This is a genomic window from Bradyrhizobium sp. MI1.10, assembly GCF_055811035.1.
The window spans coordinates 18338-75318 of sequence record NZ_JBVVPN010000026.1 but is presented as its reverse complement, the minus strand read 5'-3'; the positions used below and the strand labels follow the sequence as shown (position 1 = coordinate 75318).

General features: G+C 61.1%; 51 protein-coding genes (1 of these 51 cut by a window edge). 23 read left to right on the top strand and 28 right to left on the bottom strand.

Annotation, left to right across the window (positions count from 1 at the left end; translation table 11 throughout):
* The 3 genes from AC0L3K_RS25675 to AC0L3K_RS25665 all read left to right on the top strand — a co-directional run.
* Positions 1–359, top strand: the final stretch of a protein-coding gene (locus AC0L3K_RS25675; RefSeq protein WP_007592983.1) for an AI-2E family transporter. It extends 757 nt beyond the left edge of the window; the window shows 359 of its 1116 coding nt (coding positions 758–1116); the start codon falls outside the window, past its left edge; it ends in the stop codon at positions 357–359.
* A 155-nt stretch (positions 360–514) separates the two neighbouring features.
* The gene (locus AC0L3K_RS25670; protein ID WP_473367111.1) at positions 515–1723 is read left to right on the top strand and encodes an acetate/propionate family kinase; all 1209 of its coding nucleotides are present in this window, start codon (positions 515–517) and stop codon (positions 1721–1723) included.
* Positions 1724–1829: 106 nt separating this feature from the next.
* On the top strand, positions 1830–2288 hold the full coding sequence (locus AC0L3K_RS25665; protein ID WP_354127603.1) for a potassium channel family protein: 459 nt from the start codon (positions 1830–1832) through the stop codon (positions 2286–2288).
* Here the strand turns inward: AC0L3K_RS25665 and AC0L3K_RS25660 are convergent.
* Positions 2266–2949 (bottom strand): helix-turn-helix domain-containing protein, encoded by a 684-nt coding sequence (locus tag AC0L3K_RS25660; protein WP_007592978.1) that lies wholly within the window; start codon positions 2947–2949, stop codon positions 2266–2268. The two genes, AC0L3K_RS25665 and AC0L3K_RS25660, sit on opposite strands and share 23 nt — an antisense overlap.
* Before the next feature lie 318 nt (positions 2950–3267).
* Between AC0L3K_RS25660 and AC0L3K_RS25655 the strand changes: the two genes are divergently transcribed.
* Positions 3268–3891, top strand: a complete 624-nt coding sequence (locus AC0L3K_RS25655; RefSeq protein ID WP_007592977.1) for a response regulator transcription factor — start codon at positions 3268–3270, stop codon at positions 3889–3891.
* Positions 3892–4088: 197 nt separating this feature from the next.
* Positions 4089–4463 carry a response regulator gene (locus AC0L3K_RS25650; RefSeq protein WP_007592975.1) on the top strand — a complete coding sequence of 125 codons (375 nt, stop codon included), beginning with the start codon at positions 4089–4091 and terminating at the stop codon, positions 4461–4463.
* 12 nt (positions 4464–4475) lie between these two features.
* Here AC0L3K_RS25650 and AC0L3K_RS25645 read toward each other — a convergent pair whose 3' ends face one another.
* From AC0L3K_RS25645 to aspT, 3 genes are read right to left on the bottom strand one after another with little or no spacing between them, the layout of a single operon-like run.
* Positions 4476–5087 (bottom strand): invasion associated locus B family protein, encoded by a 612-nt coding sequence (locus AC0L3K_RS25645; protein WP_007592974.1) that lies wholly within the window; start codon positions 5085–5087, stop codon positions 4476–4478.
* A gap of 27 nt (positions 5088–5114) precedes the next feature.
* Complete coding sequence (locus AC0L3K_RS25640) at positions 5115–5957, bottom strand: alpha/beta hydrolase family protein (RefSeq protein ID WP_245286076.1); 843 nt, start codon at positions 5955–5957, stop codon at positions 5115–5117.
* A gap of 56 nt (positions 5958–6013) precedes the next feature.
* Positions 6014–7702, bottom strand: a complete 1689-nt coding sequence (aspT, locus tag AC0L3K_RS25635) for an aspartate-alanine antiporter (protein WP_473367110.1) — start codon at positions 7700–7702, stop codon at positions 6014–6016.
* 133 nt (positions 7703–7835) lie between these two features.
* Here aspT and AC0L3K_RS25630 point away from each other — a divergent pair, with 133 nt between their 5' ends.
* The 6 genes from AC0L3K_RS25630 to AC0L3K_RS25605 all read left to right on the top strand — a co-directional run bounded on the left by AC0L3K_RS25630 (position 7836) and on the right by AC0L3K_RS25605 (position 15978).
* On the top strand, positions 7836–8501 hold the full coding sequence (locus AC0L3K_RS25630; RefSeq protein ID WP_007592969.1) for a YoaK family protein: 666 nt from the start codon (positions 7836–7838) through the stop codon (positions 8499–8501).
* Positions 8501–10207 (top strand): SulP family inorganic anion transporter, encoded by a 1707-nt coding sequence (locus tag AC0L3K_RS25625; protein ID WP_473367109.1) that lies wholly within the window; start codon positions 8501–8503, stop codon positions 10205–10207. Before AC0L3K_RS25630 ends, AC0L3K_RS25625 begins: the two co-directional genes overlap by 1 nt.
* Positions 10208–10412: 205 nt before the next feature.
* Positions 10413–13166 carry a decarboxylase gene (locus AC0L3K_RS25620; protein WP_473367108.1) on the top strand — a complete coding sequence of 918 codons (2754 nt, stop codon included), beginning with the start codon at positions 10413–10415 and terminating at the stop codon, positions 13164–13166.
* A gap of 14 nt (positions 13167–13180) precedes the next feature.
* Positions 13181–14881, top strand: coding sequence for an aspartate:alanine exchanger family transporter (locus AC0L3K_RS25615; protein WP_354171351.1), 1701 nt, complete (start codon positions 13181–13183; stop codon positions 14879–14881).
* 31 nt (positions 14882–14912) lie between these two features.
* On the top strand, positions 14913–15350 hold the full coding sequence (locus AC0L3K_RS25610; protein ID WP_007592965.1) for a hypothetical protein: 438 nt from the start codon (positions 14913–14915) through the stop codon (positions 15348–15350).
* Positions 15351–15510: 160 nt separating this feature from the next.
* Positions 15511–15978: a hypothetical protein gene (locus AC0L3K_RS25605; protein WP_473367107.1), complete on the top strand. Its 468-nt coding sequence runs from the start codon at positions 15511–15513 to the stop codon at positions 15976–15978.
* A gap of 85 nt (positions 15979–16063) precedes the next feature.
* Here the strand turns inward: AC0L3K_RS25605 and ppk2 are convergent, their stop codons facing one another.
* Positions 16064–16864 (bottom strand): polyphosphate kinase 2, encoded by an 801-nt coding sequence (gene ppk2, locus AC0L3K_RS25600; protein ID WP_473253320.1) that lies wholly within the window; start codon positions 16862–16864, stop codon positions 16064–16066.
* Positions 16865–16900: 36 nt separating this feature from the next.
* Positions 16901–17353 carry a hypothetical protein gene (locus AC0L3K_RS25595; RefSeq protein WP_219684383.1) on the bottom strand — a complete coding sequence of 151 codons (453 nt, stop codon included), beginning with the start codon at positions 17351–17353 and terminating at the stop codon, positions 16901–16903.
* Between the two features lie 181 nt (positions 17354–17534).
* Between AC0L3K_RS25595 and AC0L3K_RS25590 the strand changes: the two genes are divergently transcribed.
* From AC0L3K_RS25590 to AC0L3K_RS25565, 6 genes are all read left to right on the top strand, one after another.
* Entirely contained in the window at positions 17535–17945 is a 411-nt protein-coding gene (locus tag AC0L3K_RS25590) for a hypothetical protein (protein ID WP_473367134.1), read from the top strand.
* Complete coding sequence (locus tag AC0L3K_RS25585) at positions 17938–19170, top strand: HlyD family secretion protein (protein WP_007592953.1); 1233 nt, start codon at positions 17938–17940, stop codon at positions 19168–19170. Before AC0L3K_RS25590 ends, AC0L3K_RS25585 begins: the two co-directional genes overlap by 8 nt.
* A 113-nt stretch (positions 19171–19283) precedes the next feature.
* Positions 19284–20627: a TAXI family TRAP transporter solute-binding subunit gene (locus AC0L3K_RS25580; RefSeq protein WP_354171347.1), complete on the top strand. Its 1344-nt coding sequence runs from the start codon at positions 19284–19286 to the stop codon at positions 20625–20627.
* A gap of 234 nt (positions 20628–20861) precedes the next feature.
* Complete coding sequence (locus AC0L3K_RS25575; protein ID WP_473367106.1) at positions 20862–21767, top strand: ABC transporter substrate-binding protein; 906 nt, start codon at positions 20862–20864, stop codon at positions 21765–21767.
* Positions 21768–21871: 104 nt separating this feature from the next.
* Positions 21872–23506: a DUF3300 domain-containing protein gene (locus AC0L3K_RS25570; RefSeq protein ID WP_473367133.1), complete on the top strand. Its 1635-nt coding sequence runs from the start codon at positions 21872–21874 to the stop codon at positions 23504–23506.
* On the top strand, positions 23503–24420 hold the full coding sequence (locus AC0L3K_RS25565; protein ID WP_473367105.1) for a DUF2950 domain-containing protein: 918 nt from the start codon (positions 23503–23505) through the stop codon (positions 24418–24420). The genes AC0L3K_RS25570 and AC0L3K_RS25565 overlap by 4 nt, the downstream gene beginning before the upstream one ends.
* 113 nt (positions 24421–24533) lie before the next feature.
* Here AC0L3K_RS25565 and AC0L3K_RS25560 read toward each other — a convergent pair whose 3' ends face one another.
* Complete coding sequence (locus AC0L3K_RS25560; protein ID WP_473367104.1) at positions 24534–26228, bottom strand: MASE4 domain-containing protein; 1695 nt, start codon at positions 26226–26228, stop codon at positions 24534–24536.
* Positions 26229–27459: 1231 nt separating this feature from the next.
* Here AC0L3K_RS25560 and AC0L3K_RS25555 point away from each other — a divergent pair.
* Genes AC0L3K_RS25555 through AC0L3K_RS25545 form a run of 3 tightly spaced genes read left to right on the top strand, consistent with a single transcriptional unit; the run spans position 27460 to position 29850 of the window.
* Positions 27460–27654, top strand: a complete 195-nt coding sequence (locus tag AC0L3K_RS25555; RefSeq protein ID WP_083869813.1) for a hypothetical protein — start codon at positions 27460–27462, stop codon at positions 27652–27654.
* Positions 27655–27676: 22 nt separating this feature from the next.
* Positions 27677–28123 (top strand): hypothetical protein, encoded by a 447-nt coding sequence (locus AC0L3K_RS25550; RefSeq protein ID WP_354128837.1) that lies wholly within the window; start codon positions 27677–27679, stop codon positions 28121–28123.
* Complete coding sequence (locus AC0L3K_RS25545; protein ID WP_473367103.1) at positions 28024–29850, top strand: SDR family oxidoreductase; 1827 nt, start codon at positions 28024–28026, stop codon at positions 29848–29850. The genes AC0L3K_RS25550 and AC0L3K_RS25545 overlap by 100 nt, the downstream gene beginning before the upstream one ends.
* Here AC0L3K_RS25545 and AC0L3K_RS25540 read toward each other — a convergent pair.
* From AC0L3K_RS25540 to AC0L3K_RS25485, 12 genes are all read right to left on the bottom strand, one after another.
* The gene (locus AC0L3K_RS25540; protein ID WP_473367102.1) at positions 29810–32212 is read right to left on the bottom strand and encodes a glucose/quinate/shikimate family membrane-bound PQQ-dependent dehydrogenase; all 2403 of its coding nucleotides are present in this window, start codon (positions 32210–32212) and stop codon (positions 29810–29812) included. The two genes, AC0L3K_RS25545 and AC0L3K_RS25540, sit on opposite strands and share 41 nt — an antisense overlap.
* A gap of 5 nt (positions 32213–32217) precedes the next feature.
* Positions 32218–32586 carry a c-type cytochrome gene (locus AC0L3K_RS25535; RefSeq protein WP_473367101.1) on the bottom strand — a complete coding sequence of 123 codons (369 nt, stop codon included), beginning with the start codon at positions 32584–32586 and terminating at the stop codon, positions 32218–32220.
* 19 nt (positions 32587–32605) lie between these two features.
* Entirely contained in the window at positions 32606–33241 is a 636-nt protein-coding gene (locus AC0L3K_RS25530; RefSeq protein ID WP_473367100.1) for a c-type cytochrome, read from the bottom strand.
* Positions 33241–34080, bottom strand: coding sequence for a substrate-binding domain-containing protein (locus tag AC0L3K_RS25525; protein WP_473367099.1), 840 nt, complete (start codon positions 34078–34080; stop codon positions 33241–33243). The genes AC0L3K_RS25530 and AC0L3K_RS25525 overlap by 1 nt, the downstream gene beginning before the upstream one ends.
* The gene (locus AC0L3K_RS25520) at positions 34064–35920 is read right to left on the bottom strand and encodes a methanol/ethanol family PQQ-dependent dehydrogenase (RefSeq protein WP_473367098.1); all 1857 of its coding nucleotides are present in this window, start codon (positions 35918–35920) and stop codon (positions 34064–34066) included. Before AC0L3K_RS25520 ends, AC0L3K_RS25525 begins: the two co-directional genes overlap by 17 nt.
* Positions 35921–36028: 108 nt before the next feature.
* Entirely contained in the window at positions 36029–36820 is a 792-nt protein-coding gene (locus tag AC0L3K_RS25515) for a GlcG/HbpS family heme-binding protein (RefSeq protein ID WP_473367097.1), read from the bottom strand.
* A gap of 72 nt (positions 36821–36892) precedes the next feature.
* A complete protein-coding gene (locus AC0L3K_RS25510) occupies positions 36893–37813 on the bottom strand; it encodes a cytochrome c oxidase assembly protein (RefSeq protein ID WP_007592929.1) in 921 nt (306 codons plus the stop codon).
* Positions 37801–38154, bottom strand: coding sequence for a hypothetical protein (locus AC0L3K_RS25505; protein ID WP_007592927.1), 354 nt, complete (start codon positions 38152–38154; stop codon positions 37801–37803). The genes AC0L3K_RS25510 and AC0L3K_RS25505 overlap by 13 nt, the downstream gene beginning before the upstream one ends.
* The gene (locus tag AC0L3K_RS25500; RefSeq protein ID WP_354128831.1) at positions 38151–38750 is read right to left on the bottom strand and encodes a cytochrome c oxidase subunit 3; all 600 of its coding nucleotides are present in this window, start codon (positions 38748–38750) and stop codon (positions 38151–38153) included. Before AC0L3K_RS25500 ends, AC0L3K_RS25505 begins: the two co-directional genes overlap by 4 nt.
* Entirely contained in the window at positions 38747–40654 is a 1908-nt protein-coding gene (ctaD, locus tag AC0L3K_RS25495; RefSeq protein WP_354128830.1) for a cytochrome c oxidase subunit I, read from the bottom strand. Before ctaD ends, AC0L3K_RS25500 begins: the two co-directional genes overlap by 4 nt.
* A gap of 2 nt (positions 40655–40656) precedes the next feature.
* On the bottom strand, positions 40657–41631 hold the full coding sequence (gene coxB, locus AC0L3K_RS25490) for a cytochrome c oxidase subunit II (RefSeq protein ID WP_354128829.1): 975 nt from the start codon (positions 41629–41631) through the stop codon (positions 40657–40659).
* Positions 41632–41781: 150 nt separating this feature from the next.
* Positions 41782–41904, bottom strand: coding sequence for a hypothetical protein (locus AC0L3K_RS25485; protein WP_007592920.1), 123 nt, complete (start codon positions 41902–41904; stop codon positions 41782–41784).
* A 130-nt stretch (positions 41905–42034) separates the two neighbouring features.
* Here AC0L3K_RS25485 and AC0L3K_RS25480 point away from each other — a divergent pair, with 130 nt between their 5' ends.
* Both AC0L3K_RS25480 and AC0L3K_RS25475 read left to right on the top strand, forming a co-directional pair.
* Positions 42035–42253, top strand: coding sequence for a DUF6894 family protein (locus AC0L3K_RS25480; protein ID WP_007592918.1), 219 nt, complete (start codon positions 42035–42037; stop codon positions 42251–42253).
* 76 nt (positions 42254–42329) lie between these two features.
* Positions 42330–44210: a tetratricopeptide repeat protein gene (locus AC0L3K_RS25475; RefSeq protein ID WP_473367096.1), complete on the top strand. Its 1881-nt coding sequence runs from the start codon at positions 42330–42332 to the stop codon at positions 44208–44210.
* Positions 44211–46892: 2682 nt separating this feature from the next.
* On the opposite strand, the gene AC0L3K_RS25470 is transcribed toward AC0L3K_RS25475, so the two are convergent.
* The 9 genes from AC0L3K_RS25470 to AC0L3K_RS25430 all read right to left on the bottom strand — a co-directional run bounded on the left by AC0L3K_RS25470 (position 46893) and on the right by AC0L3K_RS25430 (position 55749).
* Positions 46893–47051 (bottom strand): hypothetical protein, encoded by a 159-nt coding sequence (locus AC0L3K_RS25470; RefSeq protein WP_245285881.1) that lies wholly within the window; start codon positions 47049–47051, stop codon positions 46893–46895.
* A 98-nt stretch (positions 47052–47149) separates the two neighbouring features.
* A complete protein-coding gene (locus tag AC0L3K_RS25465) occupies positions 47150–47308 on the bottom strand; it encodes a hypothetical protein (protein ID WP_007592914.1) in 159 nt (52 codons plus the stop codon).
* Between the two features lie 896 nt (positions 47309–48204).
* Positions 48205–48492 carry a DUF7662 domain-containing protein gene (locus AC0L3K_RS25460; protein ID WP_473367095.1) on the bottom strand — a complete coding sequence of 96 codons (288 nt, stop codon included), beginning with the start codon at positions 48490–48492 and terminating at the stop codon, positions 48205–48207.
* Between the two features lie 135 nt (positions 48493–48627).
* On the bottom strand, positions 48628–48924 hold the full coding sequence (locus AC0L3K_RS25455; RefSeq protein ID WP_007592912.1) for a hypothetical protein: 297 nt from the start codon (positions 48922–48924) through the stop codon (positions 48628–48630).
* 479 nt (positions 48925–49403) lie between these two features.
* Entirely contained in the window at positions 49404–50000 is a 597-nt protein-coding gene (locus AC0L3K_RS25450) for a DsrE family protein (protein WP_354128826.1), read from the bottom strand.
* Positions 50001–50034: 34 nt separating this feature from the next.
* Positions 50035–50595, bottom strand: coding sequence for a hypothetical protein (locus tag AC0L3K_RS25445; protein ID WP_354128825.1), 561 nt, complete (start codon positions 50593–50595; stop codon positions 50035–50037).
* A complete protein-coding gene (locus AC0L3K_RS25440) occupies positions 50592–51611 on the bottom strand; it encodes a TAXI family TRAP transporter solute-binding subunit (RefSeq protein WP_354128824.1) in 1020 nt (339 codons plus the stop codon). The genes AC0L3K_RS25445 and AC0L3K_RS25440 overlap by 4 nt, the downstream gene beginning before the upstream one ends.
* Before the next feature lie 124 nt (positions 51612–51735).
* Positions 51736–53193 carry a coiled-coil domain-containing protein gene (locus AC0L3K_RS25435; protein WP_473367094.1) on the bottom strand — a complete coding sequence of 486 codons (1458 nt, stop codon included), beginning with the start codon at positions 53191–53193 and terminating at the stop codon, positions 51736–51738.
* A 2340-nt stretch (positions 53194–55533) separates the two neighbouring features.
* The gene (locus AC0L3K_RS25430) at positions 55534–55749 is read right to left on the bottom strand and encodes a hypothetical protein (protein ID WP_246649160.1); all 216 of its coding nucleotides are present in this window, start codon (positions 55747–55749) and stop codon (positions 55534–55536) included.
* 690 nt (positions 55750–56439) lie between these two features.
* Between AC0L3K_RS25430 and AC0L3K_RS25425 the strand changes: the two genes are divergently transcribed.
* Positions 56440–56685 (top strand): hypothetical protein, encoded by a 246-nt coding sequence (locus AC0L3K_RS25425; protein ID WP_007592890.1) that lies wholly within the window; start codon positions 56440–56442, stop codon positions 56683–56685.
* Positions 56686–56981 lie beyond the last annotated feature (296 nt).

Sequence of the window (56981 nt, the reverse complement as noted above, 5' to 3'; positions counted from 1 at the left end):
CGGGCCTTCTTGCCTTCGTGGTGCTGTTGCTGTCGATCGTGCAGATCGGCGGGACCATCGTCATCCTGCCGGTTATCATCTGGATCTGGACCGACAAGGAATTTCCGATCGCGCTCCTGCTGACGGTGTTTCTCGTGATCGTGTCGGTGCTCGACAATATCCTGAAACCGCTTGTCATGGGCCGCGGCCTGACCACGCCGGCGCTCGTGATCCTGATCGGGGTGATCGGAGGAACCCTCTTCCATGGGATCATCGGCCTCTTCATCGGACCTATCATTCTATCTGTGGTCTGGGAGCTGACGGTGGCCTGGATTCGTACCGAACGTGCTGTGCCGGCGAAACTGGCGATCGAGCGTTGACGCATATCAATTCGACTGAGCCTTTCAGGCAAAGCGATACGACAACGAGGTCGGAACGTGGTGGTGGAAATATCTGGCCCGCCTGGTCCCCTTGCTGTGGCCGCCGGTATTGATGCAGGACTTCGGCATGCTCCAACGAGTGCGACGTGAGCGCCATGGATACCATTCTTGTCATCAATGCCGGCTCTTCCCACCTCAGATTCCGTATTTATTCGGTCGAAGGAGAAGGAAGCCTACGGCAGCAGATCAAGGGGCGGATCGACGGGATCGGACGTTGCCCGCGACTGCAGGCGAGCAGCGCCGGTGGCGATCCGCTTGCCAATCGCGCCTATCCGATCGAAGCAGTGCGGGATATTCCGGCCGCACTGAACATTGCAGGCGCCTGGTTGCGGGATGAGCTTCATATCAGCCCCATCGCTGTCGGGCACCGCGTCGTTCACGGCGGTGCGGAGCATGACCGGCCGGTCCTGATTGATCAGGGGATGCTGGCTCGCCTGGAAGGACTGACGGCGTTGGCGCCGCTTCATCTACCGCACAATCTGGCGCCCATACGAGCGATCCTGGCTGACTTCCCGACGCTTCCGCAGGTCGCCTGCTTCGAGACCGCATTTCATCGAACCCATGCTGCGGTGGCCGACCACTACGCGATCCCTCGTGGGCTTCATGCCGAGGGCGTACCGCGCTATGGATTTCATGGCCTTTCCTACGAATACATCGCGAAGACCTTGCTGAGGGTTGCGCCGGAAATCGCGATGGGACGCGTGATCGTCGCGCATCTCGAGAGCGGGGCATCAATGTGCGCGCTCGATGGAGGGCGGAGCGTCGAAAGCACCATGGGCTTCACCGCGATTGACGAACTGCCGATGGAAGCGCGACCAGGGCAGATCGACGCGGGAGTTGTGCTTTATCTCATCTCGGAGAAGGGAATGGCAGCGTCCAGAGTGCAGGAGCTTCTCCACGGAGATTGCGGGCTGAACGGCCTCTCGGGCCTCAGCTGCGATATGCGTCAGCTCGAGGCAAGTAAAGACGTCAACGCGAAATTTGCGATCGACTATTTCGTTCACTGGGTCAGCCTTAACGCTGGTATGCTCGCAGCTGCGTTGCAGGGGCTCGATGCGTTCGTCTTCACCGCCGGGATCGGCGAAAGCTCCGCGTCGATCCGTTTGCGCGTGGCGGAGCGGCTCGCATGGCTCGGTGTCAAGCTTGATGTGGCGCAGAACGCGCGGCAATCGCAGTTGATATCGTCTGCCGCGAGCCGCATTCCGGTTTACGTCTTGCCGTCCGACGTGGATCTTATGATCGCGAGACACACGTTGGCGCTGCTAATGAACAGCAGCTCGACAGCATCAAAGGGGGCGTCGTGATCGGTTCCCCTTGATCGGGGTTGCGGTCAAGCGTCAACGGGGTCCCGTGGTCGGCGCTTGCGGAATCATCGGACGGCTTCTTCGATGTCGGCACCAGGAGTGCATATTGGCGGTTCAATTCCTGCTCGGTACCTTGATCAGCGTGATCAACATCATGATTCACGCGCTGGTGACCGTTGCGGCCATCGACATCGCCCGTACCGCCGGATTGAAGCATACGGCGCGGCCGCGGTCGCACCTGATGGCCGTGATGGTCATCACTGCTGTCATTTTGATGGTCGCGCACGTCGTCGAGGTTCTCATTTGGGCGCTCGCCTATGCGGCGGTCGGCGCGGCGCCTCCGGGAAGCGATCTGCTATATTTCACCTTCGTGAACTACACCACGCTCGGCTATGGGGACATCACGCCCGTGGCGGGCTGGCGGCTGACCGGACCTATGACCGCCATGAACGGCATCCTGATGTTTGGTTGGTCGACCGCGGTTCTTTTCGAGGTCCTGCGCAAGACGGTTGAACATCTCGCGGCGATTGCGGCGCCTAAGTCTAGTTCTGGAGATCGAGGCTAGCGAGCTTCAGCCGGTCCAGCAGCACGATCTGGCGCTGGGTATTTCCGACGAAGCCGAGGATACCGAGTTCATGCAACCGCGATAATGCGCGGGAGACGGTTTCCAGCGTTAATCCGAGATAGTCGGCGATATCGCGCCGCGACATCGGCAGCGCCATGATCCCGGCGGCTGTCAGCCGCTTGTCCATCTCGATCAGGAAGGCTGCGACCCGCTCCAGCGACGTCTTGCGGCCGAGCAGCAGCATGTGGTCTTCCGCATGCTGAAGGTTGGTCGTGGTCATGCTCAGCAGGTTGCGAGCCACCACGGCGTCGTCCTGCGCGACCAGCTCGAGACTTTGGCGCCTCACCAGGCGAACCGTGGTATCGACGATCGCTTCCGTCGTGAACCTGTGCGCACTGCCGTTTTCCAGCCCGAAGATATCGCCCGCAAGATGAAATGCGCCGATCTGGCGGCGGCCGTCCGACAGCAGCTTGTAGCTCCGCACAGCGCCGTTCTTCACCTGATAGACGTACTCTGCGGGCTCCTTTTCGCCGTAGACTTCGGAGCCCTTCTTATAGGTAAACTCGTTTAAACTGATGATCGGGTTTGAATCGGTGTTTAACCCTAGCTCGCGGAGCGAATGAAGCCGCGAGGAGGCGTCGGCAGCGGTGCGAACGAACATGGCCAACTCCCGAACTGATGGTGACGCGGTATTTCCATCGCGGGAATAAGGAGCCGCCGAAAATCCGCTTCCCGCGAAGGTTGTTTAGGCGATAATTGGGGTTTTCAACCATTGTCTGTAGGTGCATTGTACCAAGGTACAGGAGGGGTTCGATGCGCTGACTGAGAACCCGTCAGAGTGTCTGTCAGATGGTGCGGCAATATGCCGAAAACGGACGCTTCGTTCCCGATTGCAGCATCCTAGTTGGGCTGCTTTGCTTAGGCATCAACGGCACGTCTGGTCTTTCTGCATTTGAAGTACCCATCGAGGGGAAAAAACTTGTCCGGCTTCGTATATGTCGTGGACGACGACGCATCCTTTCGGATGGCGATTCAGCGTCGGCTCAAACTGGCTGGGTATGAAGTTGTGACCTACGCGTCTGCCCAGCAGCTGCTGGATGATCCGCCAGGGGCCGACCATCCGGGATGTATCTTGCTCGATGTGCAGCTTCCGGGCCTGAGCGGGCCGGAGTTGCAAGCCTCGCTCGTCCAATGCCATTCGCCGCTGCCCATCGTCTTTCTGACCGGACATGCGGATACCGCGACGACGGTCCGTGCAATCAAGGCCGGCGCAGAGGATTTTCTGACCAAGCCGGTGTCGTCGGAACAGTTGATCGATGCGATTGAGCGGGCAATGGCTCAACAGGAGGTGGCGCGGAGCCAACAAAGCAAGCTCGATTCGGTACGTTCTCGCTTGAGGTCTCTATCGCGACGCGAGCGACAGGTCTTCGACCTGATCGTGCGCGGGAAGATCAACAAGCAGATCGCTTACGAGCTTGGAACGACCGAACGCACGGTGAAGGCGCACCGCCACCAAGTGATGACAAAGATGCAGGTACTATCGTTTGCCGAATTGGTGTCCGCTGCCGAGCGGCTCGGCCTGCTGGATTCGGCAAAGGTGTGACGCAGGCCGGTTTTCGTGCGCTTCGTCAGGTCTGCGATCAGACCTGTACGATGGGACAATATGAAATGTTATTGACATAATTCGCCCTGGGCCGCCTACATACCGGCGTCGTTAGCCGTCAGATTAGCGCAGGAACCTTTGCCGCGTAGCGTCGTTGCGACGCGAGTGCCAGGTTTCCAATCAGAAAGACGGGCCCATTGTTTGCACGTAAGCCGATTTACGTCGTGGATGATGATTTATCGATGCGCCGAAGCTTGGAGCGGTTGCTTCGAAAGCATGGGTTTGAAGCGGTTGCTTTTGATTCCGCCGCTGCGCTGCTTCGTTATGGCTGCATCGAAGAGGCGTGCTGCATCGTTCTGGATATCAATCTGAACGGAGAGTCGGGTATCTCACTCCGCGGCAGGCTCGCGAGCGAGTGTGCCAGTGTCCCGATCATCTATATTACCGGCAACGACTGCCAGGCAAATCAGGCTGCCGCGATTCAGTCCGGGTGCGCCGCCTATCTGGCCAAGCCCTTTGCAGCAAGCGCACTCATCGACTCCATTGAACGCGCCTGCGCCGAGCATGGCTGAAGCCGCCGCTGCTCACTCGTCGATGTCCTGCTCCAGAGTCTGTGCGGGCGCGCCGTTGTGAGCCGAGCCGAACTGTGCCAGCGGCAACGATGTCGTCAGAGACAGAAGGTTGGAATCGGTGACCTCGAGCACCAGAGTCTTGCCGGCTTCCATGTCCTCGATGAACCTGGGATCGGCGGCGTCTGCGGCGATACAGGTATTGGTCAGGCACCAGGTGTAGGGCAACGATCTGGAAGTTCCCTGATCGACGGTCAGCTTGGCAGGCCGTTGCAGATACATCCCGACGGGGACAAACACTTGCAGCCGGGCAGTGCGGTCGCCGTCGCGCTCGATCAGGTCCACGCGCACCGCCATCTGGCCCGTTGCAAACTTGCCGGTGATCGAGGTCCGGCACAGCATCGGCGCACCGCCGGGCTTGACGCAAAGCTTCCGCCAGTCGCTATAGGTGATGTCCTTGGCTTCGCGCTGTCCGCGAGGCGCGATTTCGGCGGACTTTGCCTCTGGAGCCGGCTTGGGCGCGACTGCATTCTGCGCCGAAGCTGGTCCGGCAAGAGCCGCCGCGAACAATATCGACACGCAGACGAGCGCACGCCCAGACGAAAGCACTGAAGTTGTGTCAATCATGTTCTGCCTCCACGTCAGCCTCTGCGGCTATTTCTGCGCGTCAAGAAATCGTTCGACGAGCGGTGACCACATCGGGATCGTGTCGGGCGAGCCGATGAAGAAATGTCCTTCGCTGCCGAAGGGCGGCATCAGATGATATTCGGCCCTGCCGCCGGCCGCGGTGAAGGCCTCATGCATGCGCTTCGATAGGGCAGGGCCGAAGAACGTGTCGTTCTCGATATAGAACCACAGCATTGGCACCCGCGACGTCCGGCCGAAATCGGCGGTCGCTTCGACCAGCTTGTCCGGTGCGCAATTGTTATTGGGTTTGCCATCGACGCGGCCGCCGCGTCCTGCGGCGAAGGTGATGATCGCCTTGACCTGCGGAGGGTTTGCGCTCGAGAGCGCAATGGAAGCCCAGCCGCCTGCGGACTGTCCGATGACGATCACGTCCTTCGGCAGAACGCGCTTCTCGGCCACCATGTAGTCGATGATCCAGAGATCGACTTGTGCCACCGCACGCCCGGCGTCGTGGAAGTTCGGATTGGTGCAGCTTCCGACCTTGGAGAAGAAGGGCCCGTAAAGACCGTGCTCGGGAATATCGATGGCGGCCGCGCCGTAGCCGGTTCCGACCGGCGCTACGACGAAATAGCCGCGGCTGGCGAACCACTTCGCGGCATTGCGGAATTCCACCAGCGGGAAAAAGCTTCGGTCGACCGCTTTGAGCGAGACGCCATGGTTCATGATCGCCAGCGGGAAGGGGCCATCGCCGACCGGCCGCACCACATAGGCAAACATCGGCAGCGGGAGCGGCAGGGCCCAGACCTCTTCCTGGATCCGAACATTGTCGTCGGCGCGCACAGGGGCAAGAAAGCAGGCCAGGATGCTCAGTGCTCCCGCCAGGTAGGTCACTGTTGAAGCATGCCGCAAATTCACGTGCGCCTCCTTCAACCGGCGAAAGTGCTGGCCACGATGATCGGGCCAAGCACAGTCAGCACAACGTTGCCGACCGCGTAGGGCACAGCGACCCCAAGCACCGGCGTTTGGCTTTCTGCAACTTCGCAGGCCCCGGTCACCGCGGCGTCGACAGTCATGGCGCCGGCCAGCGCGCCGCAAATGATGACCGGGTTCATGCGGAGCACGCGATGGGCAAACAGGGTCGTCACGATCAGCGGCACCAGCGTAACGACCAGGCCCATGCCCACCAGCAGCATGCCGTGCGACTGGATTGCGACCCAGGCCGCGTGGCCGTTGCCGAGCCCGATCGCGGCGATAAAGCCGCCGAGCCCGAGGTCGCTCAGCGTTTGCTGCGCGGCGGGCGGCATTGCACCCATCGTCGGCCGGCGCGAGCGCAGCCAGCCGCAGAAAAGTCCCGCTATCAAGGCACCGCCGCCGCCGCCCAGAGTCAGAGGCACTGAACCGATCTTGACGCTCGCGAGGCCGGCGAGCAGACCTATGGCAATGCCTGCGGCAAGGAATGCGATGTCGGTGCGGTCTTCGGAGCTCAGGATCTGTCCAACCTGCGAGGCGGCGCGCTCGATGTTGCGGGTGCTGCCGACCAGCGTCATGACATCACCGACATAGACGCGGGTGTCCGCGCTCAACGGGACCTCGCGTCCCATCCGCGTCAGGGTGCGCAGGAACACGCCGCGCGCGGCGTCGCCGACGCGTTCAGCCATGTCCTTGACGGAGCGGCCATGGAGCTTGCGATTGTCGACGAGGACGTCGACCACGTTGCCTGGAAGAGCCTTCAGGATCTCGTCGGCGTCGATTTCTGTGCCAACAATCGGCTTTGCAGCGACGATGGCGGCGGTGCGGCCTGCGATAACGATGTCGTCGTTCGCTTCAAGAACGGTGTCGCGATGCGGTTCGACGTCAGCGCCCTGGCGCACGATCCGCTCGATCACGCTGCGGCTGCCGATCTGGTCTTCGACGGCGCCGACGGTCCGTCCCGCCGCTGCCGACACCCGGTACGCGCGCGCCTGGAACTTTCGATAATGCAGATTTTCGGTCTGCGGCGGGTTGCCACCCGACAGCTCCGCCTCGAGCTTTGCAGCTTCCGCTTTCAAATCGATCCGCATCAATTTCGGCGCGACGAACGGCACGTACAGGAGCGTGAGGATATAGCCGAGCACGTAGGTGATGGCGTAGCCGGCCGCGATATTGGCGTCCTGCTGCTGCAGCAACTCTTTGGGGAGTCCGAGCTGAGCTAGTGCGCCAGATGCGGTGCCGATGACCGACGACTGTGTCAGGGCTCCCGCAGCAAGACCGGAAGCGGTGCCGGGACCGAGCGCGAACACATGGGCAAATACGAGAACGATGACGAGGCCGGTGCCGCCAAGCACGAGTGCGAGCGCAACCTGCGCCAGGGTCCGGATGCTCAACGAGGCAAAGAACTCGGGTCCGGACCGGTAGCCGATCGTGAACACGAACAGGCTGAAGAGGATGACCCTGAGCAAGGACGGAAACGTGAAGGTGCCAAGCTGCCCGATCAGGACGGCAACGATGAGCGTGCAGGCCGTGGTGCCGATCGAAAAACCGCGGATTCTGACGCGGCCAAGAATGGTGCCCAGCGCAACCGACAGCAGCAGGAAAATTTCCGGAGCGGCGGAGATGATCCATCTGACCGTGCTCATGGCGCATGCCCTCCAGCGATTTGTGCTAAATCTGGTTCGTCAAACCTGGCGATGCTTGATTCAGATCAACCCCTGCCGGGGGTTAACCCGCTCCGTGTTGAGCCGCAGGATTTGACGTGGGGACCTGAGCACGATGGATACCGCCGTTGCTTCGTCGATACGCCGCGACGAAACGGCGCCGATTGCGCTGCTGCTTGCCTTCGCCGGCGGCTATATCGACGCCTATACGTGGATCATCCACGGCGTGATGGCCAATGCCCAGACCGCAAACCTTGTGCTGTTGTGGGTTTATGGCTCGATCGGAAATTGGACGAAGGCGCTGCACTTCGTCCCGCCGATCCTTGCATTCGCCGCCGGTATTCTGGTCGCTGCATGGCTGCGCCGGGCGACCGGAGGGCGCGCCAGCGCGATCGGTACACTGATCGAAATCCTGCTGCTGGTCACCATCGCCATCCTGCACAATCGCCTGCCGGATCTCGCGGGAACGCTTGGCATTTCCTTCGTCGCCGCCGTACAGAGCGCGGTCTTCACGAGGGTCGAGGGCGCGCTCTACAGCTCCGTCATGATCACGGGCAACATGCGGCAGGCGATTGAAGGGCTGTTCGCTGCGGCCTCCGGCAATGGGACGCTCCGTCCCCCCGGCATTTTCGCCACCTTATGCGTCGCCTTTGGTCTAGGGGCGGCTGTGGGCGCCTTCGCGACCAAGCAAATCCCGAATCTGGCGCTCGGTCTTCCCGTGATCGCACTGCTGGTCGTGCTGTTGCTCTGCGAAGTCTCAAGCGAGGAGGGCAGGCTCTGATGTCTTCCGGGCGGAAATGGCGCTGGATCTTCCTGTTTCCGCCCGCAACCTGGTTGGCGCGGTATCACCGCGCCTGGCTGCGTTCGGACGCCATCGCCGGCATCACGCTCGCGGCCTACGCCATTCCGGTGTCGCTGGCCTATGCCACGCTGGCGGGCCTGCCGCCCCAAATCGGCATCTACGGCTACATGCTCGGCGGCGTCGGCTATGCGCTGCTGGGGTCGTCGCGCCAGCTTGCAATCGGTCCGACCTCGGCGATCTCGCTGATGATTGCGGCGACCGTCGGGACGCTGGCCGGCGGAGACGCGGCGAAATACGCCGAGATCGCGAGCCTAGCCGCCTGTGCGGTAGCGCTGCTTTGTCTGATCGCGTGGCTGTTCAAGCTCAGCGTTCTCGTCCGCCTGGTGAGCGACAGTATCCTGGTCGGTTTCAAGGCCGGTGCGGGACTCACCATCATGATGAGCCAGTTGCCGAGCCTGTTCGGCGTCGCCGGAGGCGGTCACAATTTCTTCGATCGCGCCATCAAGCTCGCCGGCCAGCTCGGCGGCGTCAATTGGCTGGTTCTGGCGATCGGAGCCATCGCGCTCTTGTTCCTGCTGGTGGGAGAGCGGCGGCTGCCGGGAAGGCCGGTCGGGCTCACGATCATGGCGCTATCGATCATGCTGGCGACACTGCTTGGCTTTCCGTCGCGTGGCGTGCCGGTGACCGGCAAAATTCCGGAGGGATTGCCGGCGTTTGGATTACCCAGCTTTGGTCTATTGGAGCCCGACGAGCTCTTCCCGCTGGCCGCGGGATGCGTGCTGCTGGCCTATATCGAAGGCGTCTCCGCCGCACGCAGCTTTGCTGCCAAGCACGGCTATGCCCTCGATGTCCGGCAGGAGCTTTTGGGGCTCGGCGCGGCGAACCTCGTCACCGCCTTCGGCCACGGCTATCCCGTGGCCGGCGGGCTGTCGCAGTCTGCGGTCAACGACAATGCCGGGGCGCGCACGCCGTTGGCCCTGGTGATCTGCTCGGCGGCGCTTGCGCTGTGCCTGCTGTTCTTCACGGGGCTTTTGACGAACCTGCCCAAGGCGGTCCTGGCGGCGATCGTTTTTGCCGCCGTCTACAGGCTGGTGGACATCCGCGCGCTGTTGCGAATGTGGCAAGTCAGCCGCATCGACTTTTATGCTGCGGCGATTGCCCTCCTGTCAGTGTTGCTCCTGGGCATCCTGCAGGGCGTCTTGCTGGCGGCCGTCGCGTCGATCTTCCTGCTCCTGGCGCGAGCCTCGCGTCCGAATGTTGCTTTCCTCGGCCGGCTGCCCGGTACCGGCCGCTATTCCGACAATGCGAGGCACGAGGGCGTCGAGCCATTGGTCGGCATCATCGCGTTTCGACCCGAAGCCTCGCTGCTCTACATCAATGCCGAAACGATCCTGGAGACAGTGTTAGGCACCTTGCCGCTGTCGGCCGGCGTCAAGCTCGTTGTCTGTGATCTGTCGGCCGCGCCCTACATCGATCTGGCCGGCGCGCGCATGCTGCACGATCTCTATGACGAACTCGCCTCCCGGAATATCACCTTCCGCATCGTCGGCGCGCACGCACAATTACGCGATCTGCTGCGGGCTGAAGGCTTGGCGGAAAAGACCGACAGCAGGACGTGGCTTCGTTCGGTTGACAGCGTACTCGGGGAAACCATGACCGGGCAATCATCTGATCCCAATCCATAAGATACGCCCGACCTATGGGCGGGCCGGCTCTGACGCGATCTCACCATCATCCTCAATCGGTCACGCGGTAGCGCCTTGGACGATGTCCGCATCGCAAATTGTTCCGGGCCTCTTCAAGGCGCTCGACCCTTGACTTGGATCAATGGGCCGAGGGGAGCGGGCATCACGATCCCGGCCGAGACGTCGCAAAGATCCGGAGAGAGACATGTCCAAGGACGCCAAGGCTACAGAAAAGCGCATCGATCAGTTCATTTCCGGGCCCGGCGGACGGGCGGATGATTGGCGCGATCTGGTGGAGGCAGCGAAGGCATGGGCGCGCGGCGGTGACCGCACGAAGTACGATGCGGCGCTGGCGGATCTCTCCGTGATAGAGGAGTTTCACGGCTATCCGGGGCTGCAGTTGATGGCGGCTTTGCGGGAAGCGGCCTCGGCCGGGGATGCGGCGGGTTCACTTGCTCTCGCGACGCGCATCACGCAGGCGTTGATGACGAGATCTTTCCGCCAGCTTGCCGGCGACTGGAATGCCAAGGACGACGGCAACGGTGATGCGCCCGAGCTTGTGCCGTCAACTTTCGGATCGCATGAGGGCCATCGACCCTATTTCGAGACACTGATCGTCACCGGCCTTTCGTCCAACCATTGGCCGGCGCTCGCCGCCGAATGGCGCAAGTTGCGCCGTCCGGTCGATTCTTTCGTCTATGAGCCGGTGATCGTCGGTAGTCTTGAAGACGCCTTCTGCGCGACGATGCTCAACCCCAATATCGCCGCCGTCGTCATCAACGAAGGGTTCGGCCTGCGCTCGCGCCACGGTGCGCCGATACTCCGCACCATGACCGCCGCCGCGGGCATCAATGACGAGGCGGACGCGTCCGCGCTCCGGCTGGCGCACGTCATCAAGCGGGTCCGTCCCGAGCTCGACATCTACCTGATGTCGAATCGCGACGTGGAGGCAATGGCGGGGAACCCCGAAGCCAATGTGGTTCGGCGGATATTTTACTCCATCGAAGAGCTCCTCGAGCTGCATCTCTCCATCCTCGAAGGGATCCAGGATCGCTTCGACACACCGTTCTTCGACAATCTCAAGAAATACGCGCAACGCCCGATCGGGACGTTTCATGCGCTACCGATCGCTCGCGGCAAATCTGTCTTCAGGTCGGACTGGATCCGCGATATGGGCGAATTCTACGGGCTGAACCTGTTCCTGGCCGAGAGCAGCGCGACCACCGGCGGCCTCGACAGTTTGCTGGAGCCGACAGGCACCATCAAGAGAGCGCAAGATAAGGCGGCACGCGCGCTCGGCGCCGATCGCGTGTTCTTCGTGACCAACGGCACCTCGACATCCAACAAGATGGCGGTGCAGGCGCTGCTCGGGCCAGGCGACATCGCGATCGTGGATCGTAACTGCCACAAGTCGCACCATTACGGCATGGTTCTGGCCGGTGCTCAGCCCATCTACGTCGAAGCGTTCCCGATGACCGAATATTCGATGTATGGCGCGGTGCCGCTGAAGACCATCAAGCAGGCCCTGCTGAATGCCAGAGCCGACGGCCGCCTGGACCGCGTCAAGATGCTTGACCTGACCAACTGCACCTTCGACGGCCACATCTACAACACCCGCCGGGTGATGGAGGAATGTCTCGCGATCAAGCCAGATTTGATCTTCCTGTGGGACGAAGCCTGGTTCGGCTTCGCGCGCTTCTCTCCGTTCCTGCGGCGACGGACCGCGATGGGCGCCGCCAACGAGATCGAGACCTGGATGCATGATCCGAAATCGGTCGCGGCTTACGAGAAGCAGCAGGCCGACCTCGGCAAGACCCCCTCGGACGAGGTGCTGCTCAAGACTCGTCTGATCCCGGATCCGCGTCAGATCCGCCTGCGCGTCTACCAAACCAACTCGACCCACAAGTCGATGTCGGCGATCCGGCAGGGCTCGATGCTGTCGGTCAAGGACGTCGAATTCCACACCGTCGAGCAGCAGTTCAAGGAGGCGGTGTTCACGCACGCGTCGACCAGCCCGAACCAGCAGCTCATCGCCAGCCTCGATGTCTCGCGGCGCCAGATGGAGCTTGAGGGCTACGGTCTCGTCGCCAACGCGATCGAAATTGCGTTCGCGATCCGCAAAGCGGTCAACAGCAATCCGCTGATCTCGAAATACTTCCGGATTCTCGGTGCGGACGCGATGGTGCCGGCGCAATATCGCCAGAGCGGCTTCACCGACTATCTCGCAACAGGCATGAACTGGGCGAGCGTCCTGAAGAGCCTGGACGACGACGAGTTCTGCCTCGACCCGACCCGGATGACGTTGGTCTGCGGCACCGCCGGCTACGACGGTACGCAGTTCAAGGGCATCCTGGCCAACGACTACAACATCCAGATCAACAAGACATCGCGCAATTCTGTGTTGTTCCAGTCGAACATCAACAATACCCGCAGCGACGTCGCGCATCTGGTGAGGGTGCTGGCCGAGATCGCGGGAGAGGTCGACCGCGGGTTGGTTCAGGGCGGCGCCAATGCGAAGAAGACCTTCGAGGCGCGCGTCAAGAGCCTGATGACCGATGTGCCCGACTTGCCGAACTTCTCGCAGTTCCACGACAGTTTCCGTGGCGATGCCGGCACCAGGACCAACGAGGGCGACATTCGTAGCGGCTTCTACTCGGCCTATGACGCAGCGGGATGCGAATATATCCGGCTCGGCGATTCCGAGATCGACCGTCGTCTCAAGGCCGGTCCCGACCTCGTCTCCGCCAGTTTCGTGATCCCGTATCCGCCGGGCTTCCCGATCATGGTGCCGGGGCAGGTCATCACCCAGGAAACCATCGACTTCATGCGCAAGCTCGATGTGAAGGAAATCCACGGCTACGACGCCAAGGAAGGGCTGAAGCTCGTACGTGCCGAAGCCCTGGCGAAGATTGGGCGGCCCAAGCCCGGCGCCGCGCCGAAGCTGAAGGCGGCATCGTAATAAAGGGGACGGATATGCAGAGCTTTTTCACGTTCTTGCAGCAGAACCCGTTTCTGTTGCTGTTCTTCGTCGTTGGGCTCGCCGTCTGGATCGGCCGGGCCAGCATCAAGGGTTACGGCCTCGGCATGGTCGCCGGCGCCATCGTGGTGGGCGCAGCCCTTTCGGTTTGGGCGTCGGTCTACGGCGTGAAGCTTGAGCTGAACGCGTTCGCCAAGAGCCTGTTCTACTATTTGTTCATGTATGGCGTCGGCTTACGTGTGGGACCGTCCTTCATCAACAGCCTGAAGGGCGATGGTCTCAAGTTCTGCATCCTGGCGCTGGTGTCGAGCGTTCTCGGTCTTGCGCTTGTCGTTATGCTTTCGAAGCTCTTTGCGCTGCCGATCGGCGCTGCCGGCGGCATGCTGGCGGGATCGCAGACCATGTCGGCCGCGATTGGCTCGGCTGAGCAGGCCATCACCTCGGGCGTCGTGAAGCTTCCCGAAGGCATGAAGCCCGAAGACGCGTCGGGCATGATCGCGCTGTCCTACGGCATCACTTATATCTGGGGCACCGTTGGCATCATCCTAATCTGCAAATATCTGCCGCGCTGGTGGGGCGTCGACGCCAAGGCCGCAGCCAAGCAGTACGAGCAGGAGTTTGGCGTCAAGGACCTCGAGGGTGGTGGCCTGACCGGTTACCGGCAGTTCGGCCTGCGTGCCTACCGGCTGGATAATCCGGCCCAGGTCGGCATGAGCATTGCCAAATTCCGCACGATGAATCCCGAATACCGCATCGTCAATGTGGCGCGCCGAGGAGAACCGCTGGGTGCCGACCCCGAACTCGTTCTGCAAAAGGGCGACGTCGTCGCGCTCGGCGGCTCGACCGAGCATCTCACCGACAAGATGGGCCTGCTCGGTCCGGAGGTTGCCGACGCCAAGGCACTCGGTATTCCCATGGATCAGGCGGACATCCTCGTCACCAACAAGGAGATGGCCGGACGGACCTTTGAATCCTTCCGCGATACGGCCATCGCCGGCCAGCTGCAGGTCACCAAGGTGGAACGTGGCGGCGTGCAGATTCCGGCCGGTCTCAAGACCGAGTTGCAGCGGATGGACATCGTCTCGGTGGTCGGCATCAAGTCGGCTGTCAACGAGCTCGGCGACATGTGGGGACGCATTGCGCGGACCAACACCTCGACCGATCTGTTGACGCTCGCCTCAGGCATGATCATCGGCTTCCTGATCGGCATGATCGAATTTCCGGCCTTCGGCGCCAAGATCGGCCTCGGCAATGCCGGCGGTCTGTTGCTGTCCGGCGTGATCGTCTCATCGCTGGTCTCGCGACTGCGCTTCTTCGGCAATACGCCGAACGCGGCGCGCAACGTGCTGGAGGATCTCGGCCTCGTGGTCTTCGTCGCCATCGTCGGCATCAATGCCGGCGCCGGGTTGTTGGCGCAGCTCACGGGTGCGGTCGCGTTGAAGATCTTCGTCGCCGGCTTCATTGCCTGCACGATTCCGCCGTTCATCGTCTGGGCGATCGGCTTCCACGTCTTCAAGATCAACCCGGCCGTGTTGATGGGCGGCGTTGCCGGTGCGCGATCTCACTCCGGGCCGTGCCGTGAGGCCGCGGTGGAAATCCAGAGCTCCGTGCCCTGGATTGGGTTCCCGGTCGGGTACGCGGTGTCCGGCATTCTGCTCACCGTGTTCGGCTACTTCGCAATGATCCTGGCTCAATAGCTCGGCGTCACAACCAGAGGAAATAAGACTCATGAGAAAAGTCGCTATCTATGCCGCCCTGGTCGCTTCGCTGGCAGGCGTCGCCGGCTTCAGCACGCCGTCGCGGGCAGAGACCGGCCAGGTCGCCGTTGTCTTCACCAAGGGCGGTTTCATCGTTGGCGTCGGTGGCGGCGAGGGCGTTCTGCTGTATCGCGGCCACAAATATCCCTTCACCGTCTCGGGTATGAGCGTCGGCTTCACGATCGGCGCTTCGACCACCAAGCTGGTCGGTCGCGCCCTCAACCTGAGGGGGCCGGAGTCGATCGAAGGCTCCTACGCTGTCGGCGGTGCGGGCGGTGCTATCGCTGCCGGCGCAGGTGCCGTTCAGCTCCAAAACGGCAACGGCGTGATTCTGCAGCTTAGCGGACCGAAGGTCGGTGCGGAGCTGTCGGCCGCTGTGGGGGGCGTGACGATAGCTTTGAAGCGGTAGAGCGGCACTCGCGCCGCTCTAGCTGAATGACGGCTGCTTCTCTCATGCACGTAAGTCAGGGAAGCGGCGGCAAATCAGCGCCAGGTTCGGATGCCAGCCGCGTTTCGCGAGGCATCGTCGAAAAGCGGATCACGGTACCCATATCGAGGGAGGACATGCCATGCTTCGTTATCTTCTGGCTCTTGTTGCGGCCGTCGTTCTTCTCACGGCAATGCTCATTCCCGATGATACCTATGCCCGCCGCGGAGGTGGCGGTGGTGGCTATCGCGGAGGTGGAGGGGGCATGCGCGCCGGAGGTTTCCATGGCGGTGGCTATCGTGGCGGCGCCGTTCACGCGGGGCGGATCCATGGCGGAGGCGGACGCCATTACGCAGGAGGTCCGCGGCCAAGCCATCCGATCGCCGGTCGTCCTGGCCGTCCAGGTTACCCCGTTGCGGGCCGTCCCGGCCGTCCCGTCGCCGGTTATCCCGGAGGCTATCCGCGATATGGCTATCGAGGCGCGGCTTACGGCGCTGCTGCCGTCGGTGCGGCCGCCGCGGGCGCCTACGGATACTACAACAACAACAACAACGGTTGTTATCAGGACACGTACGGCAACTGGGTCTGTCCCAACCAGTACCCGTATTGAAAGAATGCGCTGCTGACGGGCCCAGCGGCCCGTCAGCAGCGCGGTCAAGGATCAGACCGCACCGGCAGTGCGTTCGATCACCTCGTCAATAACGTTCGGCGACGAAGTTCATCCCGCGCAGGACCGCTTGGTCATTGTAGCGTCCTTTGTCGGAGCGCTTCGGCAGCTTCACCTTGTCCTTCTTGATCCGCTTGTGCGGGATAGCCTCCAGGATGTGCGCGATACAGTTCAGCCGCGCCCGCCGCTTGTCGTCGGAGCGAATGATGTACCAAGGCGCCTCCTTCGTGCTCGTCTTCTTGAGCATCAGGTCGCGCGCGCGGGAATAATCATACCAGCGTTTGAAGGATTCGAGGTCCATCGGACTCAGCTTCCATTGCCGCACCGGATCGTCGATGCGGGCGTTGAAGCGGCGCTCCTGCTCCTCCATCCCGACCTCGAGCCAGATCTTGATCAGGATGATGCCGCCGTCGATGGCGTACTTTTCCATCTGCGGGCAGAGCGACAGGAAACGATCGTGCTCGGCGGGCGAGCAGAATCCCATGACATATTCGACGCCGGCGCGATTGTACCAGCTGCGGTCGAAGATCACGATCTCGCCCCCGGCCGGAAACTGCTTCATGTAGCGCTGGAAGAAAAGCTGGGTCTTTTCGCGATCCGATGGCGCAGGCAGCGCCACCACGCGAAACACGCGCGGGCTGACCTTTTCTGTGATCGCCTTGATCGTGCCGCCCTTGCCGGCCGCGTCGCGTCCTTCGAACAGGACGATGACTCGAAGCTTGTTTTCCCTCACATAATCCTGGAGATGGCAAAGCTCGATCTGGAGCTTTTCGAGCTCCTTCTCGTAGTCCTTGCGCTTCATCCGCTCTGAGGCTTCGTCCTTTGCCATGCCGCTCCGCCTTCTCTTAACTCGGCCGAAACGTGTTCAGTCGCCCCAGGAAATGATGACGCCGATGTCGCCGGGCACGCCGCCAGGAAAATCGATGACCTGATAGCCGATGCGATAGCCGCGAGGCTTGAGGTATTCGGTCCAGAGTTCGAAGATCTCTTTTGGAATTCCGGTCAGCGTTTTCTCCCAGCCCGCCTCCATCTGGTTGATTGCGCGGCCCTTGTCGGTGCACAGGGTGTTCGGGAAGCGATAGACCTGCACTTCGGTCAGGCCGTTGCGAACCGCGCGCTGGATGATGGTCGAGGCGAGCTTGATTTTCTCCTCCTCGGATTTGCCGGACGGTTTGCTCAGCCGTTCGATCAGAGCGCGTTTCTCGGCTTCGGCCGCGGCGGCGAGGCGAACATATTCCTCGGCCTTTCTGGCTTCCTCGAGCGCAGCTTCCTTGCGAATTTGCAGTGCGTTGGGAATGAGCTCATCGATGCCGGGCATGATTGGGGCGTTCCTGGCTTGCTGTGGGGTCGGCGTCAGGGCTAAGCTAGGTTTCGCGCCGTTCGGACCTTTGATTCATATCAAGCAATTTTCCCACCTGCGCGGCCACGGTAACGAGCCGGCGCGCAGACCGCCCTGATCCCTTCCGTGGAGGCGACCATTGAGCGAGCAACTTCATCCGATGGCCCCGCATCATCTGCCGTTCTACCTCGCGCCGGGAAGCGGCACGGACGTGCTGATGATGGTGATGGGGATCTTCCTGATCGGCACCGTACTCTGGGTTGGCACGCTCTATTGGAAGCTGCACAGCCTGCCCGAACGGATGGCGCACAAGTCACAGAAGCTGCAGTTCGAGATCGTGGCCGTGCTGGGCATCATCTCGCTCTTTACGCACATGCACATTTTCTGGGTGGCCGGCCTTCTGCTCGCGATGATCGACTTGCCAGATTTCGGCACGCCGCTGCGGAGTATCGCAGGCTCGGTTGAGAGGATCGCTGACGCCGCGCCCGGCGAGGGTCGCGAGCCAGAACTCCCCAGCTTGCCGCCGGTCGAGAAGCCGATCGTCAAGGGGAAGGAGCACAGCCATGTTTGAGCTCATGTTCTGCTCCATCCTGACCATCCTGCCGGACTACCTCTACCGACGTTATGCCCAAGGCAAACGGTTCGGCAAGGAAATCACCTTCTTTTCCATCTGGTACGAATTGCGATGGGGTATCACCGGCTGCTTGATGCTGACGATTTCGCTGATCACGATGATCTTCTACTTTCACCCGTCAACGACCTCGGCCGCGCTCTATTTTCGGACGGTCCCCATCCTTCCTGAAGGCTCCGGCCGCGTCGCGGAAGTCAATGTCGGCTACAGCGAGGCAGTGAAGAAAGGCGACGTGCTGTTCAGGTTGGACAGTTCGAAGCAGAAGGCCGCCTTGGAGACGGCCACGCGCAAGATCGCCGAGGTCGACGCCGCGATGACAAGCGCCGAAAACGACGTGGTCAAGGCCGAAGCGCAGATCCAGGAAGCCAAGGCCAGCCTTCAGCAGGCCAAGGACGAGCTGGACGTCAAGACGGAGCTGCAGCGCCGCAATCCCGGTATCGTCCCGCAACGCGATATCGAGAAATTACAGGTCGTGGTCAACCAGCGGCAGGCTGGTGTGGACTCGGCCACCGCGTCCAAGACGTCGGCGATGTTGCGGCTTTCAACGCTGTTGCCGGCTGAAAAAGCGAGCGGTCAGGCGGCGTTGGCTGAAGCGCAGGTCGATCTCGACAAGACCTTCGTTCGCGCCGGCGTCGACGGTCGGGTCGAGCAGTTCCTCGTTCGGACGGGCGATCTCGTTGCCCAGATCATGCGACCCGCCGGCGTGTTGATACCGGCGGATGCCGGCAGGGGTAGGCTGCAGGCCGGGTTTGGACAGATTGAAGCGGGGGTGGTGAAGGTAGGGATGGTCGCAGAAGCGACCTGCATCTCCAAGCCATGGGTGATCATTCCGCTCCTTGTCACCGATGTGCAGGATTACATCGCCGCCGGCCAGGTGCAGGCTGGCCAGGAATTGATTGAAGCTCAGAATGCACGTAAGCCGGGTTCGATACTCGCCTTCCTGGAGCCGCTGTACAAGGGCGGCCTCGACGGCGTGACGCCGGGCAGCAGTTGCATCGTCAATGCCTACACCAGCAATCACGAGGAGATCTCGGCCAAGGAGACCGGTACAGGCCGGGCAATTGCCTTGCACGTCGTCGATGGTGTCGGCCTCGTGCACGCCATGCTCTTGCGAATTCAGGCGCTGCTGCTGCCGATCAAGACGCTGGTGCTCAGCGGGCACTGACCGGCATCGCTTTGGCTTGAATCGCATTTCGGTTCAGCGATGCGCCTCAGTTGAGCCGGTCTGGCGTCATGAGCCAGTCCGACCAGTCAGCGCATATTCACTGTGAGCGCCACATGGTCCCCGCAAAAATGCCGATCTGGCTTCGTTCCTTCATTGTCGCCAGCGCTGTCGTGCTCGTGCTTGGAGCTGGCCTGTTCGGCTACCGGTGGTATTCTCGCCCCACGACGCTGACCATCGCCGTCGGATCGCTGGACGGTGAGGCCGCGCGTCTGGTCTCGGCACTGGCGAGCCGGCTTGCCGTGGTGAACGCCCCGGTCCGGCTCAGACTGGTGGAAACGACCAACGCGGTTGATGCTGCCGAGCAGTTTGCGGCGGAAAAGGTCGAGCTTGCTGTCGTCCGGGGCGACGTCGGCGACCTATCGCAGGCGCAGGCTATCGTGGTTCTCGCCCACGCCGTTGTCCTGCTGGTTGCGCCGCCGGGCTCCTCCATTACCGAAATCGCTGGTCTGAAGCGCACCAGCGTCGGCGTGATCGGCGGCGAGATGAATCGCAAGCTCATCGACGTTCTGAGCGACGAATACGGTCTGGGACGTGCCAATGTGACGTTCCGCAATCTCCAGCCGGCCGATGCGCGGCGTGCACTCGATGCGAAGGAGGTGCGGGCGATCCTGGTCGTCGTTCCTCTTGCCGAAAAATATCTTGCTCTGTTACGCGGCCTTTTTCTGCAGACGCCCAAGACCGCGCCGGTTCTGCTTCCGATCGATGCGGCCGGTGCCATCGCGGAGAAGCAGCGCGCCTATGAAAGCTTCGATGTCCCGAAGGGCACGCTGCGCGGTTCGCCGCCTATCCCGAGCGAGGATCTGACCACGTTGCGGGTCTCTTTCTACGTGGTCGCGCGAAAGCAGCTCAGCGCTGAGGTGGCCGGCAGCCTCGCCGACGCCCTGATGAAGGCACGCAGGGATCTGCTGGGGGAATTGCCGATACTCTCTCAAATGACCGCGCCGAGCACGGATTCGGACGCCTTCCTCCCGGTTCATCCTGGCGCCGCAGCATTCTACAACGGAACGCAGCAGAGCTTTCTGGACGAATGGGGAAACATCATCTTTCTCGCGCCCATGATTTTGGGCGGCCTCATCTCGGTGCTGGCCGCGGCCTGGAAATTCCTTCAGGTGCGTGATCCCTCTAAGGATGAACGGGGCCTGGACTCGCTGTATGCGCTGGGCGCGCGGATACGCAGGACGGAGGCGGAGGCCGAACTGTCCGATATCGAGGTCGAGATCGACCGGGTGCTCCAGGGCCAGCGCGCCAAGGCCGCTGCAGGAGACGAGAATGCGCTCGATGTCACGACATTGAATGTCGCTGCGCATCGTCTTCAGAGCCTGATTCACGACCGTCGGATTCTGCTGTCCGCGCACGGACATGAGCAAGCGCTCGGTCAGCCAGTTGACCGCACCTGACGGTGGTCACTCCAGACCAAGTCGAATCACGGCCGACCCCAAGCTCAGCGACCTTGATCTTGATCAAACCCTCCGGCCGCCAACCCCGTTTCCTTCAGCAATCGCGTCATGCGAAGGGTGCGGGACATCAGGGGGATAGCGGACGGGCAATGAAGCGCCGTGAGTTCATGGCCTTGATCGGGACTGCAGTTGCTTGTCCGGTTTTCGCGCGCTCAGGACGGGGCACCGCGGCCGATGCCGTCGGTCGGCGTGCTGACTGGCAATTTGGTGGGCGATGGCGGCGCACAGATGCGCGTCAATGCCTTTCAGCAGGGTCTCGCCGACCTCGGCTGGATCGCCAATCAGAACTACCGACTCGATGTGCGCTGGCCGGGCTCCAATCCGACATGGCAGGAACGTGAAGCTCGCGAACTTGTTGCCACCGGACCCGACGTGCTGTTTGCGACCAGCACGGCGACGACACGGGCGCTGCGGGCTGCAACGCAGATCATTCCGATCATCTTTGTCGGGCTCTCGGATCCGGTCGGGACAGGCCTCGTCGTCGATCTGGCAAGGCCGACCAGCAATCTTACCGGCTTCTCGCTTTACGAGCATGCTATGAGCGGGAAATGGCTGAGCTTGTTAAAGGACTTGGTACCCAGCATGAGCAGTGCGATGCTTCTGTACAATCCCGAGACCGCACCATACGCGCCGCTTTATCTTCAGGCCGCACACCAGGTGGAAAATCGCCTGCGCATGACGGTTACCGGCGTCGCCGTCCGCAGCGGCGCCGAGATCGCGGGGGTCATCGAGACGGCGGCGCGGAATGGCAGCGGGCTCGTCGTGCTGCCGGATGGCGGTTTCTTCAGTGCTCAGAGCGCCATGGCGATCCCGTTGCTGGCCCAGCGGCGCGTGCCGGCGATCTTTGCCGTCCGCTTCTATGCTGTGAATGGCGGGCTGATGTCTTATGGCGCCGACCTGACGCAGCAGTTTCGCGATGGCGCTGGCTATGTGGCTCGCATCCTTCGCGGCGCCGAGGTCCGCAGTCTTCCGGTGCAATTCGCCACGAGGTTCGATCTCGTCATCAACATGAGAGCCGTTCACGCCCTCGGACTGGCAATCCCGGAGCGATTGCTCATGGAGGCTGAGCTGATCGACTAGCTTGCTCGGGCGTGGCGGGGGATGAGGCAGCGTTTCGTTGATCTCGATCAACAAACGCCAGCTCTCGGGTTTGATGATCGCCGGACATGTGTATGGAGGATCTGATGTTTTGCTGCGGCAGGACCTTGATGGCGCTTGCGCTCGTGATCGCGATTCCGCTGGCGGCGGCGGCGCAGACCGCAGATAAGGCGCCGGCCTCCAGCCCACAGCAGGCAAATCCCCCCGGGCAAGCCGCAGAGCTTCTGAAACCGGAGCAGCTCGAAGCCCTGGTCGCACCGATTGCGCTCTATCCGGACGAACTGCTTGCTAACGTGCTGGCCGCGTCCACCTATCCTCTGGAAGTCGTTCAGGCCGATCGCTGGCTGAAAGAGCGCAAGACTCTGAAGGGTGATGCCCTGAAGACGGAAGTCGAGAAGCAGCCGTGGGATGACAGCATCAAGGCACTAGCTTCGACCGCCGAGGTCCTGACCATGATGAGCGACAAGCTCGACTGGACCAAGGCGCTGGGCGACGCCGTGCTGGCACAGCAGCCGGATGTGATGGATGCGGTCCAGCGGCTGCGGACCAAGGCTTATGACAACAAAAAGCTGGTGACCACCAAGCAGCAGAAGGTGAGCGTCAAGACCGAGGAAAGCAGGCAGGTGGTCGTGATCGAGCCGGCGGTTCCCGATACGATGTACGTGCCGTACTACGAGCCTGCGACGGTCTACGGCGCGTGGCCCTACAACGAGTATCCACCATATTACTTCGGCTACCCATCCTACATCGGCGCAGGCGTCGTCGCGGCGGGTCTCGCCTTCGGCACGGCTTGGGCCATCGGTCGCTGGGGCAATTATTGGGGCGGCGGCTGCAACTGGGGCAACCGCAACGTCTATATCAATCACCGGACCACGAACATCGGAAATGGCTGGCAGCACAATCCCTCGCATCGCCAAGGGGTACGCTACAACAACGCCAACGTTCAGCAGCGCTTCGGCAATAGCAATCTGAAGGCCGGCGCCGCCGACCGGATGGATTTCCGCGGCCGCGACGGACAGCAGAAGCCGGGACAGGATCGGCCTGGTGGCGCAGATCGCGCCGGTGACCGTGCGGGAGATCGCGCTGGCGACCGAGGTGGCGACCGTCAAGGCGCCGGGGATCGCGCCAAGGCGGGAGGCGATCGCGCCAAAGGTGGCGGCGATCGCGCGGGCAAGGCGGGTGGTGCCAAAAACGCGGGCGCCAAGAACGCCGGGACCAAGGGGGGCGGTGCCAAGGCCGCGAACCGAGCTGGCGGCAGCCCACGCGGCGGGAGTGCGCTGAACGTATCGTCTGGCCGCTCGGCGGCCGCAGCATCGGCCCGCGGTCACGCCAGCATGGCGAGCATGGGACCGCGTGGCGGCGGTGGCGGCGCGAGCTTCGCCGGTCGTGGTGGCGGCGGTGGCGGATTCCAGGGCGGTGGTGGCGGCGGCCGGGGCGGTGGCGGCGGCGGGCGCCGCTCCGACAAACTGCTGAAGCCCGATGTGGGTTTGGTCGGCGATATCGCCAACGGGGATGGTTTCTACCGCTTCCGGGATTTTTGCAGCGCCCAGGCCTATGTGGGGGGGATTGCGGAGGGATTCGAAGAGGTGAAGCCAGAAGCGGTTACCCGCGGAGCCGATGGTTATCTCCGGGTCTATTACGAGAAGCTCGGTCTAAAATTCCGTACGTATCGGGATTGGCTCGCCGGCGGCGCAACGATTCCTGCGGAGGTGATGCCATGATGAGCTTTAAGTCGCTTCATCGCGTCGCGCTGCCGGCCATCATGGCGCTGGCGCTCATGAGTTCGCCATCCCGGGCGCAGCAATCTTACCCGACACCGGAGGATGCAGCGGCGGCGCTCGCTGCCGCCGTCAAAAGCGGGCCCGACCGGGCCATCCTGAAAGTCCTCGGCAGCGCTGCCGAGGACATCGTCTCGTCCGGCGACGAAGTCGCCGATGCCGATATCCGGCAACGCTTCACCTCGATGTATGAGGCCAAGCATTCGATCAAGGCGGAGGGCAACAAGAAGGCGACGCTGGTGCTGGGCCCGGACGACTTCCCATTCCCGATCCCGCTCGTCAACACCAGGACCGGCTGGGAATTCGATACCGCCGAAGGCCGCATTGAGGTGCTGTATCGCCGCATCGGCCGCAATGAACTCGACGCGATCCAGACCAGTCTCGCCTTTGTCGATGCCGAGAACGAATACGCCGACAAGGATCGCGGTGAGGGTATTGGCGTGTACGCGCAGCGCATCGTCAGCAGTGCCGGCAAGAAGGATGGACTGTTCTGGCGCGACGACAACGACCAGAGCCCGTTCGGTGCATTGGCGGCGCAGGCTTCGGCCGAAGGCTACAAGCCCGAGGAGGGTGCGGCGCCCTATCACGGCTATTATTTCCGGATCCTGAAGGGGCAGGGGTCGAACGCGCCAGGTGGCGCGCTCAACTATGTGGTCAAGGGCAAGATGATCGGAGGTTTTGCGCTGGCCGCCTGGCCCGCCGAGTACGGCAATTCCGGCGTCATGACCTTCCTGGTCAACCATGCGGGCGTTGTCTACCAGAAGGATCTCGGGCCTCGGACCGAGGTTCTCGTTTCCCGCATGACTGCATTCGATCCGGACCAGACCTGGAAGAAGGTCGATGGTGCAAAGCCCTGAGCGACGTACGCAGATAGTGCGTCTGGCACCGTCGTATCGGTCGCCAACCTCAGCACGATCATGATCTCTATGAAGTGAGCGAAATGCGGAACGGTCGTGACGGTCCCGGACCATCATCGCGCCGAAGCGGGAGCGGAGATTGGAATTTCCAGCTCGAAAATGGAGCCCTTGACGTCCGATTTGATCAGCCTCAGCTTTCCTCCACACCTTGCGGCCAAATTGCAGGAGATAGCCAGCCCCAATCCCATACCGCCTTGTTTCGTCGTGAAGAACGGATCGAAGATGCGCTCTTGATCACGTGGCGAAATGCCGGTGCCCGAATCTTCAATGGACAAATGGACCGTAGTGCCTCCATCAAGACGGGTTTTCATACGCAGCTCTCGTTGATCGGCGGGGACAGAGCTCATTGCGTCAATCGCGTTCTTGCAGAGGTTCAGGAGAATCTGCTGGAGCTCAGTGCCGTCCAGGACGACTGGAGGAATGTTGCCCTGAAACTCCGTCGTTACTGATACGCCATTGGCCAGGAGATCGTGCCTCAGCAGCCTGCGCGCTAGCTCGGCGACATCCTCGACGTTTGCCGAAGCGCCGCCGTGCGCCGTTTTGATCGTCATCTCGCGAATGCTCGATATGATGTCTGCGGCCCGGCTGCCATCGGCTTCGATGTCACAGAGGATGTTCTCGAGTTCCTCCAGTTCAGGCGAGGTCGCTCGGAGGTGACTGAGCCCTGTCGCAGCATTGAGAGAGATGGCCCCCAACGGCGATCTCAGCTCATGGGCGATCGCACCAGTGACCGCGTCGATGCTGAGAAGCCGGTTCGCTCGTTCGCGTCGCTGCAGGGCGATGACGCTGGCGAGGCGCGAATAGATAAACATCGTTTCGATGAGCAATATGGTCAGCAACATGCAGCTGCCGACCAGAACGAAACCGCGTGCTGCGTACCAACCCACGGTGAATCGAACCGAGCTGCCGATGATCGCCACCAGGAAATTGGGCAGGTAGGCGAGCAAAGTCACCATCAACCAAAGGTCAAGAATGGTGCGCATGCGCGCAAACAGGACGGTGAGAGCAGTCACATTCCAAAGCAAAAGTATCAGGTTGACCTGATTACCGAGAGGCGTCTGATGCCTGACGTCATTCACGTAGAAGCTCGGGAGAAACTCGGCTTTCGCGGTCACCATCCACGTCAGTCCCGCCACCGTGGCGGCGATGCAGCCGAATGCTAACACGATCGCGGCTATCGCAGGTCTGCCTGGTCTGCCGGCGGTGGAACGATCCTTTGTGAATCCGTACACTAGGATCGCTGCGGGAAAAGCCGTGTGCCAAAGCACGTAAAGCCAAGCGGGGCTGTTCAGTCCGTCCCCAATGAGACCCGCGGGAGCGTATCCGTTCGGAAAGGCGAGCGTTTGCAAGAATGCGAACGATCCGCTGAAAACGTATCCGCTTGCGAGTGCAAGAAGTGCCCGCTGAGGCTGGATCGAAAATTGAGCAAACAGCAGGGCTGCCGTGATGAATTCGGCCAGGGCCAACGCGGTCTGCAAGACTGGAACGAAACCATTGATCTGGCCCAATTGGATCCGGGCGAACGGCGCGATGACCGCTGCAAGGACGATGAGCGAGACGGCGACACCCACGGCCCAGGCCTTTTGGCGGGGGGTTGCGGGGATGTTCGCGATGACCAATGGGAATTCTTGCTCATCATCGTAAGCGGGCTCGGCGGCTGCGTTGGCCAATCGCTCGCTCGCTAGCGCAATGCCCGGCCCTGATGCTGTCGCACCGCCGCCAAGTCCCATGAACTTGCGCTGGCTCATGCCGCCTCCGGAGCACCGCGAGACACATCCTACTCGTCTAAACGCCCTCAGTGAAGCGCCTGATTGAGAGGTGGATATAGACTGGGGCTCCCGCCAATGGTGCGGATGGTGTGCTCCCGATGGACACGCTCCGCGTACGTCGCCAAGAGTGACTCGGATTCCATGCCATGGGGCCCTCCAGTATGAGGCTGCGCATTAAACTAAAGCCGCGGGACTCGTCGAGCGAAACACCCGCCAGCGCCGTCAACCCCTCTTTGCAAAAATATTCCACTTTACCGAAATTCGGTTTTGACGTATGTATCGGCCATCCCGGCTCATCCTTGAGGGGCGATCTTGTGGTCGTCATGTTCGCGAGCCGGGCTTGCGGTGGACGCGGCAGCGTTCGGGTGCGAGTGGCCAAGGGCAGGGCGGATTGCTCTCCGTGAGCCCAAGGCTTCGTTCCGACGAGCGGCGCTGCTAGGCTTCGTCTCGTCTGTAAGTTTCCGGCTCCGTCGACAGGGCTGGAAAAACTGCGGCGAAATGGCGGGCCGTGCGTACGGCAAAACCGTGTGGTCCTGGCCGTCGTTGCTACGGTCAAGCCCTGGCGAATGCGGCATCTGCGTCAACCGGCGCGGTGCCGGTGAATTTCGCGAAGGCGAGGGAGGCCAAAGAGAACTCGGCTCCCGGGAGAGCACGGCATAAGCCGTCCAACCATCGCGCAGGGAAGGCCGAGTGATTGGCTACACCTGTATGCTGCTGTGCGGTTTTCCTGCGTGTGCTTTTCGCGCAGCGGACCGCGGGTGCCAGCCGGCACCCGGCCTTCCCTGCGCCCTCTTGGACAAGAGGGTGGAATGACCAAGCAAAGCTCGGGCGATTTGCGCCGCGAGGACGCGAAACTGCGCGGTTTGCTATCACCCATGCTGACTGGCACGCCTAGCGATCCGCTGAAAGACCAGGCCCGGATTGATCCGCCGCAGGCGCGTGATGGTTTTCACGGGGGATCGATCTGGATGATCCGATTCTCGCGATCGACGGAGACAGGTCTTGCGCCGTCGGAATATCCGGCCCGCCCGCTGGCGAGGGAGGTTCCACGACCTCGCGCACAATGCCAGGCAGGAAGGTCGCGCACTCGGCAACCCCGAGACCGCCAGGGTGGTGGGTGGCCAGACCCGTGAATTTCTCAAATCATTAACAATGTTGAATCACAGGCCGGAGCCATTGCTCTACCGTGAACTTTCCGCTGGGGCTTTCCATGATCGATACCGCGACCAAGGCGTTGTTGCGCACCGTTCTCGATGAGGTGTGTGAAGGTGTTCCACGCTGTGAGATCGGCGCCAGGACCCGCGTAGCCTCGAAGCTTCTGGAGACTGCAAGCAGGGGTGACATCTCTGCGGATTGCCTCAAACAAGCGGCCCGCAATGCTCTCTCAGAAGTCCCGACGATGTGACGACGGTCATGTGGGGGCGGGGGTGAATTTCCAAGTGACGGTCCTCAAGATCCTGGTGAGCTACCCGGATGGGTTCGCCGTCATGGAGGATCTCAAGCGGGATATGGCCATTCTAGCGACCAGCGGTCGCGACTGGACCGAGCGCACCCGGCGGCTTGCCGGGCGGGTGCCGGGGCTGGACATCTTTTCGCAAGGGCTGATCGATCGGACAAATGGCGGGTGGCGGATCACGGACAAGGGCCGCGCGGTACTTGATCTGATGGAAGCTCGTCCGGCCGACGCAACGCCCGCAAGCAGGCTCGGGCCTCCTAGCGAGGAACGAGCGTCGCTCCCGAAGCTTGAGCAAACGCCTTGTGATGGAAGACGCTCATGCAAAGTTCCGACTCCACGTTGTCGACGGCCCGTCTGTCGCGAGCGACGGACGATATCTGGGTCGTGGACGACGCGCCGATCAGCGCCACGGGTCTGAAACTCCCGGTGCGCATGACCGTCATTCGGCTGTCGAACGGCGATCTCGTGCTGCATTCGCCGGTGAGATATTCGGCGGCCCTCCGCGGTGAGTTGGAGCGGCTAGGCGCGATAAAGTATTTGCTCGCGCCGAATATCGCGCACTGGATGTTCCTGTCCGAGTGGCAGAGGGAGCTGCCGCAGGTGACAACGTTCGCGGCGCGCGGCCTTGCGGCGCGCAGGCAAATTCGAGCAGCACGCATCCGTATCGACAGAGAGATCGGAGACACGACGCCTGAGGAATGGAGGCCCGACCTCGAAGCCGTCTCGGTGAACGCTCCGATGTTCTCCGAGATCGAGCTGTTCGACAAGCGCAGCCGGACACTGATCCTGACGGATCTCGTGCAAAATCTCGATCCCAACGATCTCAGCGCGCCAAACGAGGCCGCGGCAAACCTCCTCGGCATTTCCAAGCCAAACGGAATGGCGCCAGTCTATCTGCGACTGCTGCTGCGCCTCGGCGGCCGTTCGGTGCGGTCCGCAGCCGAGCGGCTCATACGGCTGTCGCCGGAGCGGGTGATCTTCGCGCATGGGGACTGGTTCGAAGCGAACGGAACCGAGCGCCTTCGGCGATCCCTGCACTGGCTGCTTCCGGCGGGCGGCTCCGGATCTGAGCCGCGGCAAATGACTGGCACGCGCGTCGTCATAACCGGTGCCTCGAGCGGAATCGGGCGTGCTACGGCGCTGGCCTTCGCCGGCAAGGGCGCAAGCGTGGTCCTGGCGGCACGCCGTGCTGAAGTCCTGACGAGCCTCGCCGCAGAATGCGAGGCGCTCGGAGGCCGCGCATTGGCGATCCCGACCGATGTCACCGATGCCGAGGCGGTGCAGCGCCTGGCCCGAGAGGCCGAAGACGCCTTCGGTGGCATCGACGTCTGGATCAACAACGCCGGCACCGGCGTTTTCGGGGCTTATCAGGACGCGGATATTGCGCTTCATCGCCGAACGATCGAGGTCAATCTCCTCGGCACCATGCATGGCGCTTTCGCGGTGCTTCCAATCTTTCTCCGCCAGAACCGCGGCATCCTGATCAACAACGTCTCGCTCGGCGGCTGGGCGCCGACGCCCTTTGCTGCGGCCTATACCGCGAGCAAGTTCGGCCTGCGGGGCTTCACCGCGAGCCTGCGTCAGGAGCTCAGGGCTCACCGCAACATCCATGTCTGCGGTGTCTTCCCGGCCATGGTCGACACGCCGGGCTTCGTCCACGGCGCCAACATGTCCGGCCGAACGCTCGATCCCGGTCCGCTGCTGTATCAGGCGGAGGACGTTGCCGAGACGTTCGTGAGCCTCGTTCGCGCACCCCGTGACGAAGTCGCCGTGGGCTGGCCGGCTCGTGCCGGCCAAATTGCCTACGCGATGGCTCCGCAGATTACCGAGAACATGGTGGGGGCCGCCTTCCGCTACCTGCTGTCGCGCGCGCGCCCCGCAAAGAGCAGTGAGGGCACCATGATCGAAGCTGGTCCGCAGGGCACGGCGGTCGATGGCGGTTGGCTGTCACGCAAGCAGCTTCCACCTGCCGATGTCATCAGTCAGGGGCTCGCGGTACTGGGACTAGCTGCGGGCGTGGCTCTCCTGGCTTCAGCAGTTGCGCGTCGCGCCGGCAGATCCGGACAAGGCGTTGCCAAGCACAAACAAGTCCTGCCGAGGCAGATCAGGGCAGCGCGTAGGCCCGCACGTAATCGCCGAGTTTAGTTCCGAACGAGCCGTGGCCGCCGTCGACCGTGACGACGTATTGCTTGCCGCCGGCCTCATAGGTCATCGGCGTCGACTGGCCGCCGGCAGGAAGGCGGTCCTGCCAAAGCTGTCTGCCATCGCGAACGTCGAACGCGCGGATATAGTCATCCATCGTTCCCGTGATGAAGATGACGCCGCCCGCGGTGACGATCGGACCGCCCAGCATGGGAACGCCGAGCTTGAATGGCAGCGGCAGCGGGGCCTGATCGCGGATCGTGCCGATGCGATGTTGCCAGGCCACTTTGTGCGACCTCAGATCGATCGCTGCGATGTTGCCCCATGGCGGAGCAAGGCAGGGGATGCCGAGCGGTGAGAGGAAAATGCCGAGATCAACGCCGTAGGGGGCGCCGTACATCGGCTGCACACCCAGCTCGGTTCCTGGTGGATGCGCCGCATTCGGCGCGGCCGGATTGTCCTTCCCGCGCGCCACGAGCCGCGAGACGAAGGGAATCGATTGAGGGTTCGCGATCGCGATCTGGCGTTGTGGATCGACGGCGATGCCGCCCCATTCGAACATGCCGAAGTCTCCGGGAAACACCAGCGTGCCTTGTTCAGACGGCGGCGTGAACGGCCCCTCATAGCGCAGGCGCTTGAACTTGATCCGGCAGGCGAGCTGGTCGAACATCGTGCTGCCCCACATCTGCGCGTCCGTGAGTTTGCCGGAGGGGCGGAAGCTCAATTCCGAAAAAGGCTGGGTCGGCGATAGCCGATCTCCATTCGCGGCGCCCTGCGGCACCGGCTTCTCCGGTGCGGGCACCAACTGACGCCCGTCGCGGCGGTCGAGCACGAAGATGTCGCCGGTCTTGGCCGGGATGTAGATCGCAGGCGTCACGCCGCCGTTAGAGTGCAAATCGACCAGACTGGGCTGTGACGGCATATCCATGTCCCAGAGATCGTGGTGCACATTCTGGAACGACCAACGCAGTTTCCCGGTCATGAGATCGAGGGCAATCAACGCCGAATCGTAGCGCTCGTTTTCGGGCGAACGGCCGCCGCCCCAGATATCCGGAGAGCTCGAGCCGAGCGGGACATAGACGAGCCCGAGCTTCTCGTCGACCGCCGAAATGCTCCACGAATTGGGTGAACCGGCTGTAAAATGATGCGAGGCCGAAGGCATTTCGTTCGGATCGGAGTTGCCGGCATCGAACGCCCAGATCAACCGTCCGGAATAGATATCGAAACCACGAATGACGCCCGACGGCACGCGATCGGAATAGTTGTCGATCACCGCGCCGCCGACGATCAGCACCTTGTCCGTGACGACGGGTGGCGAGGTGCCCTCGTAAAAGCCGAGCGTCTGGATCTCGCTGCCTTGCTTGAGATCGATCTGTCCCTGGTTGCCAAAACTCTCGCAAGGCGAGCCGCTCTGCGCATCGAGCGCGAACATCCGTCCGTCGTTGGTCGGGACGAAAATGCGCGCCGCACAATCGCTCGGCGCCGGCGTGCCGTCGGCAGTTACCGCGCCGGGCATGGTCGCGTGATAGGATACGCCGCGGCAGGTCATGTGCTGGAACGCCTTGTTGTGCTGGACCTGCGGGTCAAACTTCCAGCGCAATCGTCCGGTCGCGGCTTCGAGCGCAAACACGATCTGGTGCGGCGAGCAGGTGTAGAGGAGATCGCCCACCTTGAGCGGCGTTGCCTGGTTGGTGATCTCGTCGGGGTCATCAGGGCCCTTGTGGTCACCGGTGCGGAATTCCCAAGCGAGCTTGAGCTTCTCGACGTTGTCCTTGGTGATCTGGCTCAGCGACGAGAAGCGCGTACCGAAGGCGCTGCCGCCGTAGGCCGTCCAGTTCTGCCCGGCGGCAGCGGGCTGGTCCGGTTCGGGAGCCGCGATGGCCCCGGTTGTTTCGCCCTCAGGTATCGTGCCGGCAAGATCGCGGCGATCACTCGTCAAGGAAATGCCGACGACGATGGCTGCGGCTATCAAGACAAGGCCAAGCGCCCATCGCGCTGCGCGCAAGCGAGGCGCCAGGCGGGAGGCAATGAAGGGCAGCATCAGCCACAGGCCAAGCGGCACGAGCACATCGCCGCGCGGCGCCAGCGACCAGAAATCGAAACCCACTTCCCAGATCGCCCAGGCCATCGTTCCCGCCAGCAGCGCGGCATAGGTCCAGAGCGCCTCGGCGCGACGGCGCGCGAGCAGCCAACTCGTGAGCAGAAGCATGATGCCCGCGATCAGATAATAGACCGAGCCACCCAGGGCCGCGAGCCAGGCACCGCCAGCCAGGAGGCCCAATCCCATGATGGCGACGACCACAATGGTGATGGCCAGCAATGGCGCCTCACGGAACCAGTTCGTTGAACGATGCGTCGATGTCATGATGGTCACTTCAGCGTATAGAGAAAGGCCGCGATGTCCCGCGCGTCCTTCTGCGGGATGCCCATTCGCGGCATGGCATTGCCCGGCAACGCCCGCTGTGGATCCTCGATCCAGTCGGCCATGTTGTCTGGCGAGTTCTGGATGTAGCCGGCGATGTAGCTTCGCGTGCCGATCCGATGCAAGGGTGGGCCGACATTGCCTTCGGCGCCGGCGATACCAGGAATATCGTGACAGCCGCCGCAGTGGTACTGCTTGACGAGGTCGGCGCCACGGCGCGCGTCGCCCATGAAATTGTCCGGGCCCGCAGCGTTGCAGGCGGCGCCTGTCGTGGCCAGCAGTGCAGTGACCAGCAATTTCGCGATCGGATTTGGCATTGCTGCTCCGCCCGGCCGGTCAGGGCTTCTGGCCGAAGTTGAAAGACTTGGTGGCAGACCAGGGATCGGTCGTGGAGACCTGCTCGCTCGGGACTTGCTCGACCTCGGGCGATGGCAGATTCGCAGAAAAAGTGCGGCCCCATTGGTGGCTCGGCTCGTTGCTGATCTTACCGATATAAGTGACGAGATCCCAGATCACGCTGTCGGGCAATACGCCGCCCCAGGCTGGCATTCCGTTCGGCCGCCCCTGGTAAATCGAGAGAAAGATGTTCTCGGGCTGCGAGCCGTAAGTAAAGTTGTTGTTGCTCAGCGCCGGCCCCATGCCGCCGCCGCCATTGGGTGCGTGGCAGCCGACGCAGTTGAAGTTGACATAGTAAGTCATCCCGCGCTGCTCCGCATTGGGATCGCCCTGCACGGGATTCTTGATTTGCGGCGGGTCCGGCTGCGCGCCGGGATGGAGGTGACTGACCGGGACCTGCATGAAGACGCCGGGCCTGCCATTGCCGACGTTGCCACCGAAATTCGGGCGGGGAGACAGCGTCGGCATCTGCGCCTCCTGCGACTGCGGCAAAGTCTGCTGGGCCAGCCCCGCGCCATTCGGCACGACCACCAGCAGCAACGATAGGGCGCTCGCGCGCAGTACTGGACCAGACATCACTCATGTCCTCCCGATGCCGTGACCGGCAGCTCGACCAGAGGTACGCCGTAGCTTCGCAGCAAGGCGTTGATCTCGGATCGGTGCTCGTCGATGAAGGCATTGAGTCGGTCGCGCAGGGCGCGGTCGCCTTTGCGCACGCCCATCGCGATGGCGAACTGGAATTGCTGGGGCGCAAAGCGCTCGTAATCCCTGATCGGCGTAACCGTCAGCGGCACCGGAGAGCGCTGCGCGAAATAACCGCCCAGCGGCCCCCATGCGGCGGCGACATCGATCGCGCCGCTCTCGACCGCCTCGATCAGGCGCGCCGGCGGATTGGCTTCCCGATAGTCGCCGTAGATGGAATAGCCGCGGACATTGTCGACGATGCCCTGGTCACCGAGCGCCTGCGCGGGCGGCGGATTGTTGCCGTCATCGCCGATCAGGTGCACCCCGATCGCCAGATCGTGCAGGCGCGGGTCGACCAGAGAGGAGAGATCGAGCTGCCGGTCCTGGCGCGTGACGAAGACATAGGTCGAACGATAATATGGCTTCGTCGTCTCCACGAGATCGTAGCCGGCGGGCACGCCCATCACCACGTCGCATGTGCCTGCCTTCAGCGTGCTGCGGATGAAGCCGCGGCGCTGGGGCCACCAGGTGTAATAGACCTGCTCGCCGAAATGCGCGGCCACCATGGCGGCAAGCTTGTTCTCGAATCCGGCCTCGGCGCTGTTGGAGAACGGCAAATTGTTCGGATCGGCACAGACGCGAAGCCCGCCATCCGACGCTGCCGCCGCTGTGGTCGCGAGCGCAAAGAGAAATCCCAGGGCGATGCCCGGCAGATTATTTCGGAGGCGCATGACTGGTGTCCTCACCATTCGCGCCGCCGAGCTTGAACACCAGCAGCTCGCTCCCGCCCGCGGTATAGAACGGCAGGTCCTGGGTGGCGCCGGTGAAGCCAAGTGCGGCGTTGCGTACGCGCTGATCGACCTCTGCATTAGCGACGACCCCCGGCCAGCCGCCGACGCCCGACAGGATCGCCACGTATTGCTGTCCGTCGGAGCCGCGATAGGAGATCGGTTGGCCGATGAAGCCGGAGCCGGCACGGAATTGCCAGAGCACGTGCCCGTCCTTGGCATCCACTGCCTTGAACAGGCGATCCATGGTGCCGTAGAAGGCGACATCGCCTGCTGTGACCAGTGCGCCGCTCCAGACCGGCAGCTTCTCGTGAATCTCCCAGACTTTCTTGCGCGCGATCGGGTTCCAGGCCATGAACTCGCCGCGATAGCCGCCGGGGCCGGCATACATGTCTACGTCTGCACCGACGTAGGGCGTCCCGGCGATGTAGCCGACTTGAGAAGCCTTGAAGCTCATGCAGAGATGCTGATGGGGCACATAGAGGAGTTTTGTGCGCGGCGACCACGCCGTCGGTTGCCAATCCTTGGCGCCCGGCGCGCTCGGGCAGATGTTCTCGACCGTCTTGCCGACAAGCGGCATCTTCTCCTCGTTCGGGATAATCTTGCCGGTCTTCAGATCGACGCCCTTGTAGCTGTTGACGAAGTCATACGCGTCCGCCGAGATCACCTCGCCAGTGGCGCGGTCCATGACGTACATATAGCCGTTGCGGCCGGGGTGGATCAGCACCTTGCGCGGCTTTCCGTTCAGTTCGAGGTCGACGAGCACGTTCTCGTTGATCTCGTCGTGGTCGAACAGATCGTGCGGGTTGATCTGGTAGGCCCATTTAGCGCGACCGGTATCGGGATCGCGGGCAAAGATTGTCGTGCTCCAGAGATTGTCGCCGCTGCGCTGGTTCGCATTCCAGGGGCTAGGGTTGGCCGTGCCGTAGTAGATCAGGTTCAGCTCGGGATCGTAGGAGATCCAGCCCCAGACTGTGCCGCCACCAATCTGCCAGCGGTCGGCGGGCCAGGTCTTCACGCCGAGATCCTTGCCTTTCAGGCTGTCGTAGTACGGCTTGAAATCGTCTCCGATCAGCACGTCCTTGTCGGGACCTGTCGAATAGGCGCGCCACGTGATCGCGCCGGTGGTCTCGTCGAGTGCGGTGACCCAGCCGCGCACGCCCATCTCGCCGCCGCTGTTGCCGACAAGGATCTTGCCCCTCACCACCACGGGAGCCATCGTGATGGTTTCGCCCTTGTTGATCTCCCCGAGTTTCGTGTGCCACAGCTCCTTGCCGGACTTGGCATCGATGGCGACGGTATGGTTATCGAGCGTGTTGAGGAAAATCTTGCCATTGTCGAAAGCGAGTCCGCGATTGACGACGTCGCAGCAGGCAACGCCCGCGGCAGCGGGCTCCGGCTTCGGCGCATAGGACCATTTCAATTCACCGGTCGTGGCATCGAGTGCGAACACACGGTTGGGGTAGGGGCCCGCATAGGGGCCGACCACATACATGGTGCCGTCGATCACGAGCGGCGCCGCCTCCTGGCCGCGATCGGCGCCGACCGAGAACGTCCATGCGAGCTGCAGCCGCGATGCATTGGAGGCGTTGATCTGGTCGAGTTCGCTGTAGCGCGTGTTGGCGTAGTCGCGCGCCGCCATCGGCCACTGGGCCGGGTCTTTCATGCGGTTGGCGAGATCGCTCTGTGCTGACGCGGACGACAGCACCGCGCAACTGGCGCAAAGAGCACAAAGGATGCCCGGAAACAGGCCCAGCAAACGCGTGAGACCACGCACTAACATATGTAAAGATCTCCACGGCAGTGACGAGACCGTGCTGCGTTGCAGGCCGGTTTACGAACCTACAAACGTTCCGCCTTCGCTTGGTTCCAAAATGGTGAGATCGACGAGCTATCTCACGACGTTGCCGGATACGCCGGCGCCGAGGTCGACTGCGATCTGATCTTCCTTGCCGTTACACTTCGGGTGACCAAATCCAGACGGACTTTTGCCGTCAGGTCCGATGTCAAAGATGATCGCGTCCTTCATATTGGGGCTGACGCCGGCCGGCACGCGGTCGAGCCCGAGCTGGTGACGCACGCGCCAGGCCACATTGTGATCCGCGCAGGAACTGTCACCGCTCACACCCAGCGCCCCGGCCACGCCGTTGCCGTCATAGAGCGCCAGCCCGCCTCCGAACACGATGGTGCCGCCGACCGGCTTGCCCACCATCGGATCCTGGGCCGTGCCGAAGTTGTCCGGAGATCCGGTGTACAAGGCTTCCGGAGACGGCGGGTTGCCGAGTGCCGCGCCGAACAGGAACCCGCCGGGCTGCGCACCGGCATAGAGATTGGCCGTCGCCATCGCCTTGTCCTTCAGGCTGAATGCATTCGCCGTGTTGGCCTTCTCGGCCGCGATGGCCCGGCTGCCCAGCCACTGGTCGTCGACCTTGCCGCCGCTGTAGGCAATTGCGCAGACGACGCCCTGCCGATTGACGACGGCAGCCCATTCGTTGTTGTCGAGACCTCCGTTGCTCGGGCCGCCGCCCGGCTTGACACTCTTCTTGAGGATATCCGCGAGCTTGTCATGGTCGACCGGGCACGACACCCCCGGCCGGGGTTGATCCTGCGCGTTCAAGACTGCAGGCCTCACGAATGTCGCAGTGAGGATAGCCGTTGCCGCTATGAGCGATCGTTTTTCCATGTGGCCTCCGTGGAGTGTCGCAGTCGGCAGGCGAACGTTCGAAGAGAAGTTGCGGTTCCTATGCAGCGTCGCTCAGCCCGGATGCTGAAGGAGCAGGCGCGTCCTCCCGCCGTTCGCGGTCAACCACCGATGAGCGAAGAACAACGCCGCGCCGGTATAGAGGATGCCCATGGGCACCCACATCAGGATGCCGGCGAGTTGCTGATCCTCGAGTGTCGAAAGGCCGAACTCGCCAGCGAGGGCGCCCTGGCCTGGGATCCAAAGCCGCGGCGACACGGTCAGCAGGGCCCCGAGCACGCCGGAATGCAGAATGGTGATGAACAGGCAAGCGACAGCGATGCCATCGCGAATTCGTGTGCTACGGCCCTGACCGCGGCCATGCAGCAGCACCCACCAGAACAACAGCGCGGTTGCAAAGAAGCTGATGTGCTGGAGACGATGGATCGCCGTATTCTCGAGCGCCCACGCATACAAGGGCGGTGCGTGCCAGACCCAGAGTGCTGCGCCGTGGAGGATGGTCGCGCTCATCGGATGGCTCACAAGCCGCCACGGCCACGCCAGTATCGGCAGATTGAGCACGCGACCCGCCGCAGGGCGGAGCCGGGCCGGGAGGCTCCACAGCAGCGGACCATTGATCCGGGCGAACGCCATCAGCGGTGCCGCGACCACCATCAGGAGTTCGTGCTCGACCATGTGCGCGGTGAACAGACGCTCGCCGAGCCAGTGCAGCGGCGAGGTCACGGCGAGCGCGGCCACCAGCCATCCGGTCCAGAATGCGGCCACCTGGCGGAAGCTGACGCCGTGGCCGCCGCCCGCATGATGCCAGAGCCGCTGCGTTCCGACATAGAAGGCGATACCGACGGCATAGAGCGGGGCCATGAGCCAGGGATCGTAGCTCCACAGCGAGCCGGGATCGACCTCCGATAGTCCGTGCGCGGCGGCCGGTCCCGCGAGCAGCGCAAGCAGCAGTGCTGCAAGGCTCAGCGCAGGCATGGGCTGATCATGAGCGAGGCGGCGAACTGGTTCGCAATCACCAACGCAAACAGCACGCCGGAGCCGACGCCAAGCCAGGCCATGAACGTTCGTGGCCCGCCACCCCGCGCATCGGCCCATTCAGCCCCCGCGCCGCGCCGAACCGCGCGGGCCGATATGACAGTGCCTGCGAGGGCGACGATAGCCAGAACCGCACTCATGATCGTGCCGCTGATCCTGGTCTGTTCGCAGGAGAAGTGCGCGAGCACGTAGGCGCCCTGCAAATTGATACCCCACGCGATGGGCCCAAGCGCAACGCCGGCCCAGTAGAGCAGTCTGGATTGTTGATCGGTTGCGGTCATAGGCGTGGCACCCAATCCAGCAAGACATAGAGCGGCAGCCAGGCGAGCACGACGAAGTTCCAATAAAACACGTTGTCGGTCACGTCGCTGAACCGGCGCGGTTTCGCATGACGCGTGAACATCAACACTGCCAGCACGACCGTGTCGCCGACATCGGTGGCAAGGTGGGTCGTGTGCAGCCCCAGAATGAGCCATACGATCGAGCCGTAGGCTGAATTGTCCCAGCGGGTGTTGAGATGTGCGAACTCGAAGCCGCGCAGCACTAGGAGCGCGATGCCGATCAGGGCCATCACGATGAGACCGATCCGCACCTTCGCGATATCCTGGCGGTGCGCGGCGCGGTTGGTGAACTCGTTGGGAATGATGCTCAACACATAAATCACGGTCTCGACCGTCCCCGGCCAGAGATCCGGCGGGGAGGCTCCGATCGGCCAGCTCGGGTTAACTGCGTAGAGATAAAGGTACGCGCCGATTGCAACGGCAAAGCCCATGCCTTCGAGGGCCATGAAACCCATGGCGCCCCACCACGGGCCACTGCGCGGGCCGTAGCCGTAAGTCGGCAGGTCCGAGACGTCGTGGACGATGGTCTGTCTCACTCCTCGTCCTCCTTGCTGCCGCTCGGCCAGAACCAGCCGATCAAAGTCACGGCCATCGGCGGCGTGCCCCAGAGCACCGCCCAAGGCGTGAAGATCGATCCGATGAAGAATATCGTCGTTGCGATGGCTGTGAGCAGGGGCCAGATGCTCGGCTCGGGCGAAGCCTCGCGGATCTGGGGCTCGGCTTCCGCAAGCGAGGTCAGCAGGACCTCGCGCCGCTCGGCACTCAGACCCGCGACCACAGACAGGCTCTCGCTATCGGCCCACAGCGGATCGCGGTGCTTGACAACCGGAATGCGGTCGAAGTTCTGCGGCGGAGGCGGCGACGAGGTCGCCCATTCCAGCGTCGAGGCATTCCAGGGATTGTCGCTTGCAAGCGCGCCTTTGCGAAGGCTGTAGATCACATTGGCCAGAAGAACCGCGAAGCTAAACGCGAAAACGAGAGCACCGCCGCTGGACACGAGGTTCAGGTGCGCCCAGTCCATGTCGGCGGTATAGGTGTAGACCCGGCGCGGCATTCCGATCAGCCCAAGGATGTGCATCGGGAAGAAGGCGACGTTGAAGCCGATGAAGGCCAGCCAGAAATTCCAGCGTCCGAGTCTTTCGCTCAGCATGCGGCCTGCGATCTTGGGAAACCAATAGTAGACCGCGCCGACCAGCGGGAAGACTGCGCCGCCGATCAGGACATAATGGAAGTGGGCCACGACGAAATAGGTGTCGTGCACCTGGGTGTCGATCGGCACCGAGGCGACCATCACGCCGGACAACCCGCCGAGCACGAAGATGACGATGAAGCCGATCACGAACAGCAGCGGCGTCCGGTACACCGGACGTCCATCCCAGAGCGTTGCCAGCCAGCAGAAAATCTGCAGCCCGCTCGGCACCGCGATCAGCATGCTGGAGGCCGTGAAGAGGGCCGCGCCGAGTTGGGGCAGGCCCGTGACGAACATGTGGTGGACCCAGAGGCCGAACGACAGGAAGCCGGTCGCGATCAAGGAGAGGATCACGACGGGATAGCCGATCACCGGCCGCCGCGCGAACGTCGCGAGGATCGCCGAGACCATTCCCGTACCCGGGATGAAGATGATGTAGACCTCGGGATGGCCGAAGAACCAGAACAGATGCTGCCAGAGCAGGGGATGCCCACCCGATGAGGAGTCGTAGAAGCGCGTATTGACGAGCCGATCAAGGATCAGTGACGTCGATGCGACCATGATCGACGGCATCGCGAACATCACAAGGAAGGCCGTCACCAGCATGGCCCAGACGAACAGGGGAATGCGGTCGAGCGTCATGCCGGGCGCGCGGAGCTTGAACACGGTGACGACGATCTCCACGGCGACTGCGAGCGCCGCGACCTCGGTAAAGGTGATCATCTGTGCCCAGACATCGGCCCGCTTCGTCGGTGTGAACTGCAGGCTCGAGAGGGGAACGTACGAAAACCAGCCGACATCGGGACCGACGTTGAACAGGAACGAGATCCACAGAAAGCAACCGCCGAACAGAAACATCCAATAGCTGAAGGCATTCAGGCGCGGAAACGCGATGTTACGCGTGCCGACCATCAACGGCACCAGATAGACGGCGAACGCCTCCATGACCGGGACGGCGAACAGGAACATCATCGTCGAGCCGTGCATCGTGAAGACCTGATTGTACTTGTCGGCGGAGAGAAACGTCTTCTCCGGCCCGGCAAGCTGAACACGCATCAGGATCGCGAGAATGCCGCCGAGAAGCAGGAAGGCGAATGCGGTCAGGATATAGCGGCGTCCAACGACCTTGTGGTCGACCGACATGAGCGCACCGACAAGTCCAGACGGCGTGCGCCACACCCGCTCGAGCTGCATCGAAAGCTGCAGGCCGTTCAGGACGTCGTCCCGCAACTCATTTGGTTCAGCGGCCATGCTCACTTGAGCTGCTCCAGATAATGAATGATCGCGATCATTTCGTCCGATTGCAGCGGCATCTTCGGCATCAGATTGCCGGGTTTGATGTGCTGGGGATCGGCGATCCAGGCGCCGAGCGTGGCCGACGTATTCGGCAACGTTCCCGCCGCGATCGTCGTGCGGCTGCCGATATGCGTGAGGTCCGGACCCAGCTGCCCGCCGGCCATCGTACCGCTGATGTTGTGACACAATGCGCAGCCGCGTCCTCGAAACAGAGCTTCACCCTGCTTGCCGAGTTGATCGGTAGGGCTGTTCGCGCTCTGGTTTTCATGATCGCGCCAGCGCCCGAACTCGTCGGGCGACATCGCGATCACGGCGAACGCCATATGGGCGTGCTGGATCCCGCAGAACTCGGCGCATTGCCCGCGATAGATGCCCGCGTTCTTCGCCGTGAATTGCAGCTCGTTCTTCTGCCCGGGGATCAAGTCCATCTTGCCGGTCAGGCTGGGCACCCAGAAGCTGTGGATCACGTCGGCGGATTCCAGCTCGACTTTCACCGGCTGGCCGGTCGGGATCCGGATCTCGTTGGCGGTCACGAAACTCTGGTGCGGACTGTCGGCTTCATAGCGAACCTCCCACCACCATTGATGGCCGATGATCTTCAACGTGAGGGCATTCTCGTCCTTGGCGAAGACGGTGCGTTGTCCGGCATAGCTGACGAAGGAGAGACCGAGCACGACGACGGTGGTCGCAATCCCAAGCGCCAGGACGACGCGCCCGGAGCGTTGTTCGAAGGGCTGGTGGAGGTCCAGCGGCTGATCGGCTGTGCGATTCCGGCGTAATAGCCCCAGGCCCAGAACGATGACGACGGCGGTCCAGACGATCGCCGCGACAATGAGGAAGATGAATAGCGTATGCCGAATCTGCTCAGACTGCAGCCCTTGAGGGTCAAGCGCCGACTGCTGGCCCGCGCACGCAGCAAGCGGCCAGGTCATGCACAACACCAGAAGCCTTCGCACCCAGACCTGCATTGACGCTTTGTCGCACTCCGCTTCACAGGCGGAACCGGGCAGGCCTACAAAGGTTCCTATGCGCTAACCGGAACGGTTGGCCGAAGAAGGACATGTCCGACATCGATCATCGGGCTAGAATGGCCAGCCCTTCACGGCGATCACGATCGCCGCGTCGCCAGCGGCCATCAGCAGCAGGACGGCGAGACCGGCGATGACCGCGCCCGGCTGGGCAAGCACGCGCAGCTGTCCAAGCATTTGTTGGCCCCAAAACGCAGCAATGCCGCGATGCGCCTGAGGGTTCCTGCGGGTCTGCCGGGGGTTGACATGCGAGCGCCGGAACGAAGACTCGAGATCGCGCGCTCCTGCGACGAATTTGAGGGTTCACGTGCCGCGCTATCATTTCGATCTGGTCGACTCCAAGACCGTTGCAGACGAGGGAGGTGCTGAATTACCCGACGACATCATGGCGCTGGATGTTGCCGAGGAGATCGCGAGGAGACTTCTTGCGGAGCGTCCCGAACTCAGGAATCGTCATTTTTCCATCCTGGTCACGAACGAGGAGGGTGAGGAGATCGGGAAAGTGCCCCTGGATGTCCTGCACTGAAGACCATCCAAGACGGTGCACAGATTGCATCGAATCACCTAAAGGTTGCTTTTGGGAATCTCGCTCTGAACGCGCCATGAATCGTCAGGAACGCCGGGCTGCTGCTCGAGAATCTCGCAAATCCAAAGGCCGCGCAGATTCTACCACACCGGTCGCTGCGCTTTTTGAGTCTGGGTTCGTCCACATGCGAGCCGGACAATTTCGCGACGCGGAGGTCTGTTGCCGCCAGGCTATTGCACTGGACGCCAACCACGCAGACTCGCTCCACTTGATGGGTTTACTATCCCAACAGGTCAAGCGCTATGACCACGCACACCAGTGGATTTCTCGCGCAATACGACAGGATCCCAAGCCAGTATACTTCCTCAGCCTTGGAATCGCCTTTCTGTCGCAAGGAGATCACAACGAGGCGCTGAAGGCCTTCGATAAGGCGCTCGAGCTGGGATTAGACGATCCCAGTCTGTGGCTGTCTCACGGCCAGACCCTGGTGAAACTGGAACGACCTGGCGACGCTCTGATCAGCTTTCAGCACGCGCTCAAGCTCAGTCCACAATATTGGGAGGCTGCGAACCAGTGTGGGATCCTTCTCCATCAACTGGGGCGAACCGAGGAGTCGCTTTCATATATCAACATATGCAACCAGTTGCGGCCAAATCACCTTCCAACCCTGCAACAGAGAGCGGCATTGCTGCACGGCTTGAAGCGGTTCGAGGACGCACTAGCGATCTGCCGCGATGCGTATGAACTCGACCCCGACAACGCCAACATCTGCAATAATCTCGGTATTGCACTAAGATTTTTGAAGGAAGATGAGGAATCATTGCAATGGTTCGACCGGGCCTTGGAGCTTCAATCAAACTTCGGAGATGCGCTTCACAATAAGGCGGTCGCGCTGACCAAGATGCATAAATTCGAGGAGGCTTTCGCGATTTATGATCGCCTAAAAGCTTCTGATCCAAACGACGTCATAGCAGATTTGGGAATTGCGCATCTTCATTTGTTAATGGGAGACTTCGAGGCAGGTTGGACTGGCCGCGAGGTGCGTTGGAAGAGTTCTACTCTTGGAGGGGACTATGCAAAAGTCCAGCAGCCCATTTGGCTTGGAAACGAGAGTCTCGAAGGCAAGACGATCTTGATCGCTGCGGATGAAGGCTTAGGGGATACAATTCAGTTCGTCCGCTACGTTCCTATGGTGGCGAGGCTAGGCGCTCAAATTATCCTTGTCGTTCAGGATGCGCTGCATTCTCTCTTGTCGCGTTTTTCGGGCATTGCTCAGTGCATTCCCTTGTCGGCGAGTAGTCACCTGCCGGCCTTCGATTTTCATTGCCCAATCATGAGCTTGCCGTTGTCGCTCAAGACGAGGTTGGAGTCTATCCCGTCTGCTATCTCGTATCTTCCCAATCCGCCAAGAGCTCGTGTGCGCGCTTGGAAAGAACGACTCGGCCCTCATCACAAGTTTCGCGTGGGGCTAGTATGGTCAGGAAACCCGGAGCATCTTGACGATTACAATCGATCGATACCATTGCGAACCCTCTCAAGTGTCCTGGATGTCAGCGCCACCTTCGTCAGCCTCCAGAAGGATCCGGGATCGAACGACAGAAAGGCTATGCAAGAGCGCCCGGGGCTTCTCGACTTCAGTGACGACCTAACCGATTTCGTAGAGACTGCGGCCTTAATCAAGTGTCTTGATCTCGTTGTCGCGGTAGACACCAGTGTTGCACATCTCGCCGCCTCGCTAGGACGGCCGACATGGGTTCTGTTACCTTACACTCCGGATTATCGCTGGTTGCTCGACCGCGACGATAGCCCTTGGTATCCGACCATGCGCCTGTTTCGACAGACGTCATCCCGAGATTGGCGAGAGGTGCTCGACCAAGTGCGAAGCGAGCTCAGACTTCGGACCTTTTTATTCGAAGGATTCCAGGCATCCGCGGCGTTCGAGAACCCTTTTCGTTAGGCGGATAGCAATGCTCTCTCTTGCCCGCCGTGATTTTTATTCCGGTTGAACTGGCCACCCGTTCAGGCGAAGGATGCGTGCGAGCCGCTTCAAGACATGAGGGCACACGCTCATGTTTCACCTTATCGAATGTGAGTTAGGCGTTTAAAATATTACGACGATCGCTTTTCCGTGGCCCCCATGATGGATTGGACCGAGAGTTCAGTATTTTCAGTTGGTTAGAAGGCGGCGCGTGCACGACGTGTGCACCGGGAGATCAAGAAGAATACATTGACGGCAAGCGTGGGCGATCACGCCTTGAGGCAATTTGACGTCTGCAGAAGCTAGCGCGCCTGGCTTCCGATTTTCACAGTGGGTGAATCCACCAGCGAAGTTTCTCAGAGCAGCTGACTCTTAATCAGCGGGTCCGAGGTTCGAGCCCTTGGTGCGCCCACCATCCTTAAGAAATTGGCCCGCAAGGGCTCTTTTAAACTCCTCGGCAGACCAAACCGGGTCTCGTACGACGCTCTTAATGGTCGTACGTCGCACGCCGTGCGACGAGGCGGATAATTAGGACCGAAGCCCATCCACTACTGTAACACGAGCCATACCGGTCTGCGTTCAGCTCTTCATGCCTTTCTTCCGCACCTGCAATTCAAGCCTGTGGATGCCGGAATCGGCGCGAGCCGCATTGCGGGCGCGGTAGTGCTTCACGATGGTCTGCGCACTTCGGTTTGAATGCCCAGTGATGTCGCAAATCGTCAGCAAGTCTCAGCCTGCCCGATCGAGCAGCATGACGCAGTTATCACGTAAGTCCTGGTCCTGCTTTTGGTCGAGTTCGCCGGCTCCGTGACGAACATCAGCGTGCGGCAAGGCTTCAGACGCCACGCTGCCTCATCGCTATTGCTGTCGCGTGCGGCCTGCGCACCCAGCTAGTCCGTTAATGCACGCTTGCGCCCATCGACCGCTCGAGCGCGTTGTCGCGCGCGAGAAAGCCGAAGATAGCAACGGCCCGGGCGGTAGACACTTAAATGCGAAATGTGCAGCACCTTGCTCAAGCCTCACCGCGGGAGGACAGTGAAGTTCACTCCCTTCAGGGCAGTCGAGCTGCACAGTCTCTACCTCGTTCACTAACGCAGGTTAGATCGGGTTCCAGTCAGTCCTCGGGGGTCTGCTCCCCCGCGGCTCGCCGTCGCTGCGATCGAGTGCTCGGAGGCGACCGCAATGCAGGTACAGCCGAGGCGCTTCGCTCCGCCTCTTTGACTTTAAGCCGGAGATCTTCCAGCTCTGACAGTTGACAAACGAGGTCGTTCAACCGTTGGACAAGAAGGACCGAGCGATAACCCTGCATCAACGCCCTCCTGAGTCTGCAGCTATCCAGACAGCAAAAGGACCCAGCCTCGGGGCGGATGAAGCTGGGGCTGTTGAGCTGCCTTGGCGAAGGCAGTCGCCCCTTGGGGAGGGCCCGGGAAAACTTGGCAATCGGCAAGTCGTTCCAAGCCGAACGAAAATGAGCTCCAGGCCCGCGGGGCAACGGGGAAAGCTTGGGCCGACTGCATTACCCACTTGGGGATGGGCGTTGGGAAAATTTGGTAACCGGCGAGCCGTTCCGCCTGCCGTGCCCCCGAAAATGTTTGTCGTCCTTGCCGTTGGGGCTGCCATCGCCGTCGCCGTTACCTCACGGCTCGCTTCTTCGTCGCCTCCATGAGCACGTGCGCCGGGGAGTGGTCGATCGATAAGCAGTGTCGACCGATCGAAAGCGCAGCCGGACGACTATAAATGAGGTTGAAATTATATCTTTAATCTAGTTTAATATCGAAAATTAAATCGAACGGTATTTTCGGGATTTCGGAATCATGCCTCAGTCTCCGTCCATCGTGCCCCATCCATATCCACGTGACGTCTATATTGTGCTTGAGGATTTCGGAGGTGGGCTCGGACGTGCCTGGAGCGAAACCTCCGAAGAGGACGCTAGTCGAGCGACGCTGATGCGCCAAATAATGGAAGGCCAATACAAGCATCCTGCTCGGATCGTAGTCTTCAACACGGTAGAGGGTTGGTCCCGTGATGTAACTGTAGAGATTGCAGATGAACTGCGCCGCTGCTTTGTCGAGTTCGATGACATTGCCCCAGCCGCGTTGGAATTCATCGAGAGAGTTGGAAGGAGTTGATTGTGGTGCCCACCGTACCCTAGTTTGCGCCAGTCTCACCAGCTTATCAGAGATGAGGATGATGCGACAGCACGAACGAACTAGCTACCGCGGCGAGGCGTGAGGCGACAGCTTGGTGCGGTATTAGGCCATCCCGTTGTTATGTCTGGTTGTGTTGGGAGCTGCCATGTCGATGAACTTCCGCAGCCGTGCGCCTCAGCTGACTGCCGGCAAGCAGATATTGTCATACGATTGAAAGAGGCGGAGCATCGATCGATGGTCGAACGCAGCTTTCTGGCCGTCGCGGACCGGGTCCAATATTGGCACGTGACCGACCTCGACGCCGCTGAGCCCTGCGATGCCTGCCGCACCTGGAGGCAATGATCGCGAACCTGATCGCTATGTTGCGAACGGACGACCCGCGGTCCTAAATGCTTGCTGGTGAGCTCGAGGCAGTAACAGTCGGAGCCGCCGGGCAGCCTTCACTCATTCGCGATTCGTCAAGATCAATGTTCATCCTCGCAGGATGTAGCCGAAGGCGAGCCCAAGGCATTCACTTCTTCGACCTCGCTCTCCATCCGTATTCCTCATGCGGAATCGTTGCGGTGATCTCGACGTCATTGCCGGCCGAAACGCGCCAGGCTGCCACCCCGAAGCACAAGGTCAGCGTCAGGGCGAGGGCAAGCAGAAGCATAGAGACGAAATGGCTCACGCGCGTGTATCCGTAAATCTGAAACCAGTTGAGAGCGTGCACAGAGGCCCGATTCGGAAAATGCAGACGATCTGACCCATCGGCCGTTTTCCCCATCCTTACACGGGGCCAAAAGCGCTCACGATCCCGATCGTGATCGGCACGAGTGCGACCACCACCCACAGAGCGGGCGAGCTGGAGGACAGGCCGACGACCAGTATCAAAACACCGATACCTACGAGGGCCGCTGAGATTGCGTAGGCGACTGCCTTTTCCATCTGTCGATCCACGAACAATAAGGGACCGGTCGCGCAAGCACGACTCGAGGCAAATCGAAACGTTCCCGTCTCGATTTAATTTGGTCTCAAAATTTCATTTAATTCTGTTTCAGTGGCTTAATTTCGCCAAATTACAACGCGCTTTCTGCGCGTCGGGGCAGGGCTATTAACCCGGAGTCCTGCATGTTCAATCGAGTAGTCGTAGCTTTATTGCTCGCTTTTGTGACATCCATTTCTTCTGAAGCACGCCCCTTGCGCGCCGCTTCGCCACCTGAATGCAACGTGATTATGCCATGCGACTTTTCATCTTCGCTGGTGCAGGCGCAGAGATACACGAGACCGGCACCGCGCCTGCAGCGAGGTGCCGTTGCTAGCCTACGGGCCAGCTCAGGGGCCTTAAGTAGTGAGATCGTCAGCGGTCGTCCGGCCGGTTGCCCTCGATCGTTCTGCGGATGTGGTGCGGCGATCCGAGTGTTTGGTCGGGTAGTACCGGAACTGAACCTCGCAGCCAATTGGCTGCGCTTTCCCCGCACCTCGCCAGCACCGGGAATGGTTGCCGCGCGACGTGGACACGTCTTCGTCCTTGAACGGCACATCGCCGGTGACATCTGGAAGGCGTACGATGCCAACTCAGGTGGGCACGCAACGCGAATTCACCCGCGCTCCCTGCGAGGGTACACCATCGTCAACCCTCATGCGGCCTAGGGCCATCGCGCAGCGTTCCCATTAGATTTTTCTCGCCACGTTCCGGAGCATCCGGCTCGCGGCTTCCGCTCAAAAACAGGGCCGCAGCAGTTTTCGCTGCGGCCCTGAAGTTGCAACTTGATTCTGCGCCAGCGTGTTCTCGCAGTTGGTCCCGAACACCGAAGTTGATAGGTCCGCCATCATGGGAAGCTTCAATGCAGCCAGGGCGTTCCATGACGATCATTGGCGTTCACATCAGAACGATAGAATTCGACGATGCGGTGCTTCATTGAGACCCGGACACGATAACCAGCGGATATCCACGCTCTCGCTTGAGGACCTGCTCTCTTCAGAGTGCTCCACCACGCAGTGAAGGTGTAGGCCGATCTCGGCAGAGGCTTCCCCAAGATCGCTTCAATTTCTGAAAAGGTCAGGCGGAGACTTTGACCGTTCTCCGTTCGCAGCCTTTCATGCAATGGCTGGTAAATCGACCTCGGCATGCGAGCACTATATCGACAAAATGGGCCGGCTGCCCGGCATTGGAATAGCAGTCTGGTGCATATAGAGCGCGGAGGCAAAAGGCATTATCATTCAGGTCTGCAAGACCTCGCGGAGCCTGACGCAGCGACGCCTCTTTAGTGTTCCCTTAGCTCTAGGTCTCTCAGCAGCACGTGGAGAAAGTCGCTGGCGTGGTCATAGCATTTACGACCATTCACGATCTCGCGGGTGCGCGGCTCCAGTGTGCTGGCGATGGCTTCCGCGCCGGGTAGATCAGCCTGGTGCGACCACTGCTGTAGCGGCCGATCAGGAATGTTTTGAGCGGATCCAAACAGCTTCAGCACACAATAATCGCCGTCGTGCTTGTGATCAGCTTTCGCATAAAAAGCGAATAACCCTCGAAAGGTATTACGGGAAACGGCAGGTTTTGCCATTTAACATTCCCCAACGTAAAATCGACTCGCTTTAAGTCTAGAAATCTGACGCGTTAACAAAATAAAATCCACTGGAATTTAATCGCTTGCCTTCGAAAAAGAGGTCATCAGAACTGACGTAAATCGAAGCACCATACGTCACAGTTCGCGCCGTCCTGCGTCTCCGATACCCTATGCTGCTACGGGACAATCGACCTTAGCAGGCGGCCGAGTAGGATGGGCGGGCCAGGGGCTGCCCCGCAAAATTGCTACCAGACCTCGCAAGTGACTGAGACGACCGATGTTCGCTCAACCCTCTCCCGAAGTCGCTCTCGTAATCAGACAGTCGGTCTGGCGCTGCCCGGTGAATAGCGCGCGATAGATCTGTCCCCGATCGAGGCCAGTTCAATTTGCATCGGCTGCGGCGACCCACTCGATCGGGGTGTCGCGACCGCAGGCCGGCACCTAGCCGCTCGACAGGGCATTGTCTGGTCGCCATTTCATGGCTTGACGTAGGTCCATCCCTGCTCCTGCAACTGCATCACCCTAACGACGCCCGACCTCACCACTTGGGCTTGGGCAACGATCGGAATGTCTTTATTTTCGGCCTTTTGCATTTTCTCTTGCGTGTTTCCACAGGCTTTGAATGATACTTCCGGCGTGCTCAGAGCCATTTCCTCGATTCGTGCTTTCACCGGCGACGTGTCATCGCGGAGCATATGGAGGCCGGGGCCGAAGGTAATCACCTCAACTTTCACCCCTTCACCAACCTCCTTGTAGTATTGCGCGACGTTGAGTGCATTGTTCAATGCAAGATTCATTGACGCGGAGTCGCTTGTGTTGACTTGAAGGATTAAGCGGTGCTCGTTCTTGGCAGCAGACGATGGCACGATGCGCGCCAGCTCAAATTGTTTTGGCGTCGCGGCCCGCGCCGATGAATTCGCGTGCGTTCTTGCCACGCCATGTGTTGAGGCTGCAGGCAAACTAGGCTGTGCCGGGAGCAGGCGAGTCTCCTGTGCCGCGGAACTAGACAGCCCGACCAGGAGCGAGATGATTGTCGCGATCATCGCTGTGATAATCTTCGGAAATTTGGGCATTATGTTGTTTCTCCAAGCAAGCTGAGGTTCATGATCAATTGTTGGGCTTCGCGATCGCGCGTGGCCATTTGCATGTTGTCGCCAATTTTGCACGCACGCTCTCGATACCATCGAGAGCGAACACTGCACCGGCGCCGGCCCCCGTCCGGCGTGACACATGCACAGAAAGTTCGCTGTGGCCGGGGATCGATTGCAACAGGCGAACGACATCGCTTTCAAGTGCGACACCGCGCGCCGCCGTGATTGTCGAGACCTGAAAAGGTGGATCATCATTGATGCGCAGGGAGACGGTGTAATCCTCGCGGCGGCCCGATAGGCCGGCTCCATCAAGCAACACTTCGGTCAGGCCGCCGCGACACCGTATCGACAGGCTCATTGCTGCGTCGGAACTGCCCCCTTGAGATGGTAGTGTAGCCTTGATCATCGATGAATAATCAACCGGCGAGGTGGTCTCGCTGACGATCCACGCCCCGGCTCCATTTGCGGGCCGATCAGAGACGCGAACCGGCGCCATAGGGTCTTCGGCGCCTCGGGCCCGAGCGAGGTCATTTGCGATCGCGAGCGTCACGACGAGAGCGATCAGGGTGAACGTCATTGTGCCGCCTGGCTCGAACGCGGCAGACGATCGAGCCAGGCCTGCGCCGCGGGAAAGCGCGTCAGGCCAGGGACCGTCGCCGCCAAGTTGATCGACTTCCATTTCGGATCGAAACCGGGCTCCTGCAGCTTGTTGATCCGCGAGAACAGGCGGTCGACAAAGCGCGCCACACGATGAAAGCGATTGGATTTGATCGGCCAATTGAAAGCGACCAGCACGGTTGGAACGGCAATAGTCGTCACGCGTTCCCCCTGCCTGATCAAGTTCGGGTAATCAGCTGCGTCCAGCCAAGATGGCAGATAATAATCTTCGAACTTGCTCTCGTAGGGGACCGGCAAGAACTTGAAGCCGACATCCCAGCGACCACGTATGAATGCATCCACCGGCTTCGAGGTTATGAAAACGACGGCGGCCAGCTCACCCCTGCGCATTTGTTCCATCGCAACCTGATGGGGGATGAATGCCTTATCGACCTCGATCCCAAGCCGGCTGAAAATCAGCGGGCCCGAATAAGCTGCGGCGGTACCTTGGGTGTTGAAATTGACCTTCTTTCCGACCAGATCACTCAAGCTCTGAATTTCGGGCCTGACGAATACGTGCAGTTCAGATGGAAACAGGTTGAGCACATAGGTGATCCGTCGCTGGATGTCCGGCACTTGGCTCTTGTACTCGTCAAGTGCGTCGGAATTGATGATTGCTGCATCAATGCCCCGCAAATACAGCAGCGAATTGACGTTTTCGGTTGCGCCACGGGTCACGATGGGCAGCACGTGGAGGTCCGTTCCATCATCGGCCACTCGCGCCATTTCCGCGGCAAGCCGAATGGGAGCTCCTTCCAGCAGACCTCCGGCAATTCCAACAGTCCAATCGTTCATGGCCGCAATTTCCGTCCTTGCATGATCCGCACGCGCCCGCGGAGTCTGCTGGGCCATTGCCAGGCAACAGCCCATGATCAGAAGCGGAGCGGCTATCACGATGAGGAGAAACCAAGAACGTATTCCAACCAGCTGCTTCATCGATCCGGCTCCCCTAGGAACGTCTATTCTGTTTTGTCCGCTGCACTCTTCACTTCGACACGTAAGTTAAAATTCGATCTGACTAGTCGATACAGCGCACGACCATTTGTCTGCACCGATGCTGCTAACGACCAAGTGCGTCGAACCGCTCCCTTGCCTCCTTGACCCCTCCGGCTGCTGCTCTGGCGTAAAGCTCCCGCGCCTTGGACGTGTCGCCGCGCGTTCCGCTCGCGCCCCATTTGGCAAGCAGGCTCGGATCATACGTTTCGGCGAGCGCGAAACTTGCCGGTGCGCTCCCTAATTCGGCAGCACGCTCCAGGACAACTCGTGCCGCGCCAATGTCGCCTTGTCGAAGCAATCCGGTTGCGCGAGCGATCAATCGCACGAGCGCGGCTGCGTTTTCGTTCCCGAGAACCGGGGATGGCGCCTTCGGCTCAGCTGCTGTGACCACGAGCTCTCGCGCGAATTGCGCGGGCGGCGCCTGCGGCGATCCCAGCAGCAGTGTTCGGAGCAGTTCCCTTGTTGGCGAATTGCCGGCCCCGCCTTCACCCGACACCCCGGCGGGTAGCCACGGTCCGACATTCGGGCGTGTTGCGGTAAGTTCTTGCTCATCTCGGCCGGATTGGTTGCATTCTCGCCGGAGCTGCTTTTTCAACTGTTCGGCTCGATCATCGTTTGCCGCGGCTTGCGCTTCATACGCGAACAGCTTGGAACGCGCCAACGAGAGCTCTTGCGCCAGCGCATCTGCTCTTTCGTGCTCTTCCCTCAATGAGAGCTTCAGTTTGGCCGAGGTATTCTCTGCCGTTCGGTTGGCCTGCGCCGTCTCTTCGATTGCCTTCGCGATCTGCTGGGATCGGTTGTCGAGCTCGATTCGCGTCGTCGCGAGCGTCTCCTCCAGCTGTTTGGTACGATCGTGCTCCTGTCGGAGGCTTGCCTGTACCTGAGCCTCCGCTGCCTCTTTTGCACTGATCTCTGCGGCTTGTCTGGTTACCTCTGCCGACTCGGTCTCCAGGTCGTGATGAGCGGCTGTCAGATTCTGCTCCAGCCGGTTTGCCCGATCTTTCTCCCGCTCGACAGCTTGTTGCAGCTCTCTCGGATCACTCTGTGCCCGGCGCTCGGGTTCGCGACCCTCGGTGCCGATTTCGCGGCTTAGCCGTGCCTGCACTTCGAAATCGTTGCGCGCCTTGACAAGTTCCCGTTCCAGACGCTCCGTGTGCAAGCGCTCCTCCCGAAGCGATTTCTGCAGCTTATTGGTTTCATTCTCGGTGGCCTCCGCAATGCTGGTCCATTGCTCGCGTGCATGCTGCAACAGCCCCAGCACGATATCCTGCTCCCGTCGGCATGTTCGAAGGTCACCAGCAAGGGCCTGTATCCTCTCCTGTTCTGCGGCGAGCACTTGCCGCGATCGCTCGGTATTGTTGATTGTGGCTTGTGCGAGCTTCAGGGGTGTCGTGTCGGCAGATGGTTTCAGCTGCGCCGCGCGCCACCCTCCCGAGCCGGTCGCGCCGCGCAAGTGCGTCGCCATGACATGGGCGTCGCTCGCCGGCCAATTTGGCTGCTGCGCGAGAACGGGTATGGTCAATACCGATATTACCGTCAGGAGAGTCGGTGCAACCCACGCCGACGTTGTTGCGCAGGTGCGCGCACAGCTACGAACACAATCCGAGACAATCCACACGTCTGCGCGGCGAACGGGCGATCCAAGGCCCGACCCTGCCTGCATCTGCGCTTGTGCCCACATCCGCGACATTAATGCGTCAATCCGTTTCCCAATTGCAATTTATCCATAGGCAAAAATAAACCATATTATATTTTATTCAATGATTTATGTCGCTAGTTAAATTTTCGGCCGATGCGGCCGGTCGCTTGAGAAGGAGATCGTCCAATGCTCCACCGAATCCCTTCTTTGATCGTTGCGATTATCACGAGCGTATCTGTGCTGGCCCTCGCCCAAGCAGGCGGCGCAGTGGCGGGCTCCGCGGGTGCTGGCACTGGGACGGGCACGGGCAGCGCCAACACTGGTGGGTCAGCTCCGTCCGGCATGGGTACGAATGCGAGCAGCGCCAACCCTGGTCCATCGGCGCCTCCAGGAATGGGGACACGAGACGTTGGTGCCGGTGCAAACCTGAGCCGCACCAGTCAAACCAACAGCCCGGACGTTCAACCCGCCACGTCGAAGTCGCGGGCGGCGGCGCAGGCCAAAAGAAATGCCGGCGCTGGCCACGCTCAAAATGGTCTGCCGATCGGAGCTATTGGCACCGGCACGAGCAACGAGGAGCAGATGATCGTTGGACCGTCACCTAACCGGAAAATACCGGCAGCGAAGGTCGACGGTAATATCGCTGGAATAGTTGGTAGGGGCTCCAGCCTTTCGGACCAGGTGAGCCGGCCGCGCGCCTCACGAGCTGGGGAAAAGGTGCTGGACGCCAAAGCGCAAGTCCAACGGCGAACGACAGTTTCGCATAAGCGCATTCCCGACCCAGAAAACAGAACTCGGTAGTCTGAGCGGCCCGAGCCGGGCAGCGAGCGCGCTTTGGCGTCCCTGCTCCGGTCTGCGCGCCGCCAGACAAAGGCGCCGGCAGGGCTTGGTTCTCCATGGGGCGCCCTGAAGAGGACTGACGCCCGGCACACGGCCGAGCGGGATTCGGGCTAAGCGAGAGCATTCACGCGGTTATGCGAGCGCTCGATTCCGCGGCATTCGGATCATGTCCGATCGGTCGGAGCGAGGAGCCAGCCGTGCATTGTTCGAAATGCTCGCGAAGCATGTCATTAGCCAAGTGCTCCCAGAACTCAGCTTCGGCGAGAAGCTTCCAGCTTCGATCAGGATGATGCGCAGAAGTCTGTCGGCACAGCGACGCCATCGCGCGCAAGCGGCGTACGGTCTCCATCCACTCCTCCCATTGGTTTTCTCTGACCTTATTTCCTGTTTTGCGTCGTATTAATTATGATTATATCAGATAACTAAATTTGCCTCCCATGGCGCGACTACCGAAATGATTTGACGCGAACGACTTTCGCTTTGCTTTCAAATTGTCTTATGAAGCGCTGCTTCATAAAACCTAAAGACAAATAAAAAGCCGGGGCTTAAACAACTCAGGTGCAGGACATGATCCGCAGCATGCCGCTCGTGGATGATCTCGGTCAGAGCCGGAAAGGGACGCCGGATCAAGCGCAGCACTTTTCCTGGCACAGAGCCTTCACTCGCATCGGCCTGCCTTGAAACTCCGCTGCGCGCACGCCTCATTGGGGAGCGATCGGGCGGCTGGAGCTGTGCCAAAGGGTTATCGGAGGCTTCAAGGTCGATCCGTGAAACGATCGTCTTCGAGTTCGCTGAAATTACGCGCGCCGCTCGCCATCATTGAATCCGCGTGCGGCAACTCGTCCCAAACCGGGGCCTACGCATCCGTGACGCCGGCCCTAATCTCGCTCTTTCTCCGAGGCTTCGCCCTTCCGCCCTTCGCACTTGCTCTCGTAGCCTCTGCAATTGGGCAAGCAGGCTAACGAGCTCCATCGCCGTTTGACGCAGAACAGCCAAGCGGCCGCAAACTGCACTACTCACTACAATACCCCCAAACAGGCCCTTGCAGGATCAGCGATCGGAAGCGTTAGTTTGCGCCGACCTGCCGGTGTGACGCTTAACTTACGGTTCATGAGGGCGTCAGTTCGCTTTACGACGATAGACCAAAATATTTCGCATCCTCCGGTAAGCCCTGGCAGAAATAGCCGCCAAGACAGGATTCTGGATGAACGCTGCGCCATGATTGAGCGCAACCGGTCCGTACCAAGACGAGTTCCCAGCCGGGGCGGCAGCCATGCCGCAACAGGTCAACTCCGCACACGCGACGTCAAATGAGACGGTCGGCCCAAACTCGTGTAGTGCTGGTCAGTTCGGCTCCGCGTCTGTACCGAAGCCCGCTACGCATCAGCACAGCGGCGCTTCCTCGAATATCTCCCTGGGCCGCACGACCGGCTCATCGACCCAGGCCTCGCGAGCGAACCAGTTGTGATTGGCGCGACAGACCGGGCATCGAGTATTGCCATAAAACACAACGCTCCGCAGGAAAGCCTCACGGTCCGACCTAATACCAGTAGGAATCGCGCGACCGGTTTGCGGACATTTGACCATGATCATTCCCATGCGAGCCTCCCTAGGAAATTATTCGTTGTCGAACGAAAGAGAACCGGCCGGCTGGAGTGCGTCGTCATCTCAGTGTGGGTTACTTGGGGGGCATCGCACACTGGGAGTGCTTGTTCGAGCAGGGCGGGTTGCTCGTGACGACGTTTTTCCAACCGGCCGGATCGCTGCTTGAGCGATTCCTTGGACGCCGCCGCTCTTTGGCTCAGCAGCGCGGGCGTTGACTATGCGTTTCTCGAAAGCTCCTGGGGCGCCACCGAAAATGGGCCAATCTGAGCGGGTGGGAGTTTTGCGCGTGCTATGCCGCTCGCGACGAAGACGATCATGTCGCCCGTGATGGGCAAATTGGCTAATTCGATCACCGGTTTCACTCCACTCTCGTCAGCGAAATATTCGTCGTTAGGATTTAATCCTGCAAATTAAGCCTTGCGCTGTCGGTCTGGTTTGCGACTCTCGTCAAGTTTTATTTTTTTCTGTCCTGCACGCAGGAGGCCAAGATCATCGCGGCGATTTCTGCGAGCTGTTCTCGGTCGGCTGTTATTTCGACGCAGGGCCCGCTTCTTGGTATTTGAATGGTTGCATCCGGTTCAAGCATGAAATAAATATTGATTATATTGAGATCATATAAATCCCGTTGTTAATTGTTGTCAATGACGTAAGCTGTTTTCGTCATTTTTTTGGTCGGAGGAGACGATGCGGGAATCAGTCCAGAAGAAGCGCAACTCCACCTCGGCTGCGAAGCAGTTGGCTCAAATGCGCGAGAAACTAGCGAGCATCAGCGAGAGGGAGCGCGTTCTACGAGAGCGGAGTGCTGCTCGCGAAGTTTACCGCTATCTGCTGGACTCTCACCGGTTGACCGCGCCGGCGACCTTTCTCGGAGGACAAGTGTTGAATATTTCTCCATCTGGGGTGAACGAGGGTGGTCAGCTGGCGGCGTGACCAGGGGCCGTATGGTCATTCGAAACGAATCCCAGTCAGGCGATGTGCATCCGCACTGAAGGTGGATTTGCGCCGCTGTAGCACGGCGATCAAGCCGAGTTTCCTCGGCAACTGCAGCTCGTTTGAACGCGCCGCGGACAGGACGTTGCAGGATCAGGATGTTGTCGCCGGCGCGGGGCCCCGGGGGGGGGCCCCCCCCCGGGGGGGGGTGGGTTCCACACAGAGCGCATATAAAAAAAAAAAACAGCAGTATGGTTTTTGTACCCAACCGGGGGAGCTGTTGTGGGGGGGGGGGG

Excerpts from the sequence above, each read along its gene's own strand:
- AC0L3K_RS25670 (WP_473367111.1), top strand. The coding sequence starts at position 515 with ATGGATACCATTCTTGTCATCAATGCCGGCTCTTCCCACCTCAGATTC.
- AC0L3K_RS25660 (WP_007592978.1), bottom strand. The coding sequence starts at position 2,949 with ATGTTCGTTCGCACCGCTGCCGACGCCTCCTCGCGGCTTCATTCGCTC.
- AC0L3K_RS25645 (WP_007592974.1), bottom strand. The coding sequence starts at position 5,087 with ATGATTGACACAACTTCAGTGCTTTCGTCTGGGCGTGCGCTCGTCTGC.
- aspT (WP_473367110.1), bottom strand. The coding sequence starts at position 7,702 with ATGAGCACGGTCAGATGGATCATCTCCGCCGCTCCGGAAATTTTCCTG.
- AC0L3K_RS25630 (WP_007592969.1), top strand. The coding sequence starts at position 7,836 with ATGGATACCGCCGTTGCTTCGTCGATACGCCGCGACGAAACGGCGCCG.
- AC0L3K_RS25625 (WP_473367109.1), top strand. The coding sequence starts at position 8,501 with ATGTCTTCCGGGCGGAAATGGCGCTGGATCTTCCTGTTTCCGCCCGCA.
- AC0L3K_RS25620 (WP_473367108.1), top strand. The coding sequence starts at position 10,413 with ATGTCCAAGGACGCCAAGGCTACAGAAAAGCGCATCGATCAGTTCATT.
- AC0L3K_RS25615 (WP_354171351.1), top strand. The coding sequence starts at position 13,181 with ATGCAGAGCTTTTTCACGTTCTTGCAGCAGAACCCGTTTCTGTTGCTG.
- AC0L3K_RS25610 (WP_007592965.1), top strand. The coding sequence starts at position 14,913 with ATGAGAAAAGTCGCTATCTATGCCGCCCTGGTCGCTTCGCTGGCAGGC.
- AC0L3K_RS25605 (WP_473367107.1), top strand. The coding sequence starts at position 15,511 with ATGCTTCGTTATCTTCTGGCTCTTGTTGCGGCCGTCGTTCTTCTCACG.
- ppk2 (WP_473253320.1), bottom strand. The coding sequence starts at position 16,864 with ATGGCAAAGGACGAAGCCTCAGAGCGGATGAAGCGCAAGGACTACGAG.
- AC0L3K_RS25595 (WP_219684383.1), bottom strand. The coding sequence starts at position 17,353 with ATGCCCGGCATCGATGAGCTCATTCCCAACGCACTGCAAATTCGCAAG.
- AC0L3K_RS25590 (WP_473367134.1), top strand. The coding sequence starts at position 17,535 with ATGGCCCCGCATCATCTGCCGTTCTACCTCGCGCCGGGAAGCGGCACG.
- AC0L3K_RS25585 (WP_007592953.1), top strand. The coding sequence starts at position 17,938 with ATGTTTGAGCTCATGTTCTGCTCCATCCTGACCATCCTGCCGGACTAC.
- AC0L3K_RS25580 (WP_354171347.1), top strand. The coding sequence starts at position 19,284 with ATGGTCCCCGCAAAAATGCCGATCTGGCTTCGTTCCTTCATTGTCGCC.
- AC0L3K_RS25575 (WP_473367106.1), top strand. The coding sequence starts at position 20,862 with ATGCCGTCGGTCGGCGTGCTGACTGGCAATTTGGTGGGCGATGGCGGC.
- AC0L3K_RS25570 (WP_473367133.1), top strand. The coding sequence starts at position 21,872 with ATGTTTTGCTGCGGCAGGACCTTGATGGCGCTTGCGCTCGTGATCGCG.
- AC0L3K_RS25565 (WP_473367105.1), top strand. The coding sequence starts at position 23,503 with ATGATGAGCTTTAAGTCGCTTCATCGCGTCGCGCTGCCGGCCATCATG.
- AC0L3K_RS25560 (WP_473367104.1), bottom strand. The coding sequence starts at position 26,228 with ATGAGCCAGCGCAAGTTCATGGGACTTGGCGGCGGTGCGACAGCATCA.
- AC0L3K_RS25555 (WP_083869813.1), top strand. The coding sequence starts at position 27,460 with ATGATCGATACCGCGACCAAGGCGTTGTTGCGCACCGTTCTCGATGAG.
- AC0L3K_RS25545 (WP_473367103.1), top strand. The coding sequence starts at position 28,024 with ATGCAAAGTTCCGACTCCACGTTGTCGACGGCCCGTCTGTCGCGAGCG.
- AC0L3K_RS25540 (WP_473367102.1), bottom strand. The coding sequence starts at position 32,212 with ATGACATCGACGCATCGTTCAACGAACTGGTTCCGTGAGGCGCCATTG.
- AC0L3K_RS25535 (WP_473367101.1), bottom strand. The coding sequence starts at position 32,586 with ATGCCAAATCCGATCGCGAAATTGCTGGTCACTGCACTGCTGGCCACG.
- AC0L3K_RS25530 (WP_473367100.1), bottom strand. The coding sequence starts at position 33,241 with ATGTCTGGTCCAGTACTGCGCGCGAGCGCCCTATCGTTGCTGCTGGTG.
- AC0L3K_RS25525 (WP_473367099.1), bottom strand. The coding sequence starts at position 34,080 with ATGCGCCTCCGAAATAATCTGCCGGGCATCGCCCTGGGATTTCTCTTT.
- AC0L3K_RS25520 (WP_473367098.1), bottom strand. The coding sequence starts at position 35,920 with ATGTTAGTGCGTGGTCTCACGCGTTTGCTGGGCCTGTTTCCGGGCATC.
- AC0L3K_RS25515 (WP_473367097.1), bottom strand. The coding sequence starts at position 36,820 with ATGGAAAAACGATCGCTCATAGCGGCAACGGCTATCCTCACTGCGACA.
- AC0L3K_RS25510 (WP_007592929.1), bottom strand. The coding sequence starts at position 37,813 with ATGCCTGCGCTGAGCCTTGCAGCACTGCTGCTTGCGCTGCTCGCGGGA.
- AC0L3K_RS25505 (WP_007592927.1), bottom strand. The coding sequence starts at position 38,154 with ATGACCGCAACCGATCAACAATCCAGACTGCTCTACTGGGCCGGCGTT.
- ctaD (WP_354128830.1), bottom strand. The coding sequence starts at position 40,654 with ATGGCCGCTGAACCAAATGAGTTGCGGGACGACGTCCTGAACGGCCTG.
- coxB (WP_354128829.1), bottom strand. The coding sequence starts at position 41,631 with ATGACCTGGCCGCTTGCTGCGTGCGCGGGCCAGCAGTCGGCGCTTGAC.
- AC0L3K_RS25485 (WP_007592920.1), bottom strand. The coding sequence starts at position 41,904 with ATGCTTGGACAGCTGCGCGTGCTTGCCCAGCCGGGCGCGGTCATCGCC.
- AC0L3K_RS25475 (WP_473367096.1), top strand. The coding sequence starts at position 42,330 with ATGAATCGTCAGGAACGCCGGGCTGCTGCTCGAGAATCTCGCAAATCC.
- AC0L3K_RS25465 (WP_007592914.1), bottom strand. The coding sequence starts at position 47,308 with ATGGAAAAGGCAGTCGCCTACGCAATCTCAGCGGCCCTCGTAGGTATC.
- AC0L3K_RS25460 (WP_473367095.1), bottom strand. The coding sequence starts at position 48,492 with ATGCCGAGGTCGATTTACCAGCCATTGCATGAAAGGCTGCGAACGGAG.
- AC0L3K_RS25455 (WP_007592912.1), bottom strand. The coding sequence starts at position 48,924 with ATGGCAAAACCTGCCGTTTCCCGTAATACCTTTCGAGGGTTATTCGCT.
- AC0L3K_RS25450 (WP_354128826.1), bottom strand. The coding sequence starts at position 50,000 with ATGCCCAAATTTCCGAAGATTATCACAGCGATGATCGCGACAATCATC.
- AC0L3K_RS25445 (WP_354128825.1), bottom strand. The coding sequence starts at position 50,595 with ATGACGTTCACCCTGATCGCTCTCGTCGTGACGCTCGCGATCGCAAAT.
- AC0L3K_RS25440 (WP_354128824.1), bottom strand. The coding sequence starts at position 51,611 with ATGAAGCAGCTGGTTGGAATACGTTCTTGGTTTCTCCTCATCGTGATA.
- AC0L3K_RS25430 (WP_246649160.1), bottom strand. The coding sequence starts at position 55,749 with ATGGGAATGATCATGGTCAAATGTCCGCAAACCGGTCGCGCGATTCCT.
- AC0L3K_RS25425 (WP_007592890.1), top strand. The coding sequence starts at position 56,440 with ATGCGGGAATCAGTCCAGAAGAAGCGCAACTCCACCTCGGCTGCGAAG.